The sequence below is a fragment of the Pseudomonas sp. SDI genome (assembly GCF_003105155.1).
Taxonomy (GTDB): Bacteria; Pseudomonadota; Gammaproteobacteria; order Pseudomonadales; family Pseudomonadaceae; genus Aquipseudomonas.
Map to the genome: position 1 here is coordinate 111502 of NZ_QETK01000006.1, position 53078 is coordinate 164579.

Annotated in this window: 66 protein-coding genes and 1 pseudogene (2 of these 67 only partly in view); 46 read left to right on the forward strand and 21 right to left on the reverse strand. The window is 62.2% G+C overall.

The genetic code is table 11. The annotated features are described in order from the left end of the window. Window positions 1-695, reverse strand: partial view of a LysR family transcriptional regulator gene (locus DCO48_RS05700; RefSeq protein WP_116549646.1) — the 5' portion only. 232 nt of this gene lie to the left of the window's left edge; the window shows 695 of its 927 coding nt (coding positions 1-695); it begins with the start codon at window positions 693-695; its stop codon lies off the left edge, out of view. 119 nt (window positions 696-814) lie between these two features. Here DCO48_RS05700 and fpr point away from each other — a divergent pair, with 119 nt between their 5' ends. Continuing rightward, window positions 815-1594: a ferredoxin-NADP reductase gene (fpr, locus tag DCO48_RS05705; protein ID WP_003222277.1), complete on the forward strand. Its 780-nt coding sequence runs from the start codon at window positions 815-817 to the stop codon at window positions 1592-1594. A gap of 78 nt (window positions 1595-1672) precedes the next feature. Here the strand turns inward: fpr and tsaA are convergent, their stop codons facing one another. The 5 genes from tsaA to rimO all read right to left on the reverse strand — a co-directional run bounded on the left by tsaA (window position 1673) and on the right by rimO (window position 5597). Continuing rightward, entirely contained in the window at window positions 1673-2368 is a 696-nt protein-coding gene (gene tsaA / locus DCO48_RS05710) for a tRNA (N6-threonylcarbamoyladenosine(37)-N6)-methyltransferase TrmO (protein WP_116549647.1), read from the reverse strand. 7 nt (window positions 2369-2375) lie between these two features. Continuing rightward, window positions 2376-2837, reverse strand: coding sequence for a DUF1456 family protein (locus DCO48_RS05715; protein WP_116549648.1), 462 nt, complete (start codon window positions 2835-2837; stop codon window positions 2376-2378). Window positions 2838-2879: 42 nt separating this feature from the next. Next, on the reverse strand, window positions 2880-3590 hold the full coding sequence (locus tag DCO48_RS05720; RefSeq protein ID WP_116549649.1) for an rRNA pseudouridine synthase: 711 nt from the start codon (window positions 3588-3590) through the stop codon (window positions 2880-2882). A gap of 119 nt (window positions 3591-3709) precedes the next feature. Further along, complete coding sequence (locus tag DCO48_RS05725) at window positions 3710-4180, reverse strand: GNAT family N-acetyltransferase (RefSeq protein ID WP_116549650.1); 471 nt, start codon at window positions 4178-4180, stop codon at window positions 3710-3712. A 91-nt stretch (window positions 4181-4271) separates the two neighbouring features. Then, entirely contained in the window at window positions 4272-5597 is a 1326-nt protein-coding gene (gene rimO / locus DCO48_RS05730) for a 30S ribosomal protein S12 methylthiotransferase RimO (RefSeq protein ID WP_116549720.1), read from the reverse strand. 35 nt (window positions 5598-5632) lie between these two features. On the opposite strand from rimO, the gene DCO48_RS05735 reads away from it, so the two are divergent. From DCO48_RS05735 to DCO48_RS22920, 6 genes are all read left to right on the forward strand, one after another. After that, on the forward strand, window positions 5633-7252 hold the full coding sequence (locus tag DCO48_RS05735) for a recombinase family protein (RefSeq protein ID WP_116549651.1): 1620 nt from the start codon (window positions 5633-5635) through the stop codon (window positions 7250-7252). Window positions 7253-7322: 70 nt separating this feature from the next. After that, a complete protein-coding gene (locus tag DCO48_RS23170; RefSeq protein ID WP_177410592.1) occupies window positions 7323-7577 on the forward strand; it encodes a DUF1654 domain-containing protein in 255 nt (84 codons plus the stop codon). A 123-nt stretch (window positions 7578-7700) separates the two neighbouring features. Continuing rightward, window positions 7701-8276, forward strand: coding sequence for a hypothetical protein (locus tag DCO48_RS05745; protein WP_116549653.1), 576 nt, complete (start codon window positions 7701-7703; stop codon window positions 8274-8276). 10 nt (window positions 8277-8286) lie between these two features. Continuing rightward, window positions 8287-8508 (forward strand): hypothetical protein, encoded by a 222-nt coding sequence (locus DCO48_RS05750; RefSeq protein ID WP_116549654.1) that lies wholly within the window; start codon window positions 8287-8289, stop codon window positions 8506-8508. Further along, window positions 8505-8795: a hypothetical protein gene (locus DCO48_RS05755; RefSeq protein ID WP_116549655.1), complete on the forward strand. Its 291-nt coding sequence runs from the start codon at window positions 8505-8507 to the stop codon at window positions 8793-8795. The genes DCO48_RS05750 and DCO48_RS05755 overlap by 4 nt, the downstream gene beginning before the upstream one ends. Continuing rightward, the gene (locus tag DCO48_RS22920) at window positions 8792-9160 is read left to right on the forward strand and encodes a hypothetical protein (RefSeq protein WP_256583976.1); all 369 of its coding nucleotides are present in this window, start codon (window positions 8792-8794) and stop codon (window positions 9158-9160) included. Before DCO48_RS05755 ends, DCO48_RS22920 begins: the two co-directional genes overlap by 4 nt. A gap of 51 nt (window positions 9161-9211) precedes the next feature. Here the strand turns inward: DCO48_RS22920 and DCO48_RS05765 are convergent, their stop codons facing one another. Beyond that, a complete protein-coding gene (locus DCO48_RS05765) occupies window positions 9212-9850 on the reverse strand; it encodes a BRCT domain-containing protein (RefSeq protein ID WP_116549656.1) in 639 nt (212 codons plus the stop codon). A 29-nt stretch (window positions 9851-9879) separates the two neighbouring features. Next, entirely contained in the window at window positions 9880-10599 is a 720-nt protein-coding gene (locus DCO48_RS05770) for a LexA family transcriptional regulator (RefSeq protein WP_116549657.1), read from the reverse strand. A gap of 105 nt (window positions 10600-10704) precedes the next feature. On the opposite strand from DCO48_RS05770, the gene DCO48_RS05775 reads away from it, so the two are divergent. The 3 genes from DCO48_RS05775 (at window position 10705) to DCO48_RS05785 (ending at window position 12472) form a co-directional block, all read left to right on the forward strand. Then, window positions 10705-10941, forward strand: coding sequence for a Cro/CI family transcriptional regulator (locus DCO48_RS05775; RefSeq protein WP_116549658.1), 237 nt, complete (start codon window positions 10705-10707; stop codon window positions 10939-10941). Beyond that, window positions 10938-11573: a hypothetical protein gene (locus DCO48_RS05780; protein WP_116549659.1), complete on the forward strand. Its 636-nt coding sequence runs from the start codon at window positions 10938-10940 to the stop codon at window positions 11571-11573. Before DCO48_RS05775 ends, DCO48_RS05780 begins: the two co-directional genes overlap by 4 nt. Before the next feature lie 74 nt (window positions 11574-11647). Then, window positions 11648-12472: a hypothetical protein gene (locus DCO48_RS05785; protein ID WP_256583977.1), complete on the forward strand. Its 825-nt coding sequence runs from the start codon at window positions 11648-11650 to the stop codon at window positions 12470-12472. A 681-nt stretch (window positions 12473-13153) separates the two neighbouring features. Here DCO48_RS05785 and DCO48_RS05795 read toward each other — a convergent pair. The 3 genes from DCO48_RS05795 to DCO48_RS22925 form a co-directional block, all read right to left on the reverse strand. Beyond that, window positions 13154-13414, reverse strand: coding sequence for an ogr/Delta-like zinc finger family protein (locus DCO48_RS05795; RefSeq protein ID WP_116549723.1), 261 nt, complete (start codon window positions 13412-13414; stop codon window positions 13154-13156). A 72-nt stretch (window positions 13415-13486) separates the two neighbouring features. After that, a complete protein-coding gene (locus DCO48_RS05800; RefSeq protein ID WP_256583982.1) occupies window positions 13487-14356 on the reverse strand; it encodes a phage portal protein in 870 nt (289 codons plus the stop codon). Then, entirely contained in the window at window positions 14268-16319 is a 2052-nt protein-coding gene (locus DCO48_RS22925) for a terminase large subunit domain-containing protein (RefSeq protein ID WP_116549662.1), read from the reverse strand. Before DCO48_RS22925 ends, DCO48_RS05800 begins: the two co-directional genes overlap by 89 nt. A gap of 171 nt (window positions 16320-16490) precedes the next feature. Here DCO48_RS22925 and DCO48_RS05810 point away from each other — a divergent pair, with 171 nt between their 5' ends. The 24 genes from DCO48_RS05810 to DCO48_RS05920 all read left to right on the forward strand — a co-directional run bounded on the left by DCO48_RS05810 (window position 16491) and on the right by DCO48_RS05920 (window position 33927). Continuing rightward, on the forward strand, window positions 16491-17408 hold the full coding sequence (locus tag DCO48_RS05810; protein ID WP_116549663.1) for a GPO family capsid scaffolding protein: 918 nt from the start codon (window positions 16491-16493) through the stop codon (window positions 17406-17408). A 1-nt stretch (window position 17409) separates the two neighbouring features. Beyond that, window positions 17410-18432 carry a phage major capsid protein, P2 family gene (locus DCO48_RS05815; RefSeq protein ID WP_116549664.1) on the forward strand — a complete coding sequence of 341 codons (1023 nt, stop codon included), beginning with the start codon at window positions 17410-17412 and terminating at the stop codon, window positions 18430-18432. Continuing rightward, window positions 18429-19172, forward strand: a complete 744-nt coding sequence (gene gpM / locus DCO48_RS05820; RefSeq protein WP_116549665.1) for a phage terminase small subunit — start codon at window positions 18429-18431, stop codon at window positions 19170-19172. Before DCO48_RS05815 ends, gpM begins: the two co-directional genes overlap by 4 nt. 95 nt (window positions 19173-19267) lie before the next feature. Beyond that, window positions 19268-19729 carry a head completion/stabilization protein gene (locus DCO48_RS05825; RefSeq protein ID WP_116549666.1) on the forward strand — a complete coding sequence of 154 codons (462 nt, stop codon included), beginning with the start codon at window positions 19268-19270 and terminating at the stop codon, window positions 19727-19729. Next, on the forward strand, window positions 19726-20172 hold the full coding sequence (locus DCO48_RS05830) for a phage tail protein (protein WP_116549667.1): 447 nt from the start codon (window positions 19726-19728) through the stop codon (window positions 20170-20172). The genes DCO48_RS05825 and DCO48_RS05830 overlap by 4 nt, the downstream gene beginning before the upstream one ends. Beyond that, the gene (locus tag DCO48_RS05835; RefSeq protein WP_116549668.1) at window positions 20162-20842 is read left to right on the forward strand and encodes a phage virion morphogenesis protein; all 681 of its coding nucleotides are present in this window, start codon (window positions 20162-20164) and stop codon (window positions 20840-20842) included. The genes DCO48_RS05830 and DCO48_RS05835 overlap by 11 nt, the downstream gene beginning before the upstream one ends. 11 nt (window positions 20843-20853) lie before the next feature. Continuing rightward, window positions 20854-21960 carry a DUF2586 domain-containing protein gene (locus DCO48_RS05840; protein WP_116549669.1) on the forward strand — a complete coding sequence of 369 codons (1107 nt, stop codon included), beginning with the start codon at window positions 20854-20856 and terminating at the stop codon, window positions 21958-21960. A 12-nt stretch (window positions 21961-21972) separates the two neighbouring features. Further along, window positions 21973-22422 (forward strand): phage protein, encoded by a 450-nt coding sequence (locus tag DCO48_RS05845; protein WP_116549670.1) that lies wholly within the window; start codon window positions 21973-21975, stop codon window positions 22420-22422. Next, window positions 22422-22631 carry a TraR/DksA C4-type zinc finger protein gene (locus tag DCO48_RS05850; protein WP_116549671.1) on the forward strand — a complete coding sequence of 70 codons (210 nt, stop codon included), beginning with the start codon at window positions 22422-22424 and terminating at the stop codon, window positions 22629-22631. Before DCO48_RS05845 ends, DCO48_RS05850 begins: the two co-directional genes overlap by 1 nt. Continuing rightward, window positions 22628-22924, forward strand: coding sequence for a hypothetical protein (locus DCO48_RS05855; RefSeq protein ID WP_116549672.1), 297 nt, complete (start codon window positions 22628-22630; stop codon window positions 22922-22924). The genes DCO48_RS05850 and DCO48_RS05855 overlap by 4 nt, the downstream gene beginning before the upstream one ends. Next, window positions 22921-23454: a lysozyme gene (locus DCO48_RS05860; RefSeq protein WP_116549673.1), complete on the forward strand. Its 534-nt coding sequence runs from the start codon at window positions 22921-22923 to the stop codon at window positions 23452-23454. The genes DCO48_RS05855 and DCO48_RS05860 overlap by 4 nt, the downstream gene beginning before the upstream one ends. Next, window positions 23451-23939: a lysis system i-spanin subunit Rz gene (locus DCO48_RS05865; RefSeq protein ID WP_116549674.1), complete on the forward strand. Its 489-nt coding sequence runs from the start codon at window positions 23451-23453 to the stop codon at window positions 23937-23939. The genes DCO48_RS05860 and DCO48_RS05865 overlap by 4 nt, the downstream gene beginning before the upstream one ends. Next, window positions 23936-24223, forward strand: coding sequence for a putative phage tail assembly chaperone (locus tag DCO48_RS05870; protein ID WP_116549675.1), 288 nt, complete (start codon window positions 23936-23938; stop codon window positions 24221-24223). The genes DCO48_RS05865 and DCO48_RS05870 overlap by 4 nt, the downstream gene beginning before the upstream one ends. Before the next feature lie 20 nt (window positions 24224-24243). Continuing rightward, a complete protein-coding gene (locus DCO48_RS22695) occupies window positions 24244-24387 on the forward strand; it encodes a hypothetical protein (RefSeq protein WP_371919484.1) in 144 nt (47 codons plus the stop codon). Between the two features lie 5 nt (window positions 24388-24392). Beyond that, on the forward strand, window positions 24393-26375 hold the full coding sequence (locus DCO48_RS05875; RefSeq protein ID WP_116549676.1) for a phage tail tape measure protein: 1983 nt from the start codon (window positions 24393-24395) through the stop codon (window positions 26373-26375). Beyond that, window positions 26375-26695, forward strand: a complete 321-nt coding sequence (locus DCO48_RS05880) for a DUF2590 family protein (RefSeq protein ID WP_116549677.1) — start codon at window positions 26375-26377, stop codon at window positions 26693-26695. Before DCO48_RS05875 ends, DCO48_RS05880 begins: the two co-directional genes overlap by 1 nt. Then, the gene (locus DCO48_RS05885; protein ID WP_116549678.1) at window positions 26692-27867 is read left to right on the forward strand and encodes a baseplate J/gp47 family protein; all 1176 of its coding nucleotides are present in this window, start codon (window positions 26692-26694) and stop codon (window positions 27865-27867) included. Before DCO48_RS05880 ends, DCO48_RS05885 begins: the two co-directional genes overlap by 4 nt. Further along, the gene (locus tag DCO48_RS05890) at window positions 27860-28384 is read left to right on the forward strand and encodes a phage tail protein (RefSeq protein WP_116549679.1); all 525 of its coding nucleotides are present in this window, start codon (window positions 27860-27862) and stop codon (window positions 28382-28384) included. Before DCO48_RS05885 ends, DCO48_RS05890 begins: the two co-directional genes overlap by 8 nt. An 8-nt stretch (window positions 28385-28392) precedes the next feature. Then, window positions 28393-30255, forward strand: a complete 1863-nt coding sequence (locus DCO48_RS05895) for a phage tail protein (protein WP_116549680.1) — start codon at window positions 28393-28395, stop codon at window positions 30253-30255. 10 nt (window positions 30256-30265) lie between these two features. Beyond that, entirely contained in the window at window positions 30266-30832 is a 567-nt protein-coding gene (locus DCO48_RS05900) for a hypothetical protein (protein ID WP_116549681.1), read from the forward strand. Beyond that, window positions 30829-31752, forward strand: coding sequence for a hypothetical protein (locus DCO48_RS05905; RefSeq protein ID WP_116549682.1), 924 nt, complete (start codon window positions 30829-30831; stop codon window positions 31750-31752). The genes DCO48_RS05900 and DCO48_RS05905 overlap by 4 nt, the downstream gene beginning before the upstream one ends. Beyond that, window positions 31749-32300, forward strand: a complete 552-nt coding sequence (locus tag DCO48_RS05910; RefSeq protein ID WP_116549683.1) for a DNA-binding protein — start codon at window positions 31749-31751, stop codon at window positions 32298-32300. Before DCO48_RS05905 ends, DCO48_RS05910 begins: the two co-directional genes overlap by 4 nt. Next, window positions 32297-33007 (forward strand): hypothetical protein, encoded by a 711-nt coding sequence (locus DCO48_RS05915; RefSeq protein WP_116549684.1) that lies wholly within the window; start codon window positions 32297-32299, stop codon window positions 33005-33007. The genes DCO48_RS05910 and DCO48_RS05915 overlap by 4 nt, the downstream gene beginning before the upstream one ends. Beyond that, window positions 32980-33927, forward strand: coding sequence for a hypothetical protein (locus DCO48_RS05920; RefSeq protein ID WP_116549685.1), 948 nt, complete (start codon window positions 32980-32982; stop codon window positions 33925-33927). Before DCO48_RS05915 ends, DCO48_RS05920 begins: the two co-directional genes overlap by 28 nt. A gap of 1129 nt (window positions 33928-35056) precedes the next feature. Here the strand turns inward: DCO48_RS05920 and DCO48_RS05930 are convergent. Then, on the reverse strand, window positions 35057-35320 hold the full coding sequence (locus DCO48_RS05930; RefSeq protein ID WP_177410593.1) for a hypothetical protein: 264 nt from the start codon (window positions 35318-35320) through the stop codon (window positions 35057-35059). A gap of 604 nt (window positions 35321-35924) precedes the next feature. Between DCO48_RS05930 and DCO48_RS05935 the strand changes: the two genes are divergently transcribed. Continuing rightward, the gene (locus DCO48_RS05935) at window positions 35925-36719 is read left to right on the forward strand and encodes a DNA adenine methylase (RefSeq protein ID WP_116549687.1); all 795 of its coding nucleotides are present in this window, start codon (window positions 35925-35927) and stop codon (window positions 36717-36719) included. 66 nt (window positions 36720-36785) lie between these two features. Here the strand turns inward: DCO48_RS05935 and DCO48_RS05940 are convergent, their stop codons facing one another. Continuing rightward, the gene (locus DCO48_RS05940) at window positions 36786-37286 is read right to left on the reverse strand and encodes a DUF2335 domain-containing protein (RefSeq protein WP_116549688.1); all 501 of its coding nucleotides are present in this window, start codon (window positions 37284-37286) and stop codon (window positions 36786-36788) included. Beyond that, a complete protein-coding gene (locus DCO48_RS05945; protein WP_116549689.1) occupies window positions 37246-37464 on the reverse strand; it encodes a hypothetical protein in 219 nt (72 codons plus the stop codon). Before DCO48_RS05945 ends, DCO48_RS05940 begins: the two co-directional genes overlap by 41 nt. Window positions 37465-38279: 815 nt before the next feature. On the opposite strand from DCO48_RS05945, the gene DCO48_RS05950 reads away from it, so the two are divergent. Continuing rightward, entirely contained in the window at window positions 38280-40178 is a 1899-nt protein-coding gene (locus DCO48_RS05950) for a potassium transporter Kup (RefSeq protein ID WP_116549690.1), read from the forward strand. An 85-nt stretch (window positions 40179-40263) separates the two neighbouring features. Here the strand turns inward: DCO48_RS05950 and DCO48_RS05955 are convergent, their stop codons facing one another. Continuing rightward, the gene (locus DCO48_RS05955; RefSeq protein ID WP_116549691.1) at window positions 40264-40491 is read right to left on the reverse strand and encodes a DUF465 domain-containing protein; all 228 of its coding nucleotides are present in this window, start codon (window positions 40489-40491) and stop codon (window positions 40264-40266) included. 119 nt (window positions 40492-40610) lie between these two features. On the opposite strand from DCO48_RS05955, the gene DCO48_RS05960 reads away from it, so the two are divergent. From DCO48_RS05960 to DCO48_RS05980, 5 genes are all read left to right on the forward strand, one after another. Next, complete coding sequence (locus DCO48_RS05960) at window positions 40611-40982, forward strand: 5-carboxymethyl-2-hydroxymuconate Delta-isomerase (RefSeq protein WP_116549692.1); 372 nt, start codon at window positions 40611-40613, stop codon at window positions 40980-40982. A 192-nt stretch (window positions 40983-41174) separates the two neighbouring features. Next, entirely contained in the window at window positions 41175-42809 is a 1635-nt protein-coding gene (locus DCO48_RS05965; protein WP_116549693.1) for a phosphoethanolamine transferase, read from the forward strand. 86 nt (window positions 42810-42895) lie between these two features. After that, window positions 42896-44029: a ribonuclease D gene (rnd, locus tag DCO48_RS05970; protein ID WP_116549694.1), complete on the forward strand. Its 1134-nt coding sequence runs from the start codon at window positions 42896-42898 to the stop codon at window positions 44027-44029. Then, on the forward strand, window positions 44026-44319 hold the full coding sequence (locus DCO48_RS05975) for a YcgL domain-containing protein (RefSeq protein WP_116549695.1): 294 nt from the start codon (window positions 44026-44028) through the stop codon (window positions 44317-44319). Before rnd ends, DCO48_RS05975 begins: the two co-directional genes overlap by 4 nt. 82 nt (window positions 44320-44401) lie before the next feature. Then, window positions 44402-45334, forward strand: coding sequence for a D-2-hydroxyacid dehydrogenase (locus DCO48_RS05980; protein WP_116549724.1), 933 nt, complete (start codon window positions 44402-44404; stop codon window positions 45332-45334). Window positions 45335-45404: 70 nt separating this feature from the next. Here the strand turns inward: DCO48_RS05980 and DCO48_RS05985 are convergent, their stop codons facing one another. After that, the gene (locus DCO48_RS05985; protein ID WP_116549696.1) at window positions 45405-45998 is read right to left on the reverse strand and encodes a nitroreductase family protein; all 594 of its coding nucleotides are present in this window, start codon (window positions 45996-45998) and stop codon (window positions 45405-45407) included. A gap of 152 nt (window positions 45999-46150) precedes the next feature. On the opposite strand from DCO48_RS05985, the gene DCO48_RS05990 reads away from it, so the two are divergent. Together DCO48_RS05990 and DCO48_RS05995 are read left to right on the forward strand one after the other, a co-directional pair. Next, window positions 46151-46600, forward strand: coding sequence for a YcgN family cysteine cluster protein (locus DCO48_RS05990; protein WP_116549697.1), 450 nt, complete (start codon window positions 46151-46153; stop codon window positions 46598-46600). A 48-nt stretch (window positions 46601-46648) separates the two neighbouring features. Beyond that, window positions 46649-47860 carry a hypothetical protein gene (locus DCO48_RS05995; protein ID WP_116549725.1) on the forward strand — a complete coding sequence of 404 codons (1212 nt, stop codon included), beginning with the start codon at window positions 46649-46651 and terminating at the stop codon, window positions 47858-47860. Between the two features lie 6 nt (window positions 47861-47866). Here the strand turns inward: DCO48_RS05995 and DCO48_RS06000 are convergent, their stop codons facing one another. The 3 genes from DCO48_RS06000 to DCO48_RS06010 form a co-directional block, all read right to left on the reverse strand. After that, entirely contained in the window at window positions 47867-48208 is a 342-nt protein-coding gene (locus DCO48_RS06000; RefSeq protein WP_116549698.1) for a DUF2892 domain-containing protein, read from the reverse strand. Between the two features lie 76 nt (window positions 48209-48284). After that, window positions 48285-48755 carry an RNA methyltransferase gene (locus DCO48_RS06005; protein ID WP_116549699.1) on the reverse strand — a complete coding sequence of 157 codons (471 nt, stop codon included), beginning with the start codon at window positions 48753-48755 and terminating at the stop codon, window positions 48285-48287. Window positions 48756-48824: 69 nt separating this feature from the next. Then, window positions 48825-49196 carry a YajD family HNH nuclease gene (locus tag DCO48_RS06010; RefSeq protein WP_116549700.1) on the reverse strand — a complete coding sequence of 124 codons (372 nt, stop codon included), beginning with the start codon at window positions 49194-49196 and terminating at the stop codon, window positions 48825-48827. A 125-nt stretch (window positions 49197-49321) separates the two neighbouring features. On the opposite strand from DCO48_RS06010, the gene DCO48_RS06015 reads away from it, so the two are divergent. Continuing rightward, entirely contained in the window at window positions 49322-49600 is a 279-nt protein-coding gene (locus DCO48_RS06015) for a hypothetical protein (protein WP_116549701.1), read from the forward strand. Window positions 49601-49618: 18 nt separating this feature from the next. On the opposite strand, the pseudogene DCO48_RS06020 reads toward DCO48_RS06015, so the two are convergent. Beyond that, a pseudogene (locus DCO48_RS06020) lies at window positions 49619-49702 on the reverse strand (cyclic nucleotide-binding domain-containing protein); the annotation flags it as partial. 84 nt (window positions 49703-49786) lie between these two features. Further along, entirely contained in the window at window positions 49787-51838 is a 2052-nt protein-coding gene (locus DCO48_RS06025) for a S9 family peptidase (protein ID WP_116549702.1), read from the reverse strand. 84 nt (window positions 51839-51922) lie between these two features. Here DCO48_RS06025 and DCO48_RS06030 point away from each other — a divergent pair, with 84 nt between their 5' ends. Continuing rightward, entirely contained in the window at window positions 51923-52414 is a 492-nt protein-coding gene (locus tag DCO48_RS06030; protein ID WP_116549703.1) for an MFS transporter, read from the forward strand. Window positions 52415-52440: 26 nt separating this feature from the next. Then, window positions 52441-53078, forward strand: the 5' portion of a protein-coding gene (locus DCO48_RS06035; RefSeq protein ID WP_116549704.1) for a class II glutamine amidotransferase. Its footprint extends 139 nt past the window's final position; 638 of the gene's 777 nt are visible here — the first part of the coding sequence; the start codon lies at window positions 52441-52443; the stop codon falls past the right edge of the window.

Below are 53078 nucleotides of genomic sequence, written 5' to 3' on the forward strand. Positions count from 1 at the left end.
TCCACCGCGCGTTTGATCGCTTCTGTGTGTTCCAACTCCAGACGGATGTTCAACGACGAACGGTGATGGCGCATCGCCTGATCGAATGTCAGCCGCGTGCCCGAGCCCTGTTCGCGCAGGATCCACGCCTCACGGGTCAACTCCTCCATGCTGGCTCGACCGCGTTGCGCCAGCGGGTGTTGCGGTGCGCAGAACACCACCAGCTCATCTTCGACCCAGGGCTGTACCTCCAGGTCCGGGTGGTTGCAGTCGCCCTCGATTAGACCCAGATCAATTTCGTAATGGGCCACCTGATGCACGATATGTGCAGTGTTCTGCACATGCAGCTTGACCTGGCTTTCCGGGTGGACCTGCATGAAGCTGCCGATCAGCAGGGTGGCCAGGTAATTGCCGATGGTCAGCGTGGCGCCGACTGCCAGCGAGCCGAAACCGGACTTGCCGTTGAGCAGGTCTTCGATTTCCTTGGCCTGGTCGAGCAGCGCCACCGCCTGCGGCAGCAGTTGATGGCCGAGGGCATTGAGGCTCAGGCGTTTGCCCGCGCGGTCGAACAGTTGGCAGCTCGATTGCCGCTCAAGTTCGGTGATAGAGGTGCTGGCCGCCGATTGCGACAACGCCAGCATACCCGCCGCGCGGGAGACGCTTTGGTACTGGGCGACGGCGACGAAGACCTGAAGCTGACGAAGTGTAAATCGCATATCTATATAACCGATAAGACATATCTTGATAATTCATTTAACAGATATTGTCGCTCGCACTAAACTATCGCGCAATCGCGCTCTAGGTTAGCGCTGCGTTTTATTTCAGGAGCCCGTACATGAGCAACATGAACCACGAACGTGTCCTCAGTGTTCACCACTGGAATGACACCCTGTTCAGCTTCAAGTGCACCCGCGATCCGGGCCTGCGCTTCGAGAACGGTCAGTTCGTGATGATCGGCCTGCAACAGCCTAACGGCCGCCCGCTCATGCGTGCCTACTCGATCGCCAGCCCGAACTGGGAAGAGCATCTGGAGTTCTTCAGCATCAAGGTGCCGGACGGCCCGCTGACTTCCCAGTTGCAACACCTGAAGGAAGGTGACGAGATCATCATCAGCAAGAAGCCTACCGGCACGCTGGTACTCGACGACCTGAACCCGGGCAAGCACCTGTACCTGCTCAGCACCGGTACTGGCCTGGCGCCTTTCATGAGCGTCATCCAGGACCCGGAAACCTACGAGCGTTTCGAAAAGGTGATTCTGGTTCACGGTGTGCGTTATGTGAACGAAGTTGCCTACCGCGAGTTCATCACCGAGCACCTGCCACAGAACGAGTTCTTCGGCGAGGCACTGCGTGACAAGCTGATCTACTACCCAACCGTGACCCGCGAGCCGTTCGAGAACCAGGGCCGCCTGACCGACCTGATGCGCAGCGGCAAGCTGTTCAGTGATATCGGTCTGCCACCGATCAACCCGCAGGACGACCGTGCGATGATCTGCGGTAGCCCGAGCATGCTGGACGAAACCAGCGAAGTGCTGGACAGTTTCGGTTTGAAGATCTCGGCGCGGATGCGCGAGCCAGGTGATTACCTGATCGAGCGTGCGTTCGTCGAGAAGTGATCGGCGGGTGGTAAACAAAAAACGCAGGCCTTGGCCTGCGTTTTTTGTGTCTGTGATAAAGCATCGCGGGACGAGGCCTTACAGGTCCTGCACTACTTCCAGTACCCGAATCCGATCCGGCTGCGGGTAATGCCAGCGCACCTGCACATCCCAGAACCGGACCCCGTATACCCGCTCTGGCGGCGGCACCTGGTAAGCCGGGCGCGGGTCCTGGGCCAGGCATTGCTCGATCAGTTCCACCAGTGGCTCGGCCAGGCGCAGCGCGTGCTCGTGAGCCTGGGGCAGGGCGGTTTCGCTCCAGTCCACGGCAATCGCCACAGGTGGCGCGCTGGCCATCTGGTTCTGTGCCTCCGGCACCTGATCGGCATACGGTACGTACGGCTTGATATCCAGCACCGGCGTGCCATCGAGCAGGTCGATCCCCGACAACCACAGCTTGCCGGCCTCCACCTTCTCCAGGCGCACCACCGATTGCCCGATGCCGTTCGGTCGGTGGGTGGCGCGGGTGGCAAACACCCCCATCGAGGTATTACCGCCCAGACGTGGCGGGCGCACCTTCAAGCGCGGCTTGTCCTCCAGCGCCTGGTGGAACAGGAACAGCAACCACACGTGGCTGACCTGCTCCAGCCCGGCCACCGCCTCGCCCTGGTCGAACGGCGGCACCAGCTCCAGCACGCCACGCGCGGCCGGGGCCAGCTGCGGCTGGCGCGGAATGGCGAACTTTTCCTTGAAGCAGGAGCGGACGAAGCCAACCGGCGAGACGTTGTAGCTCATCAGGGCCTCAGCCACGCACTCGCAGGGTCAGGCCCTTGAGGAAGTTGCGCAGCAACTGGTCGCCGCACGGACGGTAGTTGTTGTGCCCGACCTTGCGGAACAGTGCGCTCAGTTCCGGCTTGGTTACCGGGAAGTCTGCCGCCTTGAGAATCGCGTGCAGGTCGTCTTCCTTAAGCTCAAAGGCAACCCGCAGCTTTTTCAGGATGATGTTGTTGGTTACCGGCAGCTCGATCGGCAGCGGCGGACGGCTTTCGTCCTTGCCACGCTTGAAGATCACCAGGCCATCGAGGAAGTGCGCGATGACTTCGTCGGGGCAGCGTACGAAGCCTTCCTCGTCTTCTTTTTTCATGTAGCTGGAGATCTCGGCATCGCCGACCGCAAAGCCGTTGCTGCGGGTGATCTGGGCCAGTTTGGTATCGCTGATGTCCAGCAGGTAGCGCAGGCTGCGCAGTACGTCGTTGTGAATCATGCAAACAATCCTGATAGGGAGGCTTCGCCCGAGTGGCGAGGCTTAGAATTTTTCTTTACTGGCCAGGTAGCGCCACTGCCCGGCAGGCAGCTTGCTCATGGCCACACCGCCAATGCGGATGCGGCGCATGCTGACCACACTCAGGCCAACGCTGGTGCACAGCAGGGCGATCAACCCGGCTGGTGGATTTTTCACCACCAGGCGCAGGCGCGTTTCGTTCTGCCAGCTGGCCTTGACCTTCGGCAGCTCGTTGCCCTTCCAGTTGAAGCCGCGGTTCAGCCGCTCCAGGCCGGTGGCAATGATCTGGCCGCTGACTTCGACCACGTATTCCTGTTCCAGCTTGGCCAGGTCCGAGGTGATCTTGCGCTCGGCGCGCCAGTCCTGGGTGTACACCTGCAGGCCGCTGGCACCCTTTTGCAGCTCGGCCAGGCAGGTCAGTCGGGCGAAGTGGCCCTTGAGCGGGCGGCGCCCTTCGGCGTGGGCCTCGGAGAGGCTCTCGGGGGTCATGCTCAGGCGGCCGGTTTCGCTGTCCTGGTCGGCCAGCTGGTGCAGCAGCAGGGTAACCGGTTCCAGGGCTTCGGCCTTGGCGCCGGGGAGCAGGGCGACCGGCTGGTCGTCGACTTTGAACTGCGGTTCGTCGACGACGGTACCCGCGACGGTGACCCAGCCGCCCTCGATGAACAGCTCGGCCTCCCGTCGGGAACAACCGACCAGTTCGATAAGGCGTTTGGAAAGGCGAATGGGTTCAGACATGACGGTTGCCGTGGCACTGGGAAAGGAGCCCATTGTACCCGCCCGCGACCGGTTAAGCCCGGGCGCATTTGCCCGCAGCGGCCATTCGCCGCAATTTCGGAAGCGACTGACGGCGTCTGTCAGCCAGTTTTTACAGACTGTGTACGAATTTTCCGCATGTGCAGCAGCGGGTAGGGCTTGTCCATGCCGTCGGTGGGTGAGCGGCCGATCACTTCGAAACCTTGCCCGAGGTAGAAGCCCAGCGCCTGCGGGTTCTGTTCGTTAACGTCGAGCTGGTCGGCATTCAGGTGTTCGACGGCGTACTGCAGCAAGTGAGTGCCGATACCCTGGCCGCGGTGTGCGGGGTCGACGAAAAGCATTTCCACACGCCCGGCGGCCACCCCGGCAAAGCCGGTAATGCGCTGTTTGCTGTCGCGACAGCAGATCAGCATCACCGCGTCCAGGTACTGTGCGCGGACCCGCTCACGCAGCAGGCAAATGTAACTGTCGGGCAGGAAATCGTGGGTGGCGCGCACCGATGCTTCCCACACCCGGACCAGTTCGGGGTAATCGCTGAGGTGCGGCGTCTGCACGATCGAGGGCGTGCGCATTGGGCTGTTCTCCTTGGCAATAAGAAGAAACAATAGATGCAAAAAAAAGCCCCGCCAATCACGGCGGGGCTCTATTTTTGCGGCGTACCGATCAGATCGGTTCGGCCCACATGTCGTACTCGTCGGCGTCCACCACGCGGCAGCGGACCTTGTCGCCCGGCTTGAAGCCATGGTCGCCGTCGATGAATACGCTGCCGTCGATTTCCGGCGCATCGAAGAAGCTACGGCCGACCGAACCCTGTTCTTCGACTTCGTCGATCAGTACTTCGATTTCCTTGCCGATGCGCAATTGCAGGCGGGCGGTGCTGATGGCCTGCTGGTGGGCCATGAAGCGATCCCAACGTTCCTGCTTGACGTCGTCCGGCACTTCGTCCAGGCCCAGGTCGTTAGCCGGTGCGCCTTCGACCGGCGAGTACTGGAAGCAGCCGACGCGGTCGAGCTGGGCTTCGCTCAGCCAGTCGAGCAGGTATTGGAAGTCTTCCTCGGTTTCGCCCGGGAAGCCGACGATGAAGGTCGAGCGGATGACCAGTTGCGGGCACTGTTCGCGCCAGTTCTTGATCCGCGCCAGGGTGCGGTCTTCGAAGGCCGGGCGTTTCATCGACTTGAGCACTTTCGGGCTGGCGTGCTGGAACGGAATGTCCAGGTACGGCAGGATCTTGCCGGCGGCCATCAGCGGAATCACGTCGTCGACGTTCGGGTACGGGTACACGTAGTGCAGACGCACCCAGGCGCCCAGGCTGCTCAGTGCTTCGCACAGTTCGAGCATGCGCGTCTTGACCGGGCGGCCGTTCCAGAAGTCGGTCTTGTACTTGACGTCGACGCCATAGGCGCTGGTGTCCTGGGAAATCACCAGGATTTCCTTGACGCCGGCCTTGACCAGGCGCTCGGCCTCGCTCAGCACTTCGCCAACCGGACGGCTGACCAGCTTGCCGCGCATCGACGGGATGATGCAGAAGCTGCAGCTGTGGTTGCAGCCTTCGGAAATCTTCAGGTAGGCATAGTGGCGCGGGGTCAGCTTGATGCCTTGTGGCGGCACCAGGTCGATCAGCGGGTTGTGATCCTGGCGCGGCGGCACGACTTCGTGCACAGCGTTGACCACTTGCTCGTACTGCTGCGGGCCGGTGACCGAGAGCACGCTCGGGTGCACGTCGCGAATGCTGCCTTCTTCGACACCCATGCAGCCGGTGACGATGACCTTGCCGTTTTCCTTGATGGCTTCGCCGATCACTTCCAGCGACTCGGCCTTGGCGCTGTCGATGAAGCCGCAGGTGTTGACCACCACCACGTCGGCGTCCTCGTAGGTAGGCACGACTTCATAGCCTTCCATGCGCAGCTGGGTCAGGATGCGCTCGGAATCGACCAGGGCTTTGGGGCACCCCAACGATATCATTCCTATACGCGGTGGTTTCTCTGTCATCATAGGACGATCCTCATCAGGGTTTTTTCTTTCTAATGGTTAAAAACGGCGCGCGAGTATACAGCTATTTGCGGTTTTCGGATCCTCGGCAGTCGACAGGTAGCAGCGCCGACCGTCAGTTGCAGTACGCGCAAAATTGGGCGGCCAGCAAGGGGCTCGTCCTAGATAGCACTTTGTCCCTGCGGGACGAAGGGCTATCCGCCTATCACGAACGACACGTCAAGCAGGGAGCCCTGGGGGTTTTCCTACAGGCGATCGAGGACGGTCGCATTGCCAGTGGTTCAGTCCTGGTCGTGGAGGGGCTGGACCGACTCAGTCGCGCGGAGCCGCTACAGGCCCAGGCCCAGTTGGCCCAGATCATCAATGCCGGCATCACGGTGGTGACGGCGAGCGATGGCCGGGAATACAACCGGGCTGGGCTGAAGTCCCAGCCCATGGACCTGGTGTATTCGCTGCTCGTCATGATTCGCGCTCATGAGGAGTCGGATACCAAGAGCAAGCGAGTGAAGGCGGCCATTCGCCGCCAGTGCGAGGGCTGGACGGCCGGGACATTCCGAGGGCTGATCCGAAATGGCAAGGACCCGCAATGGGTCCGCTGGGCTGGTGACGCCTGGGAGTTGATCCCTGAGCGAGTGGCGGCGGTTCGGCGTGCTCTGGAGTTATATAAACAGGGGATGGGAGCTGGCCGAGCTGCCAACGTCATGCACCAGGAGGGGCATGAGCTGACTGATTGGGGAGTGTCCGGACTGCAGATTTATCGGCTGATAAAGCTGCCCGCGCTGCGGGGGGCCAAGCGGTTGAGCGTCGATGGCGAGGACTACGAGCTGGATGACTATTACCCCAGGATCCTCACCGATGTGGAGTGGGGCGAACTGCAGCACCTCGCAAGCCAGCGTCACCGCCGGCGCGGCCACGGGGAAATCCCTGGAATCGTAACCGGTGTGGGTTTGGCCTATTGCGGGTACTGCGGTACCGCCCTGGTAGCGCAGAACCTCATGAACCGGAAGCGGAAAGACGGAACGATGGCCGATGGTCACCGCCGATTGCACTGCACCTCCTACAGCAAAAACGGCGGATGTTCAGCCGGCGGTAGCTGCAGCGTCGTCCCGGTCGAGCGTGCCCTTATGAACTTCTGTTCGGATCAGTTCAATTTGCAGCGGTTGCTGCAGGATGGTGATCGTGGAAGTGGGCTGCATCACCAGGTGATCGCGGCCCGGGCAGAGGTCGATAAACTTACTGGCCAGCTTGCCAAGGTGACCGATGCCCTCCTTGCGGACGACAGCGGGGCGGCGCCCTTGGCGTTCGTCCGCAAGGCACGAGAGCTTGAGCAGCGGCAGAATGAAGCCGAACACAGGCTGAAGGACCTGGAGTACCAAGTAGCGGCGCTTTCCAGCGTTGCCCGTCCTGCTCACGCTGAGCGCTGGAGTGAGCTTGCGGCTGAGGTCGAGGCAGGCGACTTTAATGCCCGGGAGCAGGTACGTCAGCTTGTCCTGGACACGTTCGAGCGGATCGTCATCTACATGCGGGGGGTGGGCGCGTCCGACCGCTCCAGTCGCACGATCGATGTTCAGCTACTCTCGCGTACCGGCCAGCATCGATTGCTGAAGATCGATCGGCGGAGTGGGGCATGGGTAGCGAGCGAGGACTGGAGTTAGCTGGTGGCATATTGCCTTCCGCGAGTGGGAATTTATACTGTATGCCTGTACAGTGCTTATGGATCAGCTTATGTCTATTTCTCCCAGCTTCCCCACCCTCTCTCGCTTCGAGCAACTTGCTCGGCGTATTCACCGCCAAGTGAATAGCTGCGCCGCCCAGCATAGGCGACGAACGGTGATATCTCGCTTACCTGGGGAGCGTATGGACGATTGGGACAAGCTACTTGACCAGTTGGAGGTCGAGGAGAGCGTGCGCTTGACACCTTTAGATGGTGGGTCGATTCAGCTGTCCTGGACCAACCAGCACCGCTGCCATTCAGTATAAAATTACTTCCGGTTAATTTTATGTTACTCGCGGTATTGCTTGTTATGATTACCTGCGGTTAATCTATCGTTTTGAGGGGCTGAGTGCTGTCGCGCTGCTCCTTCTATTTCGGAGATCAATCGCATGCAAACCCTTCCACTACAACATCACCTGTCGCTAGCCAGCAGTCGCGCGCTGGCCCACCAAGTCGTACTAAATGGCACCTTCGATCACGATCTCATTGACGGCGTTACAGGGGCTGTCTGCGGCCTAGTCCGGGTCGTTGTTGAACAGTGCCAGAAGGGGCTAATTGCGCGGGTCGAGTTGAGCGGTTCCGTCAACACAATCACATTTGCCAGACGACCAGATAACAGCATGCGCCTCACCAGGTTTATCGAGTCGCTGGCGAATGGTGTCGACCTCCCAATTGACCTTCCTGAGGTGGACGAGTTTTTGCTTGTGAGCGAGTTGGAGTCGATGCTGCGTTGTGCTGTCCGTGAGCGTCGGGGTACCTACTACCTGCCTGTTGACGGAGTCGAAGGTCTGGCACTGTTACTTCGGCAGAGCGCTTGTGACCCCAAACGCGCAGCGTTTCGATTCGAGCTGGCGGGGGGCGGCTTAACCATGCCAGTGTTGCTTCCGAGCGATCGCACCCTGGCCTACGAACTTTTGAACGGCTGCGTTCAAGAGTTTGTCGCCAATTACCGCACTGCGGCTTGAGGGAGTGGGTATGACTATTCAAATCGTGCTACCCGGTAAAGTCCAAGTGCAATTGGAAACAGCCATTCGTCACTACCGCAATGCTGCTGCCGCGCTGGGTGAGGCCGTCCAGTCTGAAGCTTGGGACAGGATCTATGCTCTTCAGAGTAATCGGGATCTGCAAGCTCACACCATCGCCTTGATCGTCAACGGTACGCCTATCAGCTTTGTCGCAGAAGGGGGGCAGGCATGATTGGTATCCCGAAAACTGGTGCGCTTGAACACGGCTGCATCAGTGCCAACGTTTCTACTGGCTATCGCTTCACAACCGCAGATGGTCGACCTGCGCGTCTGGCTATCATCGATGATCAGGGCAACGTGGTCGAGGCCGGGGAGGCTGTTGCACAAGAAGCCTGGAACGTCTGCATTGCTGTCATCAAGAATTTCAAGATCGGACAGGGCCACATCATCGTGCACAGCTCCCCTCCCGGGATCGAGAGCTCCGGGGCTTCAAGCCGCAAGCGCAAGGCTGCGCGATGAGCATCGAATCTGACGAAATGGTTACTCTACCACGTGCTTGGTTGGCTGCTTACCTTGAGAATGATGGAGGCTCGGTTGAGGTAAATGGCGAGCGGACTTCTCTTTGGGAGTTGCTTAGCAACGCAGTCGCCGAGCCACCCCGAGGGCATGTAGAAGAGTCGGAAGTCGTAGACTTTGATATAGTACGTCTGAGTGCCGATCGCTATGATTGGCTCCGTCTACATGCCGTTCGCATCCAAGGAAGCCAAATCTGGTACCAAGGCGAAGCTCTAGATATCCGCGTCGATATAGGTCGGGAACATATGGCCGAGAAGGCCAAGCCCATTCGGGAGAGCGAGCTGCTGCTCAGTCGTGAAGCTGATTAAAAGCTTCCGGACAGCGGAGGCCGCTGTCCGGAAAGCAGACCGATGTAATCTCTACCCCAGCAGTACTCGCTGCCAGTAATCTTCCCCGATTATCGCAATGGGTGTTCCTTGCTCGCGCAACTCGACGGCTCGCAAGATCTTGGTGCCGTAACTGCTGTGCAGCCATTGCTCATTGCCAATGCTGCCGACTACCAGGTAGTGCACTTTCTTGCTTACACCCGAGCCGATATCAGCCCCGCGCTCTTTCACCAAGCGCTCGCATTCACGACGAGGGCCAAAGGCCATTGTTCCAGTGAAGACGAACATACGACCTTCACAGACGATCTCTGGCTCTGGTCGATTAAGTGGCAGGGGGTTGGGGCTGCTGTAGGCAGTGGCTGATGCGGTTGTGCCCGTGATGCCAGCGAATCCGCGCAGCGTATCAAGCAGCTCCGCAGACTCTTCGGCATCCAGTACTCCGTCCTGCAGCATCATATTGATACGTTGATACAGTAAGTTGATCACCGGGTCATCCAGGTGAGCCAGTTGTGTATCGATCCACTGGCGCAGGAAACGCGCTTCATCGATGGTCACGACACCATCAGCTGCGATGCCTGCGGCCAAGCCGGCTAATACGTCAGCTCCTCTGCGGTCCATGCGGGCAGCATGGAAGAAGCGGCTATTTTCAAACTCTTTGTGCAGATCGGTCATTGTTTGCAGTTCCATTGCATAAGAGAAGGTCAGAGCCCAGTGATCTTGGCGTCGATCACTCGGCCGATAATCTCCCAAGTGTCGTCTAGGACGACGGTTTGATAGTCGGAGTTCAGCGGAACCAAGTAGCCGACTCCGGCGTCCTGAACATACTGCTTGAAGGTCGATTCGCCGGTGTTGGTATCCAGTGCGATGTAGAACTTGCCGCTGACCAGCTCGAAGCCTTCAGGGCGGACTAGAATCGGGGTGCCTGGCGGAAAACTTGGAGGTGTGTCAGAGGTCATCGACTTACCTCTCACTTCCAGCCAGTAGCCGTTGGGACCAGCGTTTTCGGTGCTACCCAGCCATTCCTCTGCGACACCGGTGGGGTGAGACATTGAAGACTCAATGCGGTCCCCTGCAACAACCCAAGTCAGCAGCGGGTACTCCTTCGTCTCCCTGTGCGGTTGGGGCATCGACGCAACATTAGATGGGTCGGTCGTAGCCACCATGCCAGAGATCTCTGCAGCGAGACGTGGGCTAAAAGCATCTACAGGTTCGTCCAGCAGGCGTGCGAGGGCCGCAGCAAAGCGCACATTCAGGGCATTTTTGCCGCTGAAGTAGTGTGCAACTGCTGCTGGGGATACACCAATTTCGTCGGCAATTTTCTTCTGGCTCAACCCAAGCGCATTTTTCTTCAGCAAGAAGAGGTCATGGGCTGCCTGGCATTCAGCGAGCAAGTCGGGTGGGAGGAGCTTTTTCTTCGTCATGAGCGAACTATAAACCGTTAGTTAATCAAGGGTGATTTACCTGCGGTATTGATATGTGTGATTACTTGCGGTTAATATCTCCGGTACACGCCGGAGGTGCTTGCTATGAATTCCATCCCATTACCAGATCTGGTTGCTCAGAAAGGGCAAGCTGCGGTTGCTGAGGCATTTGGCGTAAGCCCCGCAGCTATTCATAAGGCGGTGCGGTCTGGACGAAAGATCGTCGTCACGATTCATGAAGACGGAACGTATACCGGGGAGGAAACCCGTGCGTTCCCTTGTCATGACAGCCCTCGGTCGCCTCAGGGGCCTGGGCAGGTTAAGACGCCGAGCCCCCTATGAACACGTCCAATCCTCGACACCACCTGGTTTCCCGCGACCAGGTACTGGTGGCGCACGCCGCCGACATGATCGCTCGCACGGGGTTTAGCCAAGACCATTTCGCCCAGGCGCTCAGCGAGCACCTGCACGGGCTGGTGCCCGCTAAGGCGATCGCCAAGGATGTGCCCGACTTCCAAATAATTGCCCAGGGCAACGACTCCGAGGCCTTCCTGAAGGCTTCCGGCGCGTGGTTGCGCCGCGTCGGGCGGTGGTTGAGCGGTGAGGTCGACCTGCCCAGTTGGATCGAGGAGGCCTGGGTGGAGGCGTTGGAAGACGACTTCCAGGAACGTTGCATCAACGAGCTGGCCAGCCGTCATGGCCTGTCTGGTGCTCGAGCACTGGCGGGTGATGCCAACCCTGTCGGCGTGTTTGGCCAACTGGTGGCTCGCATGGGCCGCACTGTTACGCTGGGCAGTGAAATCCTGGAGGACGGTCGGATCGACGCCGGTGATCTGGAGAAGCTTCCAGAGTTCGTTGAGAGCTTGCGTTCTGCAGAAGCACGCTGCAGTGAGCTTCGCACGCGGGCCGAGGAGATCATGCGCACGCAACCGCGGTTGAAGGCGGTAGGTGACCAGGTGACGCCTGGCCTGTGAGTTCTCCACGCGAAACACCTGGCAATCAAGCTGCAGGCCGCTCTGGAAATGGGCGGCCTGCCGCTGTGCGCCGTTTGGACAAGAAGAACCCCCACGCCGCGTTGCACGCGCCTATCCGGCCCGACCGGTACGCGGAACCGCGCAAGCTCAGTGGCGATCAGCTCAAGAAGCCCCTGATCCGTAAGGCTTTCTGGCGCCTGAGCCGCATCGGCGAGCTGCGCGGGCGATACCTGCGTCAGTTGGACACCATCCATGGCGGCCGGCGCACCAGGTCCGAGAAGTTCGACGCCCTGGCGCGTGTCGCGGAGCAACTGCTAGTCCGGATGGATCTGGCCACTGGGGTGCTCGGCTGGCTCGACGTTGAGCAGGGTCGGTACTTCCTCAACACCCAGTGCGGTGTTGCCGAGGACAGCGGAATCTCCGCCTCGATCCTCAACCGCCTCATGCACAGCCTGGACAAGGCCGGCTACGTCTATCGACGGATCGAGCGGGTCCGGCTCGATGAAAAGGACGAGGCCGGCCTGAACCTGGTGCGCACTCGCGTCCTGGTGCGATTCACCGAGGACTTTTGGGCCGACCTGGGCCTGAGGTTCGAATGGCACAGGGCAAAGAAGTCGGCTATCAAGCGTCGCGACCAGGAACTGCGGGCCGTTGCAATGGCCCGGGTTGCGCGTCAGGAGAAGGCCTCCCTTGAAGAGTTAAACCGGCAGGTGAGTCGACGCCGCTGGCAGGAGAGCGAGGCGCGCAAGGTCCCCCCTGTGTCACAGGCAGCACTACCCAGTGGGTCAGGGCCACCACCCACCCTGAAACCGCCAGAGCGCTCTGCTGCGGGCCCCGAGGACGTCACACGATCCATGGCCCGCCTGCTCGAAAGCGCCAAGGCCAAGAAAACCACGTAACACCCTCTTATCGCAGCTACCTGCGAGGCCAGCCTCTGCCTGGTCCCTCAAATCCCCACGTAATTCCCCTGCTCGCCATGGCTACTCAGTGGCCACTATCGGCGTGCGCACCCATTTTTCTCCTGCTGCGCCCTATGTTGCCGGCGGCCCACCCGGGGCGCCGGCAGGCTGTTGTATTAAATGGAATTTTATCCCCCCATCAGTACCCCCAGAGGGTTAAAAAAAGAGCCTTTCGTGGTGTTTGGTCTGTCGCAAGTAGGGAACATGATGATGCCTTCGCCCAAGGGCTCAGCTCGCTGCGCTCGGCTCTTTACCATCGTGGGCTGCTAGCCCACACCCAGGCAGGGCAAGTGCCCTGCACCCAAGCCGCCACGCCTGCACGATGTGCCGGCGTGCCATTAGATCAAGAGCAGGTAATCAGGCGCGGCCGGTGACGATGTTGCTTGGGCGATTGGCGCACGCGGGCGGGCTGGAGCGGGGCTGCTCGTCCTGCAGGGCACGGCATTGGCGAGAGATCGGCCGCTTCGCGGGTATCGCCGCGCCGAAATTACGGATCTCACCGGCAACCGTGCAGGCGGCTATCATGCCTGCGTTGCAGGCATCCGGCGGCGCGTTGGAGGTTTGGGAGGGAAGTGCCCGCTGGGGGCACTTGAGGACGGCGGGATCGAGGAGGGGAGGGGACTAAATGCCTGGGGCGACGCCGAGTTCCAGGAGCAGCGCCTTTTGGCGTTCTGGCGGTAGGCTTCGGATACAGTCCATCAGCAACGTGTCGTGGCGTTGCGCCGGCGGTCGCAATGTATGCTTGAAAGTCAGCTCTGATACCCAGGTGTGCCCACACTCAGCGTTCAGGCACTGGCAGTAGAGCTTTACGTACTGGGGTGTGATCTCGTCCCGCGAGCTGATCCGGCCCTTATGGGTACAAGCTGTGCAACTGATCCTCATGATTTCCCCCGCCATTTTCGATGCCATCATTATGCCGTCTTAGTCGACGACGATCATCACGTTACTGTGTTTTTATTCAGTGTTTTCGCCGAATTCCGGCCTTTCTTTCCAACTGAATTGCCGGTCGGGTCGCAGGCATTGATTGGCCTGGCTGAACAGCTGGCAGATCGGCAGGATTTCGTTGCTGGTGTAGACGCGATCGATCTTCTCGATGTCGCCGAAGCCGCCCGTGTTCTCGGGAATGATCCCGGCTAGGGCGGGGTTCATCCGCCAGGCGGCGATCACGTCGTTCCTGGTGATGTTCTTCACCTTCTCCAGCTCATCCTTCGCCTGGAAGTCGCCGATCGGAATGATCTTGATCGCGTTTTCCGCGCCGCCCGGGATGTTCACGAACATCGAGCGGAAGTTGCCGACGCCCTTGCTCGCGCTGATCTGCGCGCGCAGTTCGTTCTCGTCCTCCTCGGTCATGTCCGGGTCGTTGGTGTAGAAGATGTAGCCGGCGTGCGCGCCGTTGCTGTAGTAGCGGCGGCGGAACAGGGTGGCGGCCTCGTTTAGCAGCAGCGCCTGCAGGCCGCCCAGGTAGTCGGGGATGCCGTAGATGTTCTGCTCGACGTCGTAGTCCATGACGTGCTCGATCTCGTCCTGGTCGAAGTCGACGAACTTGTTGTCCGGGAGCAGCATCCGGTACCCGCCCTCGACCTTGACCCGCATGTTGATGGCCATCAGGTGTTGCAGCTCCAGGATCTGCCCGAACGAGTTCGGGACCCGGTAGAAGTACGCTTCCCCGAACACCATGTAGTCGAGCGCGGCCTTAGCCATGGTCTGGGCGCTGCAGCCCTCGGACGGCACGAATTCACGCAGTAGCAGGTTGCGCTTGAACTTCGGAATGGCGCCGTGGTGCGCGTTGGCGCGCAGCAGCTTGGCCAGGCCTGCCCGCGACACTGGTGGCTTGTAGATCTCGCCGTCGTCGCTGGGGAACACGCCCAGGTACTCGCCGATGTTGCCGGTCAGTACCTGCTCCGGCGCTCCGAAGGTGAACATCCTGGTGGGCTGTTGCGACCGCGCCGGCGGCGCGGCCTTGGGTGCTCTGTGTCGTTTGGGCATTGGTTACGCTCATGATGTAGCGGCTGCTGCGCCGCTTGTTGGTGTTCAGGGGCTCGTTGTAGAGGGCGTGCATGATCGACCAGGCGATGTCCGCGTGGCCGGTGGCCTCGGTTCTGGACGCGCTGTAGGTGATCTGGCCGCCGTTGGTGGTACCGCGCTTGATTGTCAGGAAGGCCTGGGCGATGTCGGTCCAACCAGCCTCCCACTCGATCCTGCCCGCCTGGATGACGTCCTGGGCCTTGAGCACCAGCCTGGTCTTGGTCTCCAGGCTGTAGTGGATCTGCATGACCCGTGGGTAGAAGTCCTTGACCAGGTCGTAGACGCCATATCCGACGCCGGTGGTGTCGATGCCGATGTGCTGGACGTTGAAGCGCTCGGTGATCTTCTTGACCTGGGCGGCCTGGAACGTGAATGACTGGCCTCGCCAGCTGTGCTTTTCCAGGATGCGGAACTTACCGCCGGGCTCGTCCGGAGGGGCGACCACGACGCAGGTCGCGTCGTCCCGGGTACGGCTTGGGTCGTAGCCTACCCATACCGGCCTGTTGCCGAACGGGCGGTCGTCGTCCGGCAAGAAATCGTCCCACAAGGTGAGGTCGGAGTAGCAGTTCTCCAGGTCCTTGAGGCCGAATGCGCTCTGCGTGCTGTCGATGAACTTGCAGTAGAACAGCTGCTGGAATTTGTCGTCGTCGTACTCCAGCTGCAGTTGCTCGACGTCGAACAGATCGCATCCGCCGTCGATCGCGTCGTCCAGGGTGATCGTCTTGCGCCACTGGCCGTCCGGGCACAGCGCGCCCTGCGTGTAGGCGGATTCTTCTGGCCAGTTGCCGGCGATCTTCTTGCCGCGCTTGCTGTTGCGGAATGCCTCGCCGGTCCAGAATGGATAAGCCTGGTGCGATACCGCGCTGGGCGTGGAGAAGTAGGTTTTACGCCACTTCTTGTGCGTGCCCATGGCGCTGGCCACTGTGCTCAGCTTCTCGAAGTCGCGGATCCAGAAATATTCGTCGACGTAGACGTGGCCGTGATAGCCCTGGGCGGTGCTGCTGTTGGTGCTGAGGAAGCGCAGCTCGGCGCCGTTGCTGAGGATGATTGGGTTGCCGGTGAGCTCGATGTTGAACCAGGACTTGGCGAAGCCAATGATGTAGCTGCGGAAAATCTCCGACTGGGCACGGCTCGCCGACAGGAACACTTGGTTGTCGCCAGTCAGCACGGCGTCCATGAAGGCCTCGCCGGCGAAGTAGTAGGTCAGGCCGACCTGGCGCGACTTGAGGATGTTCCGGATCCGGCGGGTGAGCGGATTCTGCTTAGCCTCGAACAGCTCCCGCTGGTAGCGGTACATCTTGGAAATGAACTTGTCCAAGAAGTCGACTTCGGTCAGTTGGCTGATGTCGTTCTTCTGGACCTTCTCGCGCTTTTTCCCCTTGCCGCCCCGGCGCTCGCGCTGGCCGTCGTCCTGGTGCTGTCGGCTTTCGGGTTCCTCGCCGGCGTTTGCGTCCCTGGACGGCGCCGGCGCGGGTTTGCTGGACTGCTTGATAAGGCGCTCGCGCAGGGTCGTCAGGCGCTCCAGCTCGTCCAGCTCACCCTTCGTCAGCGGTTCGGTCTTCTCCAGAATGAGTGTGATCCGCCGGCTGACTGCGGTCACCGGTTCTTCGTCCGTCAGCATCTCGTCCCACGATCCCTGGCGGATCCAGTAGTAAATGATGCGGACGTTCGGGAGCTTGAGCTGCGCCTGGATCTCCTTCACCGATGCACGGCGCAAGTAGAGGCGTTTGGCAGCTTCCTTGACTTCGATCGAATAGTTCATGGCCCGCAGTCTATGCGGCGATCAGCAGCGAAACGCCCGGAAAAATTCCGCGTTTCTCCTAGATTCGGAAAGTAGGAAACACCCGGAATCAAAGCGTTTGGCCGGGTTGTTTCCGGTGCCTATGGTGGTGGCCTCTGACCCCATCGACCACCACTGAGCGCCGTCCCGACCATGCCCCGATCCCTTGTCTCCTACTGGAAGCGCGTAGCCGTCAGCGGCCCGACCGTTGATGGTCGCGAGATCCTTCCCCAGGAACTGCGCGACATGGCGGAAACGTATGACCCTGCGCTCTACACGGCGGTCATCTGGTACGAGCACGAACGCTGCTATGGCGCGTTTGGCACCGTCTACGCAGTTCGGCTCGTTGAGAAGGCCGACGACCTTGAGGAGGGGGCGCTGGCGTTGGAGGCGCAGCTGAAGCCGAACGACAAACTTCTGCGCCTCAACGACATGGGCGAAAAGCTGTTCTCCAGCATCGAAATCGACCCGAACTTCCGGGGCCGTGGCAAGGCTTACCTACGCGGTATCGCCGTGACCGACGAGCCGGCCAGCGTCGGCACCCAGGAACTCTACTTTTCGGCCAAGACCGGCAAGCACACCTATTTCGCCGCCTCTCAGGAGCTGGGGCCGTTTGAGGACGAGCCGAAGGGCGAAATCGGCAAGCTGGCCAACCTCCTCACCAAGCTCTTCAAGCGCTTCGCGGCCGACGAAGACACCACCGCAACCGAACCCAACCCAACCGAGAGCAAACCCCCAATGGATGAAGCTACCGCTACGGCCTTGAAGGCCCTGCTGGCTCAACTGCTCGTCGTCGCCGCCGGTATTCAGGCCGTGATCGAGCCTGCCGCCGAAGAAGCCCCCGAGCCCGAGCAAGAACCGATCGACGACGTCCAGACCGCGGTCGATGAAATCGTCGCCACCGCCGAGGAGCAGCGCGAGTTCGCCCGCAAAGGTGGCGGAAACAAGGCCGTTCTGACCGCATTGGAGAAGCTGCAAAAGCAATTCAACGCGCTGCAGAATGCCCCGGCCGGCCGTCAACTGCCGCGCACCTCCGGCCCTGCCAAAACCCCATCGAAGCGGGTGCTCTGACATGGCCCGTTCCCTGAGCGCTTACGGCGCCAAGATGTTCGCCGAGCTGCAGCTCGCGCTGGCCGAGAGCTACGGCGTCGACCTGGTCAGCCAGACCTTCAGCGTCGATCCGAGCATTGCCCAAGAACTCAACGATGCGATCACCGCGAAGGCCGACTTCCTGGAGCGGATCAACGTCGTCCCGGTGTCCGAGATCAAGGGCGAGAAGGTCTTCATTGGTACCAATGGGCCGGTGACTGGCCGTACCAATACCAAGACCACCGACCGTGAGGCGAAGGACGCCTCTGCGCTGGATAACAACCAATACGAGCTGCATCCGACCGAGTCGGACGTGGGCCTGGCTTACGCGAAAATCGATGCCTGGGCGAAGTTCCCCGACTTCCACCAGCGCTATTCCGCTGCAGTGCAAAAACAGATTGCCCTGGATCGCATCATGGTCGGCTTCCACGGGACCCACGCGGCCCCGCAGACCGATATCACCCAATATCCACTGCTCCAGGACGTCAACAAGGGCTGGCTGCAGCAGTTGCGCGAACAAGCGCCGCAACAGGTGATGAAAGAAGGTCAGGCGGGCTCCGGCAAAGTGACCATGGGCGCCGGCGGCGACTACGCCAACCTTGATGCCCTGGTGCACGACGCCAAGCAGTTGGTGGACGAGCGTCTGCGCGAGAACGGCGACTTGGTCGCGATCATCGGTTCGGACCTGCTCGCGGCCGACAAGGCCAAGCTGTACAGCAAGCAGGGCGACACCCCGACCGAGAAAGAGCGCATTGAGCTGGCTCAGGTTATCGCCACCTATGGCGGGCTGCCGGCGTACAGCGTGCCGAACTTCCCGGTGGACGCCACGCTGGTCACCAGCTTCGACAACCTGTCGATTTACTACCAGGACTCCAGCTGGCGTAAGCAGACCGTCGACAACCCGAAACGCTCGCGCATTGAGGACTACAACAGCCGCAATGAGGGCTACGTGATCGAGCAGCTGGAAAAAATCGGCCTGATCGAGAACGTCGAGGTGCTGAAGTGAGCCTTGCTCTGGCGCACAAGCGCCGGATCCTCGCGGGAGGCGTGGCCGCCCTGGCTGCTGCCACCGCCGCCGATGCGCTGCCTTACTCCCCAGGCGAGGCCCTGAACAGCCCCGCGAATGCCCGTAAGCACACGGCCTTGATGGAGGCGGCCCTAGATCAGGATCTGGCTCGCCTCAGCGACATGTCTGGCCGCAATGCCGCCCGACAGGATTTGAAGCGCGACGAGCTGTTGCCCAAGTACGACGACTACATCCAGCGCTACCTGCAGTCCGGCCTGGTCTTCCCGAACCGTGTCCTGGTGCAGGTCATGATCTGGCTGTTCGACACCGCCCAGCTCGATGATGCCCTGGCGTTGGCGGACATCGCGATCGAGCAAAAGCAGGTCATGCCGGAAGGCTTCAAGCGTCGGGATATCCAGACGTTTGTCGCCGATGCGGTGCTCGAATGGGCCGAACAGGAGCACCAGCAGCGCCGCAGTCCCGAGCCGTACCTGTCGGACCTGGTGCATCGCGTCGATGGCGAGTGGGTCGTCCCGGAGCAGGTCCAGGCCAAGTACCACAAGCTGATCGGGATCAGGGCCATGGAGGCCCAGCCCAAGGAATGGGCCACCGCACTGCTGCACCTGGAGCGAGCCAACGAGTTGTACCCGAAATCCGGCGTTGGTACGCGCATCGATAACTGCCGCAAGGCGCTGCGCAAGGCTGAAACCGCGCAAGCGGCCGCCGCCGGCACCCCATAACGACTACCCCCCCAGCGGGAACCCGTGAAGCGAGTCAGCCACTTGTGGCCAGCCTCGCAGCAACGGTGTCTCCCGCCCTTTTCGAGTGGCCAGCAATGAGCTTTTCAGGCAAACCCACCACGGTCGTAGATCAGACCATTGAGAATAACGGCTTCTGGCCGGACATCTCCCTGGCTGAATACCAGAAGGCTTACCGCCTGCCGGGCGAGTACCTGGGCGAAGTGCTGGTCACTCAACTTGAACTGGCGATCGGTGAGGTCAACAACGACCTGCTGCGCCTGCAGACGGCCTGGCAATCGATCGGCATCACCGAGGTGGCCACCGCTGACCCAATGGTGCTGCCGGAGCGGGCCTTCAAGGTCACGCTCTACAAGCGCGCCGTGTTCTGCCGAGCCAAGGCCATGGCCTTGACCGACTTCGCCACGGTCACCCGCCGCGAGGTCGCGGAAAACACCGGCAAGGAAGCCCCGGAGCGTGCGGACACCTACCTGGCGTTCAGCCAGGCGGCCGTCCGCGCCCTGCAGGGCCGCAGCCGCATCACGGTGGCCCTGCTGTGAACAAGCTGCGCGCCCTCACGGCGCACCTGCAGGAGCAGAATCTGGTGCTGCCCGAGCAACTGGATAGCTGGGTCGACCAGGTGAACCTCGACCTGATCTGGAAGCCCACCGGCAACGGCGGCATGCACATGGGCGACATGCGCTACCGCGCCGTGCTCGTCCTGGAGCGTTTCACCGGCAACCCGTCGCTGCTCATGGCCCTGGTCGGCTCTTGGCTGGAGTCGAACGACGCCGATCGGGGCGACGACCTGCCGGTGCCTGCCTTTGTCGTCGAGCCCCTGGACAACGACGTGTTCGACGTCGAGTTGACCATCGAGTTCGAGGAGGAGCAGCACCTGGTCGAGGATCCGGACGGCCCGATCACGTCCGGCGGCAAGCGGTACGGCCTCGGCCAGGCCGAAGTGTGGGTCGCCGAGCACGGCGAGGTGAAGCATGGCGCGTAGCACCATCGATCTGGACGTGCGCGGCATGCTCGATGCCCAGGCCCAACTGGACCTGCTGGCCCTGCCGCCGAAGATGCGCCGACGTCTGCTCAACCGCCTGGGCAAGAGCGCCCGCAGCCTCAGCCGCAAGCGCATTCGCAACCAGCAGAACCTAGATGGCTCGCCGTTCGCGCCGCGTCGTGACCTCGACGCCGGCAAGAAAAAGATGGAGGCCGGCCTGGGCAAGCTGCTGCAGGTCACCCGCGTGGACGCGGACGAGGTTGTCCTGGGCTGGAAGAACAACCTCACCAGTTGGGTTGCCGCACAGCAACACAACGGCACATCCGAGCGCCGTACCGCGCAGCAGATGCGCCGCTGGAACAACGTCGAAGACGGTGCCAGAAGCACCGAAAAACAAGCCAAGCGCCTGCGCCGGCTGGGATTCCGCGTTCGCCAGGCCGGTAAGAAACGCCTCACCCGCCCTCCGGTGACCTGGATTCTGGCGAATGTCAGCTACATGCAGGCCGGCGTGCTGATCCGCGTCCTTGATGAGGAGCGCGGCGAGTCTACGGGCGCGCAGAGCTGGGAGATCAAGCTGCCCAAGCGGCAGTTCCTGGGCGCCGGCAACGAGCAGGAGAACAGCGAGCTGCTGAATCACCTGCTGCAGCAAATCATCAACTCACCCCGCTAACGAGGCATCACATGGCACTCGGCAAAGTCAGCGTGAACAATCTCAACCTCGGCCAGGGTGCCGTGACCGAGATCGAGCGCTATTTCCTGTTTATCGGCGCCGCCGGCAAGAACGCCGGCCAGCTGCTGCCCCTCAATACCGACAGCGACCTGGATGCCATGCTTGGCGTGCCGGCGAGCGACCTTAAAACCCAGATAACGGCCGCACGATTGAACGGCGGCGACCGCTGGGCGTGCATCGCGGCCCCGATCGGCGCCGATGGCAGCTGGCAGGGCGCGCTCGAAAAAGCCCAGCAGCAGGGCTATTCGGTCGAAGCAGCGGTAATCACCACGCCCGTGACCGCCGGCGCCGAGCTGTCCGCGATGAACGATGCTGCGACCGCAGTCAACAACACCTATGGGCGCCGCCTGTTCGTGATGGCCGCTACCGTTGGCATCGGCGCCGAACAGACCTGGGCGGAGTACGTCGCCGCGCAGAAGGCGATCACCAAGGACCTGATGGCGGCCCGTGTCCTGGTCGTGCCCCAACTGCACGGAAACGACCTGGGCGTGCTCGCCGGCCGGCTGGCGAACGCCGCCGTGAGCATTGCCGACAGCCCTATGCGCGTGGCAACCGGCGCAGTGCTGGGTCTCGGCGCGGTACCGAAGGACAAGGAAGGGATTCCACTTCCGTCTGCCATCCGCGCCGCCTTGGACGCCGATCGATTCTCGGTTTCCCAGACCTACCCGGACTACCCGGGCGTGTACTGGGGCGACGGCAACATGCTGGACGCGCCGGCCAGCGACTACCTGGTGGTCGAGTACCTGCGTCTGGCCGACAAAGCCGCCCGCCAGATCCGCCCTTTGCTGATCCGCCGTGTCGGCGATCGCCGGCTCAACAACAGCCCGGCCAGCATGGCCGCCGCCGTCACCGCCTTCATGAAACCACTGCGCGCGATGGCCAAGTCCACCACGTTCGCCGGCGAGCAGTTTCCGGGCGAGATCGAGCAGCCGAAGGACGGCGACATCGTCCTGACCTGGGTCACCAAGACCCGTATCGAGGTGTACATCAAGCTCACCCCGCTGAACTGCCCGAAAGACCTCACCGCGAACATCGCCCTCGACCTTTCCAACGAGTAACCAGGAGTCCCTATGTCCCGCATCGGCGGCAAGAACTTCGATATCAGCGTGGGCGACCTGCAGGTGCACGTCGAGTCCTGCACCCTCGATATCACCGACAACAGCGCCGTGGCGCAAACCCGGGGCGTACCGGACGGCTACGTCGACGGCGACGTCTCGGCCAGCGGCGAATTCGAGTTCGACACCATGAACTTCAACCTGCTGATCGAAGCGGCGCGCACCGCTGGCAGCTTCCGCCAGTTGGCTCCGTTCGACAGTGTGTTTTTCGGCTCTGCAGGTGACCAGGAGCTGAAGGTTGAGGCCTTTGGCTGCCGCCTGAAAGTCTCCAGCCTGCTCAGCGTCGACCCCAAGGGCGGCGAGAAGTCGAAGCACAAGGTGCCGTTCGACGTCACCAGTCCGGACTTCATCCACATCAACGGCGTGCCGTACCTGGCCGCGTCCGAGATCGAGGGCCTGAGCTGATGACCTGCCTGTTCGACCGCGCCCAGGCCCTTGAGCAGCGTCAGCGCGACCAGGCGATCGCCGCCGCCCGGGCGCAAGCGCCGTCGAGCGGGCCGAGCCTGACCCACTGCGAAGACTGCGACAGCGAAATCCCCGAGGCGCGCCGCGCTTTGGGCGGGAAGACCCGCTGCGTTCCCTGCCAATCCCTTCACGAGCGTGCCCAACGATGAACACCCGCACCCTGCCAAGGCCCAAGGTCGAGATCCGTCTGGCCCTGCTCGAGCAGCGCCTGGATGCCCTGGCCAGCCACAACGAGTCCGTGCCGGGACGTGTGACCCGCCTGGAGGGCGAGTTCGAGCACATGGCCACCCAGCTGACCGCGTTGAACGATGGCCAGCGGCAACTGACGGCAACCGTGGCTGACCTCGGCACCAAGGTCACCCGGATGATCGCGGTGCTCACCGTCCTGGGCGTCGTTGCCCAACTGGTCGCGCCGGCCTTGCTGCGTATGGTGTTCCCATGAGCCTGCGCAAGCGGATCCTCGCCGGCACCGTTGCCCTGGTGCTGGCCAGCCCCGGGCTGATGGCCTTCCTGGGCAAGTGGGAAGGCGACGGCCAGAACGTCGTCTACGCCGACAAGCTGGCCCGGGGCCTACCGACCGTGTGCAAGGGCATCACCCGCTATACCAGCCCCTACCCGGTGGTGGTTGGTGATTACTGGTCGCCGGCACGCTGCACCGAGGTCGAGCACCTGGTGGTGGAGAAGGGCCAGCTGGAACTGGCCGACTGCCTGATCAACGACAAGATCAGCCAGAACACCTTCGACGCCCTGAGCAGCCACTCCCACAACTTCGGCGCGCCCAACACGTGCGCGAGCCGTGCCGTGGGTTGGATCAATGCCGGCGACATCGCCCGGGGCTGCAAAGCCCTGGCCTGGGCACCGGACGGCAAGACCCCGGTGTGGGCCTACGTAACCGACGCCAAGGGCAACAAGGTATTCGTCCCGGGGCTGCATAACCGACGCCTCGACGAGGCAAGGCTGTGTGCCCAATGACCTGGTGGAGCCAGATTCTGCTGTCCCTGGTACTGGCCGGCGCCGTGTTCTGGACGTTCGACGACATGAACGACCAGCTCGACCAGGTGCGCATCGAGCGCGACCAGGCTCAATACGAGCGGGACGGATTGCGAGAGGCAGCCCGGCTTGCCGGCGAGCGTCTGGCCGCTGCCGCCGCCCTGGACAGCAAACACACCCAGGAACTGACCAATGCACTCAATCAAAACCAGGATCTGCAGCGTGCTGTTGATCGGCTCGATCAGCGGCTGCGCGTCCACGCAACCTGCGCCGCTTCCGGCAAACAGCCCGGTACCGGCACCGCCGGCCTGGCTGATGCTGGATCCCCCGAACTCACTGCAGACGCTCGACAGGCTTATTTCACCCTCCGGGACCAGCTCGTCGTCAGCCGGCAAATGATTCTGGGCCTGCAGGACCATGTCCGCACCTTTTGCACCACCCAACCAACCACTGGAGCAACACCATGACCGACCGCCGCGAAATCACCCTGGAACTGGGCGATCAGGAATTCACTTTCACCCTGACCCCGGCCGACGTGACCAAGTACTTCAACAGCATGACCCAGAACAACAAGATCGCGCCGGCCAACAACTTGCTGGTCACTACCGTGCACCAGGAGCAGCGCGCCACTCTGAAGCCGATGCTGGGCAACCCAGTTATGACCCTGCAGTTGGCCGGCGCGCTGATGGAGGAATACGGGCCTAACGTCGACATCATCGTAAAAAAGTCCTCGAGCACGCTGAGCGCCTGACGGAGAACGGCTTGGGCCAGTTGCTGGCCCTGACCCACCGCTGGCTACCTGGAGCAGAGCCCTCGATCGAGAACATGGGCCTGGCCAAGTGGCTGGACGACGAACACTGGAGACGCATGGAGATCGCTGTGGCCAACGGCATCGCCCATGCGCTTAACGGATAACTCTGATGGCTGATCGCTCCTCCCGCCTGGACTTCATCCTGGCCCTGACCGACAAGGTTACCGCGCCGCTCGGCAAGGTGAAGACGACCTTTGCCGACCTGGCAGACCAGAGCCAGGAGAACTTCAAGCAGATGGGCATCGGCCTTGCCGGCGTGACCGGCAGCTTCATGGCCATCAACGCCTCGCTGGAGCCAGCGCTTGAGATGAATCGGGCCTTGGGCGAAGTCGAGTCGCTGGGCGTGGCCGAGAACGCCCTGGAGTCGCTGAACGCCAAGGCCCTGGAATTTTCCGTCGCCTACGGTGAGAACGCCCAGGAGTTCGTCGCTTCGGCGTACCAGATCGAGGGCGCCGTGAAGGGCCTGGCCGGTACCCAGTTGGCCACTTTCACCAACACCAGTAACGTCCTGGCCAAGGCCACCAAGGCCGACAAAGCGGTAATGAGCGAATACGTTGGCACGCTCTACAACCTGCAGAAGGACCAGGCCGACGCCATGGGCAAGAGCCAGTGGGTCGAGAAGCTGGGCGGCCAGACTGCTCTGGCCACTCAGCTGTTCCGCACCAGTGGCGAAGCCATGAAGGACGCCTTCAAGGAAGCCGGCGCGATTGCCACAGCCTCCGGCGTCGATCTGGCCGAGCAAATGGCGGTCATCGGTACGCTGTCCAGCACCATGGAAGGCGGCGACGCCGGCGGCCGCTACAAGGCCTTCTTCGAGAACATCGGCAACGCCTCGGAAAAGCTCGGGATCAAGTTCACCGATGCCAACGGCAAGGCCCTGCCGATACTGGACATCCTGGGCAAGCTTGAGGGCAAGTACGGCGACCTCAAGAATGCCGCTGCCAATAGCAAACTGGTGGAGGCGTTCGGCGGCGAGGGCGCTCAGGTGATCGGCGCCCTGGCTGCAGACACTGGCCGGCTACGCAACGGCATCGAGCAACTGGGCAAGGTCCACGGCCTCGAGCAGGCCGAGCGGATGGCCAAGGCCATGGTTGACCCGTGGCAACAGTTCGGCGCCGCTGTGCAGGCGCTGCGCATCGCCTTCGGCCAGTCCCTGATCCCTATTCTCACCCCGCTGATGGACCGCTTGGTCGGGATCGCTGGCACGCTGACCCGCTGGACTCAGCTGTTCCCGAACATTACCCGGGTAATCGGCATCACGGTACTTGCCATCCTCGGCATGGCTGCCGCTATGGGGGTAATGACCTTTGTTGTCGGGCTGGCCAGATCGACCTGGCTGGCACTTGTCACGATCTGGAAAGTGGTGCAACTGCTGAACCTTCGCGCCATCGCCGGCTTTCTCCTGCAGGCGGCTGTGATCGGCATCTACGTTGCCGGTCTCACCGTGCTCTACACCACGCTGGGGATTATTCGCGGCGGGATGATGCTGTGGCAGGCCGCGATCTGGTTGGTCAATGCCGCAATGTGGGCCAACCCGGTGCTGCTGATCGTCGGGGGCATCGTTGCCCTGGTCGCCCTGGTCGCGCTGGCCGTCGTGTACTGGGACGAATGGACCACGGCCCTGATGAACACCGCCGCGTTCCAGTGGGTCGCCGAGCAACTGCAGGCGCTCAGCGCCTGGTTCGACTCCATGGGCGGCTGGGCAGGCATGGCCAAGGCCGCCTGGGACGGCATCGTTTCGGTGTTCCAGGCAGCGGTCAACGGCCTGATCGAACTGCTCAACAAGATCCCCGGCGTGAACATCGAGGCGCGCCTGGGTGACATGCCGACCATTCCTGGCGCCGACCAGGCGATCGTCGCGGCTGAGACTGCCAGCGTTTCGCAGAACGCCCAGCAGGCCCTCAGCGCCTCGGTACCGAGCCTGGCCCCAACGCGGCCCAACGCCGTGCCCAAGGGCGGACTCCTGAGCAGTATCCAGAACACCAGCAGCCAGACTGACAGCAGCAAGAAGGTGGAAAACGTGAACATCTACAACAGCAAGCCCATGAACCAAGCCGAGCTGGAAAACATGCTCGAAATGGCGGTGGGCTGATGGACGGCCAGTACATCGATCTGTTGATCCAGAACAACGACCTGGTGCTCGACCTGGCCCGCCAGCCTGAGCCGATTCAGGACCGGGCGAGCATCGCCCAGGATATCGCTCACATGATCCGTGATAGCGGCCTGCTGGTGACCCTGGTGGCCGAGCGCGACCGCTTGCGGCAGCGCGACTGCATCCAGCAGTTGGAGCTGCTGGTGGAAGAAGACGAACGCCTGGTACCTGGAACGGCTCAGATCGTCGATCAGGGCAAAGGCGTCTACCTGGTCACCGCTACCACCTTGGCGTTCGGTGATGTCGAGGTGACCGTATGAGTGACGTTGATTTCACCCAGGCGCTCAAGGACGCCGGCATACCGACCACCGAGGCAGGTCTGCGCCAGGCATGGGAGATCCAGGTTGCCGGACAGGGCAGCAAGCTGAGCAACACCAGCGCCTACTCGCCGTTCTGGCGGGTGGTAACCGCGCTGGTGACCACCCCAGTGCTGTGGATCCTGCAGTTCCTGGTCACCACCATTCTGCCGAACTTCTTCGTCAAGACGGCGACCGGCAGCTGGCTGGATATGCTGGCCTGGGCGGTCGACGTGACACGCAAAGGGTCGACCAAGGCGATCGGCGTCGTCCAGTTCACCCGCACGGCACCAGGCGGCACGCTGACCGTGCCGGCGGGCACCGTGGTCCAGTCGCCGGCGATCAATGGCCACATCTACCAGCTGGTGACCACGGCCGAGGGCCAGTTCAGCGACGGTCTGATGCAACTGGATGTCCCGGTCGAAGCCGTCGAGGCCGGCGCCGGCTTCAACCTGGCCCCCGGGTACTACGCAATTCTGCCCGTGCCGGTGGACGGCATTGCCCTGGTGGTCAATGGCGAAAACTGGCTGACCACCCCGGGCGCCGACGCCGAGCCCGACGACGAGCTGCGGCTGCGCACCCGCAACCAGTTCAGCGCCGTCAACCAGTACCACACTGACGCCGTATACAGGGCGATGATCTCGGCCTTCCCAGGCGTGCGGCCGGACGGCGTGTACTTCGAGCACGGCGCGCCGCGTGGCCCGGGCAGCGCGAACGCCTATGTGCTGTTCGATGCCGGCGTGCCGGCGGACACGTTCCTGGCCGAGATCAACGCTTACATCCGCGATCAGGGCAACCATGGCCACGGCGATGACCTCCTGGTGCTCGCCATGCCGCAGACGCTGCACAACGTCACGGTCGAGTTGTGGCCCCGGGCCAACCTGACCGCAGCTCAACTGGCGCAACTGCAGGACGATGTCGCGCTTTTCATCCGAACCGCATTCCGCGAGAGCACCACCGCGGACTTCAGACCGACGCTGACCTACCCGCAATCGCGGTTCTCGTTCAGCCGCCTGGGCGAGGAGCTGCACCAGCAGTTCCCGGCCCTTGAGTCGCTGCGCTTCGCGAACCTGGACATCGAGTCGGAGCTGGAAATTCCGCGCATCAACAAGCTGACGGTGCAGACCCATGATTAAGCTGAAACTGCCGTTCTGGCTGGAGGGTGTCGAGCTGGCCAAGCTCCGGGACGCCGCACAGTCCTGGTGGGAGCGGGTCGAGGAGTGGCTGCGCTGGCCGCTGCTGCAGCTCGACGCCGAAACCTGCCACCTGACCATCCTGGATCTGCTCGCCTGGCAGCGCGATATCACCCGTTTCAAGGGTGAGCCCGAATCGCTTTACCGGCTGCGGGTCAAGTACGCCTATATCAACGCCGTTGACGCCGGCAGCGTCGCGGGAATGAAGCGGATCCTGGTCCGTCTCGGCGTCGGCTATGCAGAGATCGATGAGCGCGATCCGGATCGGGATTGGGACGTGATCATGTTACGCCTGTCCGACTCCCAACTGTCGCAGAACCCCGAGCTGCTGCGCGTCCTGATCCAGCAGTACGGCCGCACATGCCGGCGGTACGACTTCATCACCATTACCCCGGTCGCACTGCAGATCGCGGCCGTTCACTTCAATGACGATCAGCAGACGCTGGTCGCTCGCCTGTAGGAGCCCCCATGGCCACTATTACCCTTGCCGGGGAAAGCCTGATCGCCCGCCAGCAAGCCGCCCGGCAGCCACTAGTGATTCGCCGCTTCCTCTTTGCCAACGTGCCAGGTCTGGACCCCACCGCGCCGGTCGACCGAACTGCCGCCGGCAGGCCTTCGGCCGCCCGCATCGTCCACACCTACGACATGCCCCAGGAGAACGCCGGTTACGTCAATCCGAACCAGGTCGTCTACAGCTGCCAGCTCGGGTCCGACCTGGGCGACTGGGATTTCAACTGGATCGGCCTCGAGGCCGAGGACGGCACCCTGTTTGCCGCTGCCCATGTGCCGCTGCAGCAGAAGCGCAAGAACATCCCGCCGCTGCAGGTGGGGAACAACGTCACCCGCAACTTCCTGGTGGCCTTCGACGGCGCCAAGGCGCTGACGGCGATCACCGTCGATGCCAAGACCTGGCAACACGACTTCACCGTCCGCCTGAAAGGGATCGATGAGCGCGAGCGCCTGAGCAATCGTGAGCTGTTCGGCCGGGCCTGCTTCCTGGATACCGGTCTGCTTGTGAACAAGGTGAACGCCACCTATGTCCTGGGCGGCGGGACGGCATATGTCGAAGGCATCCGGGTGTTCAACAGCGCGACCGCCCCGATCGTCCCGACTAGCTACCCGACAACCGTCTGGCTCGATGTCGCGCTGCAGCGCGAGCTGAGCGACGTCGTTGCTGCCTGGAAAGTGAGTTTCGGCGCCGCGATGAGCGACTACACCGATGCCTCCGGCGTGCCTCACTACTGCGTCGCGCTGGCCGATATCTCCGCTGCCGGCGTCGTCACTGACCGGCGATCGGCCGAGCCAATCAGCGGCGCGCTGATCCAGCACTTCGCCGCCCGCGTCGGCGACTATCCGAACCTTCGCGCCCGGGCCACCACTGCAGACGACGTCGGCTTGGGGAACCTGCCGAATGCCAAGAGCGACGACCCAGCCAGCGACAGCAGCTATATCCTGGCGACCACCAAGGCCCTGCGCCGGCTGGCCGACGGGCTCGACCTGGGCACAGCCGCCGGCCCGCACTCGCTGGTCACGGTCAACACCCGGGGCCAAGTCACTGGGGGCAGCCGCCCGACCAAAATCCGCGACCTCGGCGTCACGGATGCGTTGATCCCTGGGGACTTTGGAAGTCCAACAGCAGCGACCAGTCGGTTTTTCCGAATCACCTCGGAGGTCGAGCCCGCAACCACGCATTGGGACTCCATCACGGCTGTGGGGTATCACTACAAGCTCGTCCACGGCCAGAACCCGGGTGGCCCGGGCGACGACCGGTACTATTACGTAAAGGTGCTCGCACGCGGGAATGTTGGCGGCACGCCGGTCCTGCAACAGATCGCTGAGCCCTATGCCGCACCGAACCACGCCGGAAAACACTGGTGGCGTGGCCTGAACGACACCTGGGCGCCCTGGATCGAATCGCTCGACAGCACTCGGCTCGGTACCTCGTCCGAGCTGCACACCGGGGCCTATCCGACCAGGATCCCCACGTTCGACATCCTCTTGAACGGTCTGCTGGGCTCTGCGAGCCCGAGCCACATCATGATTCCGTCCCGATCCGCCGGCCGCGTTCAGTTCAAGCTGGTTCAGTTCGGCAAGACGGCCAACGTCCCCTCGGACGGCTCGATCAACGTCACGTTCCCGCTGCAGTACGCCAGCGAACCGATCGTCATCGGCAACATGACCTACCCGACCTTCAGCGCCCTGCGTACCAGCAGCTTTGCGCCGATCGGCGTCACGTCCACGGGATTCACGGTCGAGAACCAGGCCATTATCGAATCCACCTCACTCAACGTCGGGCCGGCCTACTGGCTGGCGTTCGGCGACCCAGCGTAAAGGAGCCAGCATGTTCGCAACCTGGATCGAAAAGGATCAGCGCTTCGGTTTCCGCCTCTCGGAAGGGGTACACGAAATCGGCGAAGAGGAACACACCCGGCTTCTGACGGCTGAAACCCTTGGCATGCGCCTGGTTCCGGATCCGGCCACCGGCCGGCCAATCGCCGTTCCGGCCGTGGGTCCCGGTATCGAGCCCGCCGAGGCACTGAAAAAGCTGCACCAGCAGACCGTCGCTGAGATCAAGCGCCAATGCGAAGCCACCATCACGGGGGGGTTCTGGTCGAACGCCCTGGGCGAGCGCCACCGCTACAACAGTCAGCAGGAGGATCAGTTGAACCTGACCGGCGCGGTGCTGCGTGGCGAACCTATGGCATTCCCATGTCGCGATCTGTGGTTGGTGAAGGCCTACCGGATGCACACGGCCGAGCAACTGCGCAAAGTCAGCGACGAATTCACGCTGTTCAAGATGCAGCTCCTGCAGCGCGCTGACGAGCAGTGCCAACTGGCCGACGAGGCCCTGGCCGAGGGCGACATGGTGACCCTTGAGTCGCTGCGCTGGGAGGCCCCAGCGTCATGAACTGGTCGTCGGTGAACATGCAATGGCCCGCGCAGAGCACGGGCTGGATGGATCAACTGGCCGGCGCTCAAGCGCTGGCCAGTCACGAGCTGGGCAGCACGGGCGATCGGCTGGCCAGCCTGGCCGACCAGGTGCAGACCAACCCGGGCCCAGTCGGCGAGGCCGCCCAGGGCGCAATCGCAGCCGGCCGGGCTGCGCTCCAGGAGCAACTGAGCCAGGCGCCGGCCTGCCTGCTGGTGACACCGTTCCAGAGCGGGGTTGGCCAAGGGCGCGGGCATCAGCGCTATCTGTCGGCCCCGAACCTGCTGCAGGTGATGGCCGATAAGCTCCTCCAACACGGCGCGGTTGGCCAGGCCAGCGGCGACCTTCACGCTCTGTCGATCATGTTCCTGGGCACCAGCTTTGCCGAGTTGGCCAGCGTCCTGTCGCGTTTCAATGCGCTGCTGCCGATGCCGGACCTGGTCAGGGCCGAGCGCCGGGCCGGCCAACTCTCCCGCCTGGAGAGCGAAAAGTGGGAGATCCCCGTTGCTGCGCCTTTGCCGCGCTGGCAGTCGCTGCCGATGGAACGCTGCACGGTGCTCAAGACGATGAAACAGGCCATGGCCGGCCAGGTCGCCGTTCTGGAAGGCTACGCTGCGGACAGCTCGCCCATGGCTGACCTCGCAGCGCTGTCGCAGCGCAAGGCGGCGCAACAGCAGCAGCGCGACGGCCAGATGGCCGATCTGCGCGCACTGCTTGCTGGCGGTGTGCCTGATGAGCGCATGAAAGCCCGCCTGGTAGGGCCTGGCGACGCCGGCCAGTTGCGCCGACTCCTACTGCAGGAGGAAGCACCAGGGCATGAGTGGGTGCTTAGCGCCGGGGTCGTCCTGGTCGGCTCGCTCCCGGGCCTGGCCCTGGTGCGGGAGATGGTGGGCCTATGACGTTGCTTCTCGATGGCCAGAAGGTCCAGGGCAAGCGCATGAAGGTCACCGCGAACCTGCGCATTGAAGCCGACGACATGTCGGGGCAGACCAGCGGAACCCAGAAGGCGCACAAGGGCTTCAAGCCCAAGACCCTGACCGTATCGCTGACGATCCCCTACGTCGACAAGGACAACCTGCGCAGCCTGATGCGCCTGGCCGAGGCCACGGCCGGCGGTGGGCAGTTGAAGACATACCGCGTCGTCAACGACACGGCTGCGGCGTTCGGTATCCGCCAGGTGCAGTTCGCGGAAGGAGTGAGCGCCCGGGAGGACGACGTACTGGCCCAGTGGATCGTCCAGTTCACCTTGTCCGAAAAGCTGTCGAACCCGGAAAAGGTCGAGAGCCGGCGCAAGGCCAACGGCACGACGGCGCAGTCTGCCCCAGGCCAGTCGGTCGGTGCCGGCGGCGAGTCGGGCGCTGGTACCGGGACCGGCGGCGCCCAGGAGCTGACTGGCTTCGAGTCCGTGCTCAAGCGTGTTGACGACTACCTGGGCGGTGGCTCATGAGCATGAAACTGCACAAGGTGCTCACCGTCGCCGGCGCCGAGCTGCCGCTGATCCAGGATGAGGTCCGCCTGCAGCTGCGCCACCCGGGGCGTGCGTCCTTCACCGTGCAGGCCGACGCGCCAGTGAAGGGCCTGGTCACCCTCGACATTGGCTACAACGACAGCCCGTTGCAGCGGCACTTCATCGGCTATGTGGAGCGCAGCACTGCGGTGAACGGCCAGCAGCAGATCCTGTTCTGCCGCGAGCTGGCCACCGTGCTCGAGGCGCCGCTGCCGCTCAACCTGCGCCACGTCAGCCTGCAGGGCGTGCTCGAGGAGATCAGCAAGAAAACCGGCCTGCGCTTTCGCGTGCCGGCACAAGCCTACGCCCAGGTGAAGGCCCCGTACTTCTACAACCTGGGCGGTGGCTACCAGGCGCTGGACAACCTAGCCAAGGTGTTCAGCGTGCCGGACTTCATCTGGCAGCAGCAGGGCGACGGCGACGTGTTCGTCGGCAACTGGGCGGATAGCTTCTTTGGCGCTCGCTCGCCGCTGCAGCTGCCGATCGAGCTGTTCGACGGGTACCAAGGCAACCAGAGCGCCACGATTTCGGCCCTTCCGGGGCTGCGACCTGGTGCAACGATCAACCAGGGCGAGCGAATCACGAACGTGACGCTCGCCGGCAACCAGATGGCCATCCGATGGACAACGCAATCAAACGCAGCGTAGAGCGGCAATTCCCCGAACTCACTGGCGGCTATCACCTGCCGCGCTTCGGCCGCGTGGTCGCGGTACCGGACGCCCCGGCGGCGCCCGGGCTGTGCGACGACTTCCGGCCGCGCTTCGGCGTCGACGTCGAGATCTTGCTGCCAGACGGTGAGCCCGACCCGGACCTGCCTGTATTGACCAGCCTGCCGCTGCCGGCGCCGATGGGCGGGCAGGAGGCGGGCATGTTCGGCTTCCCCGAGGAGGGCACTACCGTGGTGGTGGGCTTCGCCTATGGCCTGCCGCACAAGCCCTTCATTCAGCAGATCCTGGCCCACGGGCTGAGCCTGCCCCGGGTGCCTAAGGGCGACCAGGTGTGGCAGCACAGCGAGGCCTGCCAGCAGCGCGTCGACGCGGACGGCAACTGGCTGCGCCAGACGGACGGAAAGATCCAGGACAAGGCGATTGAGCGCGAGGTGGAGGCCCTGGGCAACACCGAGCAGTTCCAGAGCCACACCGTGAACGTCGACGACCACAGCACCGAGACGGTCGGCGGCGTCAAGAAGATCGAGGCCCTGGGCGCGCTCAAGCTGCTGTCGGGCGGATCCGCCAGCCTGGCGGCGGTGGGTGACCTGCACCAGGCCACCGGCCGCGACTTGAACCTGGTGGTGGGGCAGAAGCTGAACGCGACGGTCGGTGGCGACCTGCAGGAGCGGATTGAGGGCATCCGCCGAAGTGTTGCGCCGAAGACCTGGCTGGGCTCGGAAGGCGTGAACGTGCTGCAGGTGCTGTGCGACCTGATCGACGTGGTCCAGGGCATGAACTTGCAGATCGCAACACACGTCCATGCGTCCAGTCCTCCGCCGAACAATGCAGCGGCTTTCACCGCTGATGCGACGAAAGCTGGGGCGTTACTCGGAAAACTAAGGCCGATCACATCGTGATGCTTACTTTGGTCTTTGACATAGAGACTATTTTTTAACTATCAAGCCTCACTAAGCCGAGATAGTTATTATCGGAGTCGAGCTGTGATCGTTGATAGTTACTCCTATAGCGGACAAGCCGTCGGGCGGTGGTGTGACATGCGAATGCACCCCAAAAGTGCAACTTTGGGAGCTGATTTACAGTTTGAATGTAATTTGGTGTGGCCGGGCGGTTAATAACTTGCCCGGGCGCCAGAGGGAAATGTAACAAATCGTTTCAAGGTTATGCTTTTGTAGAAACGCGCGGAATTTGGCCGCGATTCAGTAAAGATCGGCACTTGCCGAGGTTCTTGCTCCGCCCGGGCACCTAGGCGGGCAGAAAAAGAAAAGGCCCGCACTGGTGCGGGCCTTTGCCGACAAGATTCGCGGGCTTCCCATCCTGTATCTGCATGGGTAAGCTTGCTCCAACCGTTGGCGGGTACAGCTTTTCTTACTAGACATTCGAGAGGCTAAGGGTACCCGACGAGGTCGTCAACAGTCGCATCGGTCGCGTGACCACGCATTTCATTGCAGTTATGGCTACGAAGTTCACCGCATCACCTGTGTTGGATTTTAGCGGCTAAAAAAGCGGTGTTCTTAACTGGCGACGATTTCTCGGTCCAACGGGAAACTATTCAACAACTAGTTGAATATAAAATTCACCGTTGAAGGGCTATCTCATGAAAGCTTGGATCGATCGCTGTTTGCCCGAATGGGCCGTTCGGCTAATCGCCGGCGGGTATTATGTAGCGAAGATACTGGACTACTGGTTCGGTAAGTAAATGGACAGGGGCTTCGGCCCCTGTTTTTCATCAACTCCCTACTCACCTTACCCTGCACCACCAGGACTGCGCGTAAGCGCAGCCATCGATGAACTCGATCCCGCTCAATACGTAACCCATCGTCGACATCCCTGATAGGCGAGCGTCGTAGAGTGGCTGCAGTTGCGAGAGACCTCGCTTGTTTCCGGGATGCAGTTCGGCAACATTCGTTGCCCGCCCCAATCGACGATCATGCACACACGTCACCCGGACGTCTCCGCGATGGGGCTGATACGTGCGTCGCTCATCCTTGGTCAACTCTACCCCTCGCAGACGCAGCGGGATTACATCTACGTGCATGACACGTTCCCCTTGCCTTGAGGCTCTGCTTTGTCCAGCTCGTCCTGGGCGCGCTCTAAGGCGTGCTCCAAAGCCGCATCCGCCAGCTCCAGCATCTCGGCGAGGGTGTTCTGGCCGATCGCATGAACATCGCGCAGAGCGTAGGCCTGGTGCAGGAGTTCGCGGTGGTGAGCGATCGGCGACTCATACAAGGCTCGTTTGTCCTGGAGCAACAGATGCCAATCCTCGGCGGCGGTGATGGCGGTGGTCGACATGGGATACACTCGCAAATATCTGTATGTGCATACAGTATTTATTCAGGGGTGCGCTTTGGCTACCGCCAGCAGACGAGTTGCTCGGCCCGCGAGTGAAAAATCCGGGGCTGGGAAAAAAATCGGTCGAGAAAATCACTTATCCCCCTCCCGCCGACGCGCTTTATGTCGCAAAAAAGTGCAAATACCAGGTGCGGTGTAACGGAAGCGCCGGCCCTGCCCGCCGTGGGCTCTGGACGAGGGTGGGGCATTGCACAGAGTGCAAAGAATTGCAGAAGAATGTCAGTTTTTTTCACCGAGTGCATCGGACCGGGGTGAGCAATCCCCGATCGCTAAGCTCCCGTAGCACGGGAGCTTGCCTCTGGAAAACCAGCCAAATGGGAGGTTTTCAAAATCACCGCTGCTCTGTGCCTAGTATATTCAACCGAACTGGCTCGTTTGCATCACGACTGGCTGAAAGCCACAAAGGGCGGGGCTTGCAGAGAATTTTTCACTTTGAAAGGCTTCGCACAGCCTTGCATGCGAGCATCGTATATATGCCCTGGTCAGTTCTTGCGAATGCAGTATTATCGGTACTGGCTATATATACAGTAAGGTGCTGCATTTGATGTCAGCTCCAATCATTCCCTGGATGGGTGGCAAGCGCCGCCTCGCTGATCGCTTGATCCCACTCTTTCCACCGCATGAGTGCTACGTCGAAGTCTTCGCAGGCGGCGCTGCGCTTTACTTCCTAAGACCTCAACAGGCGCCGGTAGAGGTCTTGAATGATCTGAACGGCGACCTGGTGACGCTCTACCGGGTGGTGCAGAACCACCTGGAGGAGTTCGTTAGGCAGTTCAAATGGGCACTCAGCTCCCGGCAAATCTTCGAGTGGCAAAAGATGACACGGCCAGAGACGTTGACGGACATCCAGCGTGCTGCTCGGTTTTTCTACCTGCAGCAGCACGCGTTCGGCGGCAAAGTCACCGGCCAGACGTTCGGTACTGCGACTACGGGGCCGGCGATCAACCTGTTGCGCATAGAGGAGAACCTATCCGCAGCGTGGCAACGCCTTGCCGGCACCTACGTGGAAAACCTGTCCTGGTTCGACTGCGCGGAGCGCTACGATCGAGCACATACCTTTTTTTACATGGATCCTCCGTATTGGAAGACCGCAGGGTATGGCGTCGACTTCCCGTTTGAGGAATACGAGCGCATGGCCGAATTCATGAGGAGGTGCAAAGGCAAGGTGATGGTGAGTATCAACGATCATCCGGACATTCGGAGGGTGTTCGAGGGCTTTCACCTCGAAACGTTGAACATTCAGTACTGCAACGGTAATCAGCGGGAGGGAAAGGCTCAACTGAGCCGGGAGCTGGTGATTACTAACTGGGAGCCTGCGGCCTTCGGGGGATTATTTTGATTGCGTTGACGGATCGCTTTACCTACAAGTGACCTAACAAAAAGCCCGCTTAGTGCGGGCTTTGCATCACTTCTTTTTGCTGGCAGGAGGAGGGGGCTCAGGTTTTTCGTTGCTTTCGCTTGGCGTGCGTTTTCTACGTCCTGTGATAAAAGCAGCGACGATCCCGCCAAATCCTACAGTTCCCAAGACCCCTGCTGCGACCTCTCGACCCTGAGTCGCCAGATATACGACTGCTCCGATCACAGTCAGCGCGATGATGAGAGCAAACAACTGGCCTAGGAGGACTTCCACAACGTACCAAGTGGACATCTTCTCATCGATCGACATCGCTCGATCTTCAATGCCTTGTCGATGAGCTGTTTGGCTGGTTGTCCATTGGACAATTTCTTTAGCGAGTCCTGGGACTACAGCATCGTATTCTTGCAGAAGCGCGGGGGGAGGTAGGGGGCCTTGAAAACTCTTGGCTACCACGGCAGTTTGCCTTTTCTCGCGCTCAATAACCCCCTCGCGTGGTTCTTGACGAGTATCAGATTTGCTCGGCGTTACGTTCTTTGGCTTCTGCGACACGCTGGCTGCCTTGCTCTGCTGCTTTATAGAAGTCACGACCAATCACCTGCACGTCCTGCTGCAGTGCCTCGTAATCAGTTTGTGCCAGTTCGGATCCTTGGCCACGATAGTGGCTATAGCCTTGAGCTGGGCAAAGCACCAAAACGGACCCGATGCCAGAGAGAATATTCTTGAGCATACGATTCACATTAATAGTCCGATGTCAGAAAAAAGGCGCGCGCATTCTACAGGTTAGCCTGTAAATGCGCAATTTTTTTGACGTTTGTTTCATGGCTCCAATACCAGTGATTAAAGCCATTGACAAGTCCGTCAACCCAAGAATGACATGTGGGTAGTACGCTGTACACTGATCTTTTTAACAGTCTGTATGAATGTACAGTGTTTTTCGGTGGGTTCATAGCCCGCATAGCTCAGTCTCTTTATGGTCGTGTAGCCAGCCTTTGGCGCACTGTGAGCAAAGCGTCACATCTTCGGCAGTAGATTGGCTAGTAGAGCTTTCCTGAAGTCTTGTAGGTGATTTCTTACATTCGGCAGCCAACCGCTTGCCTCCACCGAGGGGGAGTCTCTGGGCGTTGGGGGAGGGGAAGGGGTTGTATAAATGTAGGCGATTCACTCTCCGCTGTTCAGGGCATCGCAGTTTGCCAAAAAGTATATCTTAAATATCTTTGGGGCAACCCAGGGAAACGAAGCCGACCTTTGGCGTGGTAGGCGTTGGAGTGGTGGACATGGCTAACCTCGGTGTAGAGGGGCTGACGGACACGCAAAGGTGGCAGCCCTGACGGACGCCTTCAGGCGCCTCTGATCAAAAAGTGCGCAATTCTAGCGGCCGCCAACGCGCTTGACTAGCAGAAATACGACGAACGCTGCGCTATGCTTCGCAGCGTCGGGCCAGTGCATCTGCAGACACTGGCGACAGAGTCCGGCCGGTAGCGGCAATGATAGCGCCTGGCGTGAATTTCACCGGCCCACGGGGCCTGGTCGCGGGAGTGGTAGATGGTTCAGGCAAGCAGTCAGGCCGACACCGGGCATTCGGCGGCAAAGCCGCTCAGCCTGCTGGTGGCAGCGGTCGGGGTGGTGTACGGCGATATTGGTACCAGCCCCTTGTATACCCTCAAGGAAGTGTTTTCCGGCGGCTACGGCGTACCGGTCAATCATGACGGGGTGCTTGGCATCCTGGCGCTGATCCTGTGGTCGTTGATCTGGGTGGTGTCGATCAAATACGTGCTGTTTATCCTGCGCGCCGACAACCAGGGCGAGGGCGGCATCATGGCCCTGACGGCGCTGGCCACCCGCGCGGCGGCGCCTTATCCGAAATTGCGTACGTTGCTGGTGGTGTTCGGCCTGTTCGGCGCGGCGCTGTTCTATGGCGACAGCATGATCACCCCGGCGATTTCCGTGCTGTCGGCGGTGGAGGGGATGGAGCTGGCCTTCGACGGCATCGAGCACTGGGTCATCCCGGTGGCGCTGATCGTGCTGGTCGGTTTGTTCCTGATCCAGAAGCATGGCACGGCACGTATCGGCATCCTCTTCGGACCGGTGATGGTGACCTGGTTCCTGGTGCTGGCGGCATTGGGCGTGCACGGCATCGTCCAGCGCCCCGAGGTTCTGGGTGCGCTGAACCCGCTGTGGGCGGTGCGCTTCTTTATTGTGCACCCCGGCATGGGCGTGGCGATTCTGGGTGCGGTGGTGCTGGCGCTGACCGGCGCCGAGGCGCTGTACGCCGACATGGGCCACTTCGGCCGCAAGCCGATAGCCCGGGCCTGGTTCGCCCTAGTGTTGCCGGCGCTGGTGCTCAATTACTTCGGCCAGGGCGCCTTGCTGCTGGAAAACCCCGAGGCGGCGCGCAATCCGTTCTACCTGCTGGCGCCAGGCTGGGCGCTGATCCCGCTGGTGGGGCTGGCGACCCTGGCCACGGTGATCGCCTCGCAGGCGGTGATTTCCGGGGCATTCTCCCTGACCCGCCAGGCGATCCTGCTCGGTTACATTCCGCGCATGCAGATCCAGCACACCTCCAGTGATGAGCAGGGGCAAATCTATATTGGGGCGGTGAACTGGTCGCTGATGGCCGGGGTGATCCTGCTGGTGCTTGGCTTCGAGTCCTCCGGGGCACTGGCCTCGGCCTATGGTGTGGCGGTGACCGGAACCATGCTGATCACCACCCTGCTGGTGTCGGCGGTGATCCTCCTGCTGTGGAAGTGGCCGCCGCTGCTGGCGGTGCCGATCCTGCTCGGCTTTCTCTTGGTCGATAGCCTGTTTTTTGCCGCCAACGTGCCCAAGGTGGTGCAGGGTGGGGCCTTCCCGGTGCTGGCCGGGGTGTTGTTGTTCGTGCTGATGAGCACCTGGAAGCGCGGCAAGCAGATTCTGGTCGAACGTCTGGATGAAGGCAGCCTGCCGTTACCGCTGTTTATCAGCAGCATTCGCATGCAGCCGCCGCACCGGGTCGAGGGCACGGCGGTATTTCTAACGGCGCGGCCCGACGCCGTGCCGCATGCGTTGTTGCACAACATGTTGCACAACCAGGTGCTGCACAAGCAGGTGGTGCTGCTGACGGTGGTCAGCGAAGACACACCGCGGGTGCCGGCGCAGCGGCGTTTTGAGGTCGAGGGCTATGGCGATGGTTTCTACCGGGTGTTGCTGCACTTCGGTTTCATGGATGAGCCGGATGTGCCGGCGGCGCTGAAGCTCTGCCACCTCGACGAGCTGGACTTCAGCCCGATGCGCACCACTTATTTCCTCAGCCGGGAGACGGTGATCGCGTCGCGGCTGGTGGGCATGACGCGCTGGCGTGGGGCCTTGTTCGCGTTCATGTTGAAAAATGCCAACGGCAGTCTGCGTTTCTTCAACCTGCCGTTGAACCGGGTGATTGAATTAGGGACTCAAGTCGAGATTTGAGACCGGGTTGAATGCATCGCGGGACGAGCCCGCTCCCACAACGTACGGTAGTGCCTATGTGGGAACGGGCTCGCCCGCGATGCTTTTAAGGTTTCAGATGATCGCTGATATCGTCCTTGAGCTTCAGGCGTTCGACGCGAAGCCGATTCACCACCTCATCGGCAGCGGCACTGTCCTCCGCCTTGAGCACCTCGCTGTCCTTGGCCAGGTACTTGTCGTACAACTGACTCAGCCGTGGATCGGCCTCCTTTTTCTTCTCGAAGACCTCTTTGCTGACGTGCAGGTCTGCGAACAAATCGTGCTTAACCGGCATTTCCTCACCTCTCCTGGTACATGGTCGGGGGCGTGATTCACCTTGAGGATAGCCGCCTTTGCCAGCTTCGGCTGCTGCGGTAGTCTGTCGCTACCTTTATTGCCCAAGGTCTGAAGCACATGCCGCACTTGCACCTGGAACACAGCAACAACCTGAACGAACTGGAAGTCGACAAGGTGCTGCTGCGCCTGAATCACGCCCTGGTTGCCAGTGGCCAGTTCGACAACGAACTGGATATCAAAAGTCGCGCCGTCTGCTTCGACGAGGACCATTTCCGCGTCGGCGTGGCACCCCTGCCGCGTGCCTTCGTGCACGTCAAGCTGGCACTGCTCAGCGGTCGCTCGGCGGAGGTCAAGCGGCAATTGTCGGCCGGTCTGCTGGACGTATTGAAGGACACGGTCAAGGCGCCCGAAGGTATCGACCTGCAACTGTGCGCCGAGATTCTCGATATCGATCGCGATTCCTACGCCAAAGCCCACATTCCAGGCTGATCCGCCATGGCGAGCCGGGCACATCAGGTGCCCGGCTCGCTGAACCAAAAATATTCTTCATGCAACAGCTGGCAAAACAATAGTTTGTTGGCAACTTTTTCACGAAAAATTGATGGCGATCTGCCTAGAGTCGGCCCGGTTTACGACAGTGTCGCAACGACATTAATTTGGGTTCAGGAATCGCCAATCATCATGTTCAAGTTAAAGCCGCTGCGGGCTGAATGGGTCACGTTGTTTGCCAGTCTGTTCTTGCTAGTCGGCTTTAATGGTGCACTCTGGCAGCACGTCTTCAGTATTCTCCCCAGTGATGGCCAGGGGCTTTTATTGCGCCTGGCATTTGGCCTCTTGCTGCTTTGTGCGTTCAATCTGATCCTGACGCTGCTGGCGTTCCGGCCGCTACTCAAGCCACTATTGGCAACGCTGTTCCTGATCAGTGCCGGTGTTGCCTACTTCATGAGCCAATATGGCGTACTGATCGATATCGGCATGTTGCGCAATGCGCTGGAAACCAACGCCACGGAAGTGCGCGACTTGCTGTCGCTGAAGTTGGCACTGTATCTCCTGCTGCTCGGTGTTGTGCCGGCGCTCATCGTTTATAAAACGCCTATTCGTTATCGTGCCTGGCACCGCGAGTTGCTCAGCAAGTTGCTGGTCGGGGTGGCCTGTATGGCCGTTCTCGGTGCGGTGGCGCTGGTCAATTATCAGGGCCTGGCGTCACTGTTCCGCAACCACCATGAACTGCGTCTGCTGGTCGTGCCGAGTAACTACATCGGCGCCTCGATTGCCTATGCCCGCGAGCAGGCCGGGGTGGCCAACCAGCCCCTGCGGCCGATCGGCACCGATGCCGTGCGCGCCCCGGCTGCCCTGCAACATGCACGCAAGTCGCTGACCGTGCTGGTGATCGGCGAGAGTGCGCGGGCCGAGAACTTTGGCCTGCTCGGTTATCCGCAACCGACCAACCCGGAACTGAGCAAGGAGGCCGGGTTGATCAGCTTCGCCGACGTGCATTCCTGCGGCACCGAAACCGCGGTGTCGGTGCCCTGCATGTTCTCCAACCTGTCCCGCAAGGACTACGACGCCGCCACCGCGAAAACCCAGGAAGGCCTGCTCGATGTGCTCAAGCGCGCGGGCATCGAGGTGCGCTGGAAAGACAACCAGTCCGGCTGCAAGGGCACCTGCGATCGGGTCGCCTTCGAAAACGTCAGCAACCTCAAGGACCCGGCGCTGTGCGCCGACAGCGAATGCCATGACGAGATCCTGCTGCAAGGCCTGGCGTCGTTCATCGATAACCTGCAGCAGGACACCGTGCTGGTGCTGCACCAGATGGGCAGCCATGGCCCGGACTACTACAAGCGCTATCCGCCGGCGTTCGAGCGCTTTACTCCAGTGTGCCGCAGCAATGCCCTGAACCAGTGCAGCGAGGAAAGCATTGTCAATGCCTACAACAACACGCTGCTCTACACCGACCATGTGCTGGCCTCGCTGATCGACATTCTGCGCAGCAAGCAGGGTGAAGTGGACACGGCCATGCTGTACCTGTCCGACCATGGCGAATCGCTGGGCGAGTACAACCTGTTCCTGCACGGCACGCCTTACATGCTCGCTCCCGAGCAACAGAAGCACGTGCCGATGCTGGCGTGGTTCTCCGACAACTACAAACGCGCCTACGCTGTGGATGGCGACTGCCTGAAGCAGTCGAGCAGCCAGCCCCTGAGCCAGGACAACCTGTTCCACTCGATGCTTGGCCTGCTCCAGGTCCAGACCCAGGTCTACAACCCGCGACTGGACCTGTTCGCGGCTTGCCGCCCGGCTCAGGCCGCCCGCTGAAGCGGCGGCGCGGGCCCCTGTCGAGCGGTTTCCCGACGGTGGCCTGTGCCGTATATACTGCGCGCCATTGTTTGTGGGAGAGCCATGTGGCTATCGAAATACACTGGATTTGCGACGATCACAGTCTGGCCGAACATTGCCAGCAGTGGCGGACACTGCCTTACGTAGCGCTGGACACCGAGTTCATGCGCGTCGACACTTTTTATCCGAAAGCCGGTTTGATCCAGGTCGGCGACGGAGTGCGAGCCTACCTGATCGACCCTTTGCGGGTCTCGGCATGGCAGCCGCTGGCCGACCTGCTCGAAGACCGCAACGTGATCAAGGTGCTGCACGCCTGCAGCGAAGACCTCGAAGTGCTGCTGCGCCTGACCGGCAGCCTGCCGGCGCCGCTGTTCGATACGCAACTGGCCGCCGGCTACCTGAACCTCGGCTTCTCCATGGGCTATTCGCGGCTGGTGCAGGACGTGCTCGGCATCGAACTGCCCAAGGGCGAAACCCGCTCCGACTGGCTGCAGCGGCCGCTGTCGGAAACCCAGGTCAGTTATGCCGCCGAAGACGCCGTGCACCTGGCCGAAGTCTACCTACGCCTGCGCGAGCAACTGTCGGACGAGAAGAACGACTGGGTGCTCGAAGACGGTGCCGAACTGGTTGCGCAACTGCGCCGGGAAATCGATCCGTACGAGCTGTACCGCGATGCCAAGCTGGCCTGGAAGCTCTCCCGCGCGCAGTTGGCGGTATTGCGTGAGCTGTGTGCCTGGCGCGAGCGCGAAGCGCGCAGCCGCGATCTGCCGCGCAACCGCATCGTGCGCGAGAATGCCCTGTGGCCAATGGCCCGGACCCAACCGAACAATCTCTCGGCCCTGGCCAAGATCGAAGACATGCACCCGCGCACCATCCGTCAGGACGGCGAGTTCCTGCTCGGGCTGATCAAGCAGGCTGCCAGCCTGCCGGCCAGCGAATGGCCACCAGCGCTGCCCGAGCCGCTGCCGATCGAGGCGTCGGCCGTGCTCAAGCAACTGCGCGCCATCGGCCAGGCCGAAGCCGAACGGCTGAACATCGCCCCAGAGCTGATGCTGCGCAAGAAAACCCTCGAGGCGCTGCTCAAGAGTGGTTACCCCGATGGGCCTTATCAACTGCCCGATTCGCTGCGTGGCTGGCGTCGCGAGCGTATGGGCCAGGCACTGCTCGACAGTCTCGCCAGTGCCGGAGCACCGTCATGAAAAAAATCTGCTCGATCTACAAGAGCCCGCGCAAGAACGAAATGTACCTGTATGTGCTCAAGGCCGATGGCCTGGAGCGCGTGCCCGAGGCACTGCTGCCATTCTTCGGCACGCCGCTGCATGCCTTCGACCTGGTGCTGACCCCGCAGCGCACGCTGGCCCGCGAAGACATCGTCAAGGTCCTGGACAACCTTGAACAGCAGGGGTATCACCTGCAGATGCCGCCTGCCGAGGATGAGTACATCGAACATTTGCCGGAAGAGCTGTTGCGCCGCAACGACCCGATGTAATCCCGCCCCCCCGTTCCCCGCGACCTGCGGCCAGTGTGTAGACCTGGCCGCCGTCGCCGTTTCTGCCAAGGTTGTAATGAACATGCGCGTTCTGATCGCTGAACAGGATCATGCCCTCTATGCCACGCTGCTGCGCGCGGCGGCCCCGGACCTGGAGGTGCTGACCAGCGGCGACTCCGCCGAACTGTCGCGCCTGGCGGCCGATTGTCCGGTCTGGCTGGGTCAACCGGACCTGCTGGCGACGCTGTTGCGTCAGGGCCATCAGGCCCGCTGGTTGCAGTCGACCTGGGCCGGGATCACGCCGTTGCTGGCCGACGGCTTGCCGCGTGATTATCGTTTGACCCGTGCCGTGGGCATCTTCGGCCAGGTGATGGCCGAATATGTGCTCACCTACATGCTCGGGCATGAGCGCGAGGTGCTGGCACGCCTGGTGAGCCAGGTCGAGCGCAAATGGGACGGACGCCCGGGGCGTTCGCTGGAAGGACGACGGGTGCTGATCGTCGGTACCGGCGATATTGGCCAGCAGGTGGCCGAGTTCCTCGTACCGTTCGGCGTGAAACTGTACGGCATTGCCAGTTCGGCACGCGAGCAGGCGCCGTTCATCGAGGTGGCCGGGCTTGATGAGCTGGGCCGTCTGGTGGGCGAGGTCGACTATGTGCTCAACCTGTTGCCGGATACCCCCGCCACCCGCGATATCTACGATGCGTCGATGTTCGCCCGCTTCAACCCCGACGCCTTGTTCATCAATGCCGGGCGTGGGGTAGCGGTGGTCGACGGCGATCTGGTCGAGGCGCTGAAGGCCGGGCACCTGGCCGGTGCGGTGATCGATGTGTGCCGGCAGGAGCCGTTGCCGCAGCGCCATCCGTTCTGGACCGCCTGGGGGTTGCTGCTGACCGGACACAGCTCGGCGCCCACCTCGCCGACGGCGATGGTGCGTTTGTTTGTCGAGAATCTGCGGGCGTTCGAGGCAGCTGGCGAATTGCGTGGGGAAGTGGATTTTCTGCGCGGCTACTAAAAAGCATTACGGCGCGAGCCCGCTCCCAGAATAACGGTGGGAGCGGGCTCGTCCCGCGATGGGCAACCCCTTACAGGCTGAAATCACCCTCTGCCGCCAGCTCGCTCAGCGGCCGACGCGGGCTTGGCATTTCACGGGCCTGCAGGCCTTCGGCGAGGCTGGCCTTGTCGCCCAGCTTGCCAATCGCCACCACCGCATGCAGCGCGTATTCCTCGGGAATCTTCAGTTCCTGGCGGGTCAGGGCCTGATCGAACCCGGCCATGCCGTGGGTATGCCAGCCGCTCAGGCTCGCCTGCAACGCCAGGTGGCCCCAGGCCGAACCGGTGTCGAAGGTGTGCCACAGGGCCGGGGTTTCTTCGCTGGCGCCAGGCGCGGTGAAGGTAGTTTTCGAGACGATGATCACTAGGGCCGAGGCCTGTTGCGCCCAACTGCGGTTGAACTCGTTGAGCAGGCCCAGGTAACGCTGCCAGTTTGGCGTGTCGCGGCGGGCGTAGAGGAAGCGCCAGGGTTGCGAGTTGTACGCCGACGGTGCCCAGCGTGCCGCTTCAAGGAAGCTCAGCAGGGTTTCTTCGGCGATCGGCTCGGCGGTAAACGCCCGTGGTGACCAGCGCTTGATGAACTGATCGTCGATAGCATATTCGGCAACGCGAGGATTGGCGCTCATGGCGGGTTCCTGACTGGAGTTGAACAACGGGAGGGGTGCAAAACTACTGTGTCGCACCCACCGCTGACAAGCGGTCTGGCAAAGCCCGGGCGCACGCCCTAGACTGGCGCCGCCGTATCGGACCACACGAATTGAAACAGGACACCCGTTACATGCTTGCCGCCGCCGACCCCTTCTGGACCCGCAAGACGCTCGAGCAGCTCGACCCGCAGGAGTGGGAGGCGCTGTGCGACGGCTGTGGCCTGTGCTGCCTGCAAAAGCTTGAAGACGAAGACGACAACAGCGTTTACTACACGCGCATTGCCTGCAAACTGCTCGACCTCACTACCTGCCAGTGCAGCGATTACCCGAACCGTTTCAAGCATGTACCCGACTGTATCCAGCTCACTCCGGGCAAGGCCGACCAGTTCAAATGGCTGCCGCCCACCTGCGGTTATCGGCTGGTCAGCGAAGGCAAGGAGCTGCCGAGCTGGCATCACCTGGTCTGCGGTGATCGCGAGCAAGTGCACACGCAGCGGATCTCCCAGTCCGGGCGCATGCTCAGCGAAGACAGTGTCGACGAGGACGACTGGGAAGACTATCTGATTTTCCGTGCCAGCTGAGGCATCCCGGCCGGTGTCAGGCGGTAGAACAAGGAGTGGGTTATGCGTATGCGTCGCCACCTGGTGTGGTTGTTGGTGCTGGCGAGCAGCCCGGCCTGGGCCAGGAAGGTCGATCTGGACTATCACGTGCGCCTAGTGCCGCAAAGCGGCCAGGCCGAAGTGCGCCTGACCCTGGGCGACGGCGCCGCCGTGCGCAGCCTGGATTTCGACTTGGGCAAGGACGGCGCCTACAGTGATTTCCACGCCGACGGCCCGTGGCAGTTGCAGGCCGATGGCCAGCGCGGGCGCTGGCAGCCGGCAGCCGGCAAGGCCAACCTCAGCTACCGCGTGCAGCTCAATCATCAGTTGAAGAACGCCACCTATGACAGCCGCATTACGCCGAACTGGGCACTGTTTCGGGGTGACCAGTTGGTGCCGGCCGCCCATCTCGACCAGCAGGATGGTACCGAGCTGGTGGCACGTTTGAGCGTGGAGTTGCCCAAAGGCTGGAAGAGCATCGAAACCGCCTGGCCGCGGATTGGCAAGCAACGCTTTCGTATCGATAACGTCTCGCGCCTGTTCGACCGGCCGACCGGCTGGATGCTTGCCGGCAACCTCGGCAGCCGCCGCCTGCGCCTGGGCGCAACCGACGTGAGCATCAGCGCGCCGCAAGGCCAGGGCTTGCGACGGATGGACACCCTGACCCTGCTGACCTTTGTCTGGCCGCAGGTGCAGGCGGTGTTCCCGCGTCATCCGCCGAAACTGCTGCTGGTTGGCGCACACGACCAGCTCTGGCGCGGCGCGCGGGCAGCGAACCAGTCGATCTTTCTCAACAGCGCCCGCCCACTGATCAACGAAGACGGCAGCAGCCCACTGCTGCGCGAGCTGGTGCGGGTATTCGCGCAGATCAACGACAGGGAGCGCAGCGACTGGATCGGCGAAGGCCTGGCCGAGTATTACGCGCTGGAACTGCTGCAGCGTGCCGGAGGGATCACCGACGAGCGCTATCAGGCGCTGCAGCAGCGCCTGGCCAAGGAGGGCGGCAACGTTGCCAGCCTGCGCGGCGAGCAGGTCAATGCGGCGGTGGTGGCGCGTGCCGTGCTGCTGCTACAGGCGCTGGACCGCGAGATCCGTATCCATACCAAGAACCAGCGTTCGCTGGACGACGTGACCCAGGCGCTGATGCGCCTGAAGCAGGTGACTACTGCGGAATTCATCCAGGTCAGCGAAAGCGTGCTGGGCCGTGAATCCGAGGTGCTGCAGAGCAAGCTGCTGCGCTGACGCGGTTTAGGATTTCGGTGATTGCAGCGGGCCGTGGGCCGGCTCGGCGCTGGCCTTGAGTCCTTGCAGATCGGCGCCGCTGCGCTGGATTTTCACGCGGATCTGATCGAGGTCCTGGCGGCCGCGCTCCAGCAGGCTTTTTGTCGAACTGTGGCCGCTGATACCGCGGGCCAGGGCGATGCCACCGATCGCCACCTGGATCAGGCCGAACAGACCGCCCTTACGCAGGCCCTTGCCGATCATGAGCACGCCGGTCGCGACCGAGCCGGCACGTTCCCAGCCGTGCACGTTGTGCTCGGCGCTGTTTTGCACTGGGGCGCCTGGAATCAACGGGGTGTTCTCGCGCATGCTCGTTCTCCTGTCGAAAGCAATGGTAGTCAGCAGACCGCCGCAACGGCCGCGCCGTTCCCGCGCGCGGCGGCGGTTACTTGAATTTTGGCCCCGAGCGGGTGTTCAGGCCCTTGGCCATGCGGTCGTAGAGCACGACGTTGACGGTGGCGGCGAGGTTCATGCAGCCGTTGGTCGGGATGTAGATGGTTTCCTCGCACCAGGCCCGCACGTCGTCGTCCAGCGAGCCGTCTTCGGGGCCGAAAATGTAGATCGCGCGGTCCGGGTGGGTGTATTCGGGCAGCGCCCGGGCGCCGTCGACCAGTTCCACCGCCACCGGCGTGCAGCCCAGCGGGATGATCTTTTGCAGGTCGTCGATGCCGATCAGCGGGATATCGTAGTGCACGCGCTTGGTGTCGGTGACGAAGTCGCGGGCGCGCTCGTAGCGCTTGCCGGTGTAGAACACCGAGTTGACGCCGTAGCAACCCGCCGCGCGCATCACCGAACCGACGTTCTCCGCTGACTTGGGGTTGAACAGACCAATGCAGCTGTACCGTTTGTTCGCCACGTGCCGGGGCCCTTCGCAAAAAAAAACGCGATTATACGGGCTTGCCGGCAGCGGTGGGGGCGTTTGCGCTCAGTCTTTCTTCAGTAGCCCAGCCAGCCCGGCGAACGGGTTGTGGGTGGCCTTGGCCACGCTCGGGCTGCTCAGCGAGCCTTCGCTGAAGTATTGCTGGTCGGTGTAGCGCGAGTGTTCGTTGTCGTGGCAGTACAGGCACAGCAGTTCCCAGTTGGAACCGTCCTGCGGGTTGTTGTCGTGGTTGTGATCGCGGTGGTGTACGGTCAGCTCGCTCAGGCGTTTGCCGGCGAACTCGCGGGCACAGCGCCCGCAGACGTGCGGGTACATTTTCAGGGCCTTGTCGCGATAGCCCATTTCCTTGTCGCGCTTGGCGTCGGCAAGGATACGGTCGAGCCGTGCGGTGGCGGAGGCGGAAGATGCCGAACTCATGGGATTACCTTTCTTGGGCTTGTTACGGTTATGCCCTGAAGTTTAGCGCCATGCCGGGCATTTCGGACAGGCAATCGCGCCGCGCAAGGAGTAGCCTGTGGCCAGGACCCCTGAGGAGCCTGTCTATGCGTGCTGTGCTAGTTGCCCTGCTGTGTGTCGCCAAACTGAGCCTGGTCGAGGCTGCCGATCTGCAGCCTCGGCCCATTGCGCCGATGCCCGGTGCACCGGGAACAGCGACGCCGACGCCATACCCGCAAGTTGCGCCGACGAGCATTCCCAAAGCTGGCGACAGCAAGCCCGGCGCGCCGTTGCTGCCGCCGATGCCGCTGCCCAACCCGCCCAAAGACCAGCCCTTGCCGGGGTTGACCCCGGACGCCAGCAAGGACAAGGCCAAAGGGCCCTAGCTAGACCTGCAGCAGCAGGCGCTCGCCGTCGAGCACGGCCATCTCGCCAAAGGCGCGGCCCTTGCGCAGAATGGCGATTTCCACCTGCTGCTGGTTCGGGGCGGTCTTTTTCTTGGGATGGGCGGTGTCTGCTTTTTCGCCGGCAAGGCCGGCGATAGCGATGGATCAGACAGCAAAAATCCCGATTTACACCAAACCCAGCACCTTGAATACAAAGCCGTATTCCAGCGCCACATCCTTCAAGCCCTGATAGCGTCCGCTCATGCCGCCATGCCCGGCGCCCAGTTCGGTCTTGAGCAGCAACAGGTTGTCGTCGGTCTTGGTCACCCGTAGCTTGGCTACCCACTTCGCCGCTTCCCAGTACTGCACGCGGCTGTCGTTGTAGCCCGCCACTACCAGCAGGGCAGGGTAGGCCTGGGCCTGCACGTTCTCATACGGCGCGTAGGCCTTGATCCGCGCGTAGACCTCCGGGTCCTCGGGGTTGCCCCACTCGTCGTATTCGGTGACGGTCAGCGGCAGCTCCGGGTCGAGCATGGTGTTGAGCACGTCGACGAACGGCACTTCGGCAATCGCCGCCTTGAACAGCGCCGGGCGCTGGTTCAGCACCGCGCCGATCAACAGGCCGCCAGCACTGCCGCCGCTGATCACCAGTTGCTCGGCGCGGGTCACACCCTGGGCGATCAGGTGTTCGGCACAGGCGATGAAATCGCTGAAGGTGTTGCCCTTGTGCTCCTGCTTGCCGGCGCGGTACCAGGCTTCGCCGAGTTCGCCACCGCCGCGCACATGGGCGATGGCGAAGGCCACGCCGCGCTCCAGCAGGCTCAGCCGAGCATGCGAGAACCACGGGTCGAGGCTTTCGCCGTAGGCGCCGTAGCCATACAGGTACAGTGGCACCGTCTTGCCCTGGTCTTCACGGCGCTGCACCAGGCTGATCGGCACCTGCGTGCCATCGGCGGCAGTCGCCCACAGGCGCTGGCTGACATAGGCGTCGGCATCGAACGGGCCGAGTACCGGGGTTTGCTTGAGCACCGCCTGCTCGCCACTGGCCAGGCTCAACTGGCGCACCTGTGCCGGGCGGTTCAGCGCTTCGTAGCGCAGGCGGATGCGGCCGCTGGCGAACTCCAGGCTGTCCGACACGTACAGGCTGTAGGCTGCGTCCGGCAGTTCGACGCGGTAGGCCGCCAGGCCCTGCGGGTGCACTTCGATGATTGGCAGGCCGCCTTCGCGCAGGCTCAGGGTCAGGGCCGAGGCATTGAGGGTCACGCCTTCGAGCATCACCTGCTCGCGGTGCGGCACCAGCACTTGCCACTGTTCGCGGCTGGGTACCTGCTCGGACGGCGCGTGGTACAGGGCGAAGTTGATGCCGTCCTGGTTGCTACGGATAAACCAGCGCCACTGCCCGTCGAGCTGGCCGTGGTCGGGGAAGTATTCGTGGTCTTCAACCCGCGGTGCCAGGCAGGTGAAGGCCTGTTCGGGATGCTCGGCGTCGAGCACCCAGGCTTCGCTGGTGGTCTTGCTGTTGAGCAGCAGGATCAGCTGGCGCTCGGAGCTGGCGCGGTAACAATGCAGGAAGAAGCGTCCGTCCGGCTCTTCGAACACCTGCTCGGCACCGTCGCTGCCCAGGCGGTGACGCAGCAGCTTGTACGGGCGGTGGGTGTCGTCGAGTTCGGCGAAGAACAGCGTCTGGCTGTCGTTGGCCCAGGTCATGCTGCCGTCGCAGTCGTCGAACGGCAGCTCACTCAGCGCGCCGCTGGCCAGGTCCTTTACGTACAGGCTGTAGATCTCGTCGCCGCTGCTGTCCAGGCTGTAGGCCAGCAGCCGATGGTCGGGGCTGACGCTGAACGCGCCGAGGCTGAGGAAGCCGCCGTTGGCCAGGACGTTCGGATCGAGCAGCAGTTCCTCGTGCTGTTCATCGACCGTCGCCGAGTCGTCGGCCGGGCGCGGGCAGCGGTAGTGACGCGGGTACTCGTCACCGGCGGTGGTACGCGTGTAGTAGAGGTACGGGCCCCACGGCGAGGCCAGCGACAGGTCGGTTTCGAGGATGCGCCCCTTGATCTCTTCGAACAGTTGCTCGCGCAGTGCGGTCTGGTCGGCCAGTTGTGCTTCCTGATAGGCGTTCTCGGCCTTCAGGTAATCCAGCACCTCGGGCGCGTCGCGTTGCTGGAGCCAGGCATACGGGTCCGCCCCTTGATCCTGGCGGGCGAGCGGGGCACGGGGAGCATTGGCAGTGACGGGCATGCGGGGTTCTCTTGGCTGGGGGGCGCCTGCGCGCTGAAAAGCCGTTATCATAAGCGCCAATTTGCCTAGCTTGCCACGGACACCATGACCGAGAACGACTATCTGCTCGCCTGGGGCCTTTACGCCCTGGCCGCCCTGGGTTGCCTATGGGTCGGCTTTCGCCTGACCGGCTGGATGTGGCGCTGGCTGCGCGAACCGCTGCGGGTGGTGATGGCCGTACTGCTGCTGACCCCGACCATTATCGACCCGGTCAAGGACAAGTTCGCCCCGGCGGTTGCGATTACCGCCCTCGACCTGCTGTTCAAGGTTGGCAGCAATGTCTGGCGTGCCGTCTCCGACCTGGTGATGTACGGGATCATTGCCTTCGCCTTGTACGCCCTGTTCGTGCTGATCCGCTGGCCGCTGGAAACGCGTGCCCGCGAGCGCCGCGAACGGGCCGCCATGGCTGCCCAGCGCGATGCAGTCGAAGCCGTGGCCGACGAGCCGTTCGCCGCCGACAGCGGTGACCGCTACCGCAACGATCCTCCCGATGCCCCGGCCGGCGGCAGCCGCCAGCGCCTCGAACCCCGTCTGTAAGCAGACCCGTCAGCGAGAGAGCGACCATGTGTGAATTACTGGGCATGAGCGCCAACGTGCCGACCGACATCGTCTTCAGTTTCACTGGGCTGATGCAGCGCGGTGGCCGCACCGGCCCGCACCGCGACGGCTGGGGCATCGGCTTCTATGAAGGGCGCGGCCTGCGCCTGTTCCAGGACCCGGCGGCCAGTTGCGAGTCGGAAGTCGCCAACCTGGTGCAGCGCTACCCGATCAAGAGCGAGGTGGTCATCGGCCATATCCGCCAGGCCAACGTCGGCAAGGTCTGCCTGAGCAATACCCACCCGTTCGTCCGCGAACTGTGGGGGCGCAACTGGTGCTTCGCGCATAACGGCCAGATGGCCGAGTTCGAGGGTTCGCGCAGCTTCTATCGGCCGGTTGGCGACACCGACAGCGAGGCGGCCTTCTGTGACCTGCTCAACCGTATTCGCGAAGCATTCCCTGAGCCGGTCGAGGTCGAGCAATTGCTCCCGGTGCTGGTTCAGGCCTGTGCCGAGTACCGCGGCAAGGGCGTGTTCAATTGCCTGCTGAGCGATGGTGACTGGCTGTTCTGCTTCTGTTCGACCAAGCTGGTACACATTACCCGACGCGCGCCCTTCGGCCCGGCCCGGCTCAAGGATGTCGACATGATCGTCGACTTCCAGGC

Excerpts from the sequence above, each read along its gene's own strand:
- fpr (WP_003222277.1), top strand. The coding sequence starts at position 815 with ATGAGCAACATGAACCACGAACGTGTCCTCAGTGTTCACCACTGGAAT.
- tsaA (WP_116549647.1), bottom strand. The coding sequence starts at position 2,368 with ATGAGCTACAACGTCTCGCCGGTTGGCTTCGTCCGCTCCTGCTTCAAG.
- DCO48_RS05715 (WP_116549648.1), bottom strand. The coding sequence starts at position 2,837 with ATGATTCACAACGACGTACTGCGCAGCCTGCGCTACCTGCTGGACATC.
- DCO48_RS05720 (WP_116549649.1), bottom strand. The coding sequence starts at position 3,590 with ATGTCTGAACCCATTCGCCTTTCCAAACGCCTTATCGAACTGGTCGGT.
- DCO48_RS05725 (WP_116549650.1), bottom strand. The coding sequence starts at position 4,180 with ATGCGCACGCCCTCGATCGTGCAGACGCCGCACCTCAGCGATTACCCC.
- rimO (WP_116549720.1), bottom strand. The coding sequence starts at position 5,597 with ATGACAGAGAAACCACCGCGTATAGGAATGATATCGTTGGGGTGCCCC.
- DCO48_RS05735 (WP_116549651.1), top strand. The coding sequence starts at position 5,633 with ATGGTTAAAAACGGCGCGCGAGTATACAGCTATTTGCGGTTTTCGGAT.
- DCO48_RS23170 (WP_177410592.1), top strand. The coding sequence starts at position 7,323 with ATGTCTATTTCTCCCAGCTTCCCCACCCTCTCTCGCTTCGAGCAACTT.
- DCO48_RS05745 (WP_116549653.1), top strand. The coding sequence starts at position 7,701 with ATGCAAACCCTTCCACTACAACATCACCTGTCGCTAGCCAGCAGTCGC.
- DCO48_RS05750 (WP_116549654.1), top strand. The coding sequence starts at position 8,287 with ATGACTATTCAAATCGTGCTACCCGGTAAAGTCCAAGTGCAATTGGAA.
- DCO48_RS05755 (WP_116549655.1), top strand. The coding sequence starts at position 8,505 with ATGATTGGTATCCCGAAAACTGGTGCGCTTGAACACGGCTGCATCAGT.
- DCO48_RS22920 (WP_256583976.1), top strand. The coding sequence starts at position 8,792 with ATGAGCATCGAATCTGACGAAATGGTTACTCTACCACGTGCTTGGTTG.
- DCO48_RS05765 (WP_116549656.1), bottom strand. The coding sequence starts at position 9,850 with ATGACCGATCTGCACAAAGAGTTTGAAAATAGCCGCTTCTTCCATGCT.
- DCO48_RS05770 (WP_116549657.1), bottom strand. The coding sequence starts at position 10,599 with ATGACGAAGAAAAAGCTCCTCCCACCCGACTTGCTCGCTGAATGCCAG.
- DCO48_RS05775 (WP_116549658.1), top strand. The coding sequence starts at position 10,705 with ATGAATTCCATCCCATTACCAGATCTGGTTGCTCAGAAAGGGCAAGCT.
- DCO48_RS05780 (WP_116549659.1), top strand. The coding sequence starts at position 10,938 with ATGAACACGTCCAATCCTCGACACCACCTGGTTTCCCGCGACCAGGTA.
- DCO48_RS05795 (WP_116549723.1), bottom strand. The coding sequence starts at position 13,414 with ATGAGGATCAGTTGCACAGCTTGTACCCATAAGGGCCGGATCAGCTCG.
- DCO48_RS22925 (WP_116549662.1), bottom strand. The coding sequence starts at position 16,319 with ATGAACTATTCGATCGAAGTCAAGGAAGCTGCCAAACGCCTCTACTTG.
- DCO48_RS05810 (WP_116549663.1), top strand. The coding sequence starts at position 16,491 with ATGCCCCGATCCCTTGTCTCCTACTGGAAGCGCGTAGCCGTCAGCGGC.
- DCO48_RS05815 (WP_116549664.1), top strand. The coding sequence starts at position 17,410 with ATGGCCCGTTCCCTGAGCGCTTACGGCGCCAAGATGTTCGCCGAGCTG.
- DCO48_RS05825 (WP_116549666.1), top strand. The coding sequence starts at position 19,268 with ATGAGCTTTTCAGGCAAACCCACCACGGTCGTAGATCAGACCATTGAG.
- DCO48_RS05835 (WP_116549668.1), top strand. The coding sequence starts at position 20,162 with ATGGCGCGTAGCACCATCGATCTGGACGTGCGCGGCATGCTCGATGCC.
- DCO48_RS05840 (WP_116549669.1), top strand. The coding sequence starts at position 20,854 with ATGGCACTCGGCAAAGTCAGCGTGAACAATCTCAACCTCGGCCAGGGT.
- DCO48_RS05845 (WP_116549670.1), top strand. The coding sequence starts at position 21,973 with ATGTCCCGCATCGGCGGCAAGAACTTCGATATCAGCGTGGGCGACCTG.
- DCO48_RS05850 (WP_116549671.1), top strand. The coding sequence starts at position 22,422 with ATGACCTGCCTGTTCGACCGCGCCCAGGCCCTTGAGCAGCGTCAGCGC.
- DCO48_RS05855 (WP_116549672.1), top strand. The coding sequence starts at position 22,628 with ATGAACACCCGCACCCTGCCAAGGCCCAAGGTCGAGATCCGTCTGGCC.
- DCO48_RS05860 (WP_116549673.1), top strand. The coding sequence starts at position 22,921 with ATGAGCCTGCGCAAGCGGATCCTCGCCGGCACCGTTGCCCTGGTGCTG.
- DCO48_RS05865 (WP_116549674.1), top strand. The coding sequence starts at position 23,451 with ATGACCTGGTGGAGCCAGATTCTGCTGTCCCTGGTACTGGCCGGCGCC.
- DCO48_RS05870 (WP_116549675.1), top strand. The coding sequence starts at position 23,936 with ATGACCGACCGCCGCGAAATCACCCTGGAACTGGGCGATCAGGAATTC.
- DCO48_RS05875 (WP_116549676.1), top strand. The coding sequence starts at position 24,393 with ATGGCTGATCGCTCCTCCCGCCTGGACTTCATCCTGGCCCTGACCGAC.
- DCO48_RS05880 (WP_116549677.1), top strand. The coding sequence starts at position 26,375 with ATGGACGGCCAGTACATCGATCTGTTGATCCAGAACAACGACCTGGTG.
- DCO48_RS05885 (WP_116549678.1), top strand. The coding sequence starts at position 26,692 with ATGAGTGACGTTGATTTCACCCAGGCGCTCAAGGACGCCGGCATACCG.
- DCO48_RS05890 (WP_116549679.1), top strand. The coding sequence starts at position 27,860 with ATGATTAAGCTGAAACTGCCGTTCTGGCTGGAGGGTGTCGAGCTGGCC.
- DCO48_RS05895 (WP_116549680.1), top strand. The coding sequence starts at position 28,393 with ATGGCCACTATTACCCTTGCCGGGGAAAGCCTGATCGCCCGCCAGCAA.
- DCO48_RS05900 (WP_116549681.1), top strand. The coding sequence starts at position 30,266 with ATGTTCGCAACCTGGATCGAAAAGGATCAGCGCTTCGGTTTCCGCCTC.
- DCO48_RS05905 (WP_116549682.1), top strand. The coding sequence starts at position 30,829 with ATGAACTGGTCGTCGGTGAACATGCAATGGCCCGCGCAGAGCACGGGC.
- DCO48_RS05910 (WP_116549683.1), top strand. The coding sequence starts at position 31,749 with ATGACGTTGCTTCTCGATGGCCAGAAGGTCCAGGGCAAGCGCATGAAG.
- DCO48_RS05915 (WP_116549684.1), top strand. The coding sequence starts at position 32,297 with ATGAGCATGAAACTGCACAAGGTGCTCACCGTCGCCGGCGCCGAGCTG.
- DCO48_RS05920 (WP_116549685.1), top strand. The coding sequence starts at position 32,980 with ATGGACAACGCAATCAAACGCAGCGTAGAGCGGCAATTCCCCGAACTC.
- DCO48_RS05930 (WP_177410593.1), bottom strand. The coding sequence starts at position 35,320 with ATGTCGACCACCGCCATCACCGCCGCCGAGGATTGGCATCTGTTGCTC.
- DCO48_RS05935 (WP_116549687.1), top strand. The coding sequence starts at position 35,925 with ATGTCAGCTCCAATCATTCCCTGGATGGGTGGCAAGCGCCGCCTCGCT.
- DCO48_RS05945 (WP_116549689.1), bottom strand. The coding sequence starts at position 37,464 with ATGCTCAAGAATATTCTCTCTGGCATCGGGTCCGTTTTGGTGCTTTGC.
- DCO48_RS05950 (WP_116549690.1), top strand. The coding sequence starts at position 38,280 with ATGGTTCAGGCAAGCAGTCAGGCCGACACCGGGCATTCGGCGGCAAAG.
- DCO48_RS05955 (WP_116549691.1), bottom strand. The coding sequence starts at position 40,491 with ATGCCGGTTAAGCACGATTTGTTCGCAGACCTGCACGTCAGCAAAGAG.
- DCO48_RS05960 (WP_116549692.1), top strand. The coding sequence starts at position 40,611 with ATGCCGCACTTGCACCTGGAACACAGCAACAACCTGAACGAACTGGAA.
- DCO48_RS05965 (WP_116549693.1), top strand. The coding sequence starts at position 41,175 with ATGTTCAAGTTAAAGCCGCTGCGGGCTGAATGGGTCACGTTGTTTGCC.
- DCO48_RS05975 (WP_116549695.1), top strand. The coding sequence starts at position 44,026 with ATGAAAAAAATCTGCTCGATCTACAAGAGCCCGCGCAAGAACGAAATG.
- DCO48_RS05980 (WP_116549724.1), top strand. The coding sequence starts at position 44,402 with ATGCGCGTTCTGATCGCTGAACAGGATCATGCCCTCTATGCCACGCTG.
- DCO48_RS05985 (WP_116549696.1), bottom strand. The coding sequence starts at position 45,998 with ATGAGCGCCAATCCTCGCGTTGCCGAATATGCTATCGACGATCAGTTC.
- DCO48_RS05990 (WP_116549697.1), top strand. The coding sequence starts at position 46,151 with ATGCTTGCCGCCGCCGACCCCTTCTGGACCCGCAAGACGCTCGAGCAG.
- DCO48_RS05995 (WP_116549725.1), top strand. The coding sequence starts at position 46,649 with ATGCGTCGCCACCTGGTGTGGTTGTTGGTGCTGGCGAGCAGCCCGGCC.
- DCO48_RS06000 (WP_116549698.1), bottom strand. The coding sequence starts at position 48,208 with ATGCGCGAGAACACCCCGTTGATTCCAGGCGCCCCAGTGCAAAACAGC.
- DCO48_RS06010 (WP_116549700.1), bottom strand. The coding sequence starts at position 49,196 with ATGAGTTCGGCATCTTCCGCCTCCGCCACCGCACGGCTCGACCGTATC.
- DCO48_RS06015 (WP_116549701.1), top strand. The coding sequence starts at position 49,322 with ATGCGTGCTGTGCTAGTTGCCCTGCTGTGTGTCGCCAAACTGAGCCTG.
- DCO48_RS06025 (WP_116549702.1), bottom strand. The coding sequence starts at position 51,838 with ATGCCCGTCACTGCCAATGCTCCCCGTGCCCCGCTCGCCCGCCAGGAT.
- DCO48_RS06030 (WP_116549703.1), top strand. The coding sequence starts at position 51,923 with ATGACCGAGAACGACTATCTGCTCGCCTGGGGCCTTTACGCCCTGGCC.